Source organism: Halobacillus litoralis, from assembly GCF_020524085.2.
GTDB lineage: Bacteria > Bacillota > Bacilli > Bacillales > Halobacillaceae > Halobacillus > Halobacillus litoralis_E.
Genome location: NZ_CP129016.1, coordinates 3,543,518 through 3,599,939 on the forward strand (window position 1 = coordinate 3,543,518; position 56,422 = coordinate 3,599,939).

The 56,422-nt window shown below is 44.0% G+C and carries 66 protein-coding genes and 2 pseudogenes (1 of these 68 only partly in view); 21 read left to right on the top strand and 47 right to left on the bottom strand.

Going from position 1 to position 56,422, the window contains the following annotated elements:
* Nucleotides 1–837, top strand: a pseudogene (locus tag LC065_RS18145) (LysM peptidoglycan-binding domain-containing protein); it begins 575 nt to the left of the window's first position.
* 27 nt (nt 838–864) lie between these two features.
* Here the strand turns inward: LC065_RS18145 and LC065_RS18150 are convergent.
* The 3 genes from LC065_RS18150 to LC065_RS18160 all read right to left on the bottom strand — a co-directional run bounded on the left by LC065_RS18150 (nt 865) and on the right by LC065_RS18160 (nt 2,017).
* Nucleotides 865–1,308 (bottom strand): hypothetical protein, encoded by a 444-nt coding sequence (locus tag LC065_RS18150; protein ID WP_226588360.1) that lies wholly within the window; start codon nt 1,306–1,308, stop codon nt 865–867.
* A 70-nt stretch (nt 1,309–1,378) separates the two neighbouring features.
* Nucleotides 1,379–1,846, bottom strand: coding sequence for a hypothetical protein (locus LC065_RS18155; RefSeq protein WP_226588358.1), 468 nt, complete (start codon nt 1,844–1,846; stop codon nt 1,379–1,381).
* An 18-nt stretch (nt 1,847–1,864) separates the two neighbouring features.
* Nucleotides 1,865–2,017, bottom strand: a complete 153-nt coding sequence (locus tag LC065_RS18160) for a hypothetical protein (RefSeq protein WP_226588356.1) — start codon at nt 2,015–2,017, stop codon at nt 1,865–1,867.
* Between the two features lie 124 nt (nt 2,018–2,141).
* Here LC065_RS18160 and LC065_RS18165 point away from each other — a divergent pair, with 124 nt between their 5' ends.
* On the top strand, nt 2,142–2,273 hold the full coding sequence (locus tag LC065_RS18165; RefSeq protein WP_264187658.1) for a hypothetical protein: 132 nt from the start codon (nt 2,142–2,144) through the stop codon (nt 2,271–2,273).
* Between the two features lie 123 nt (nt 2,274–2,396).
* Nucleotides 2,397–2,537 (top strand): hypothetical protein, encoded by a 141-nt coding sequence (locus LC065_RS18170; RefSeq protein ID WP_226588354.1) that lies wholly within the window; start codon nt 2,397–2,399, stop codon nt 2,535–2,537.
* Nucleotides 2,538–2,602: 65 nt separating this feature from the next.
* Here LC065_RS18170 and LC065_RS18175 read toward each other — a convergent pair whose 3' ends face one another.
* Nucleotides 2,603–3,031, bottom strand: a complete 429-nt coding sequence (locus LC065_RS18175; RefSeq protein WP_226588352.1) for a VOC family protein — start codon at nt 3,029–3,031, stop codon at nt 2,603–2,605.
* A gap of 76 nt (nt 3,032–3,107) precedes the next feature.
* Here LC065_RS18175 and LC065_RS18180 point away from each other — a divergent pair, with 76 nt between their 5' ends.
* Nucleotides 3,108–3,740 (top strand): RNA polymerase sigma factor, encoded by a 633-nt coding sequence (locus LC065_RS18180; RefSeq protein WP_226588351.1) that lies wholly within the window; start codon nt 3,108–3,110, stop codon nt 3,738–3,740.
* Nucleotides 3,741–3,853: 113 nt separating this feature from the next.
* On the opposite strand, the gene LC065_RS18185 is transcribed toward LC065_RS18180, so the two are convergent.
* Nucleotides 3,854–4,414, bottom strand: a complete 561-nt coding sequence (locus LC065_RS18185) for a hypothetical protein (RefSeq protein ID WP_226588349.1) — start codon at nt 4,412–4,414, stop codon at nt 3,854–3,856.
* Between the two features lie 166 nt (nt 4,415–4,580).
* Here LC065_RS18185 and LC065_RS18190 point away from each other — a divergent pair, with 166 nt between their 5' ends.
* On the top strand, nt 4,581–5,948 hold the full coding sequence (locus LC065_RS18190; RefSeq protein ID WP_226588347.1) for a TrkH family potassium uptake protein: 1,368 nt from the start codon (nt 4,581–4,583) through the stop codon (nt 5,946–5,948).
* A gap of 16 nt (nt 5,949–5,964) precedes the next feature.
* Nucleotides 5,965–6,630, top strand: a complete 666-nt coding sequence (locus LC065_RS18195) for a potassium channel family protein (RefSeq protein ID WP_226588345.1) — start codon at nt 5,965–5,967, stop codon at nt 6,628–6,630.
* Nucleotides 6,631–6,667: 37 nt separating this feature from the next.
* Here LC065_RS18195 and LC065_RS18200 read toward each other — a convergent pair whose 3' ends face one another.
* The 12 genes from LC065_RS18200 to LC065_RS18255 form a co-directional block, all read right to left on the bottom strand.
* Complete coding sequence (locus LC065_RS18200; protein WP_226588343.1) at nt 6,668–6,913, bottom strand: hypothetical protein; 246 nt, start codon at nt 6,911–6,913, stop codon at nt 6,668–6,670.
* A gap of 18 nt (nt 6,914–6,931) precedes the next feature.
* Nucleotides 6,932–7,489, bottom strand: coding sequence for a DEAD/DEAH box helicase family protein (locus LC065_RS18205; RefSeq protein ID WP_226591605.1), 558 nt, complete (start codon nt 7,487–7,489; stop codon nt 6,932–6,934).
* A 58-nt stretch (nt 7,490–7,547) separates the two neighbouring features.
* Nucleotides 7,548–8,288: an ABC transporter permease gene (locus LC065_RS18210; protein ID WP_226588341.1), complete on the bottom strand. Its 741-nt coding sequence runs from the start codon at nt 8,286–8,288 to the stop codon at nt 7,548–7,550.
* Entirely contained in the window at nt 8,285–9,196 is a 912-nt protein-coding gene (locus tag LC065_RS18215; RefSeq protein ID WP_226591603.1) for an ABC transporter ATP-binding protein, read from the bottom strand. The genes LC065_RS18210 and LC065_RS18215 overlap by 4 nt, the downstream gene beginning before the upstream one ends.
* 146 nt (nt 9,197–9,342) lie before the next feature.
* Nucleotides 9,343–9,540, bottom strand: a complete 198-nt coding sequence (locus LC065_RS18220; protein WP_226588339.1) for a PspC domain-containing protein — start codon at nt 9,538–9,540, stop codon at nt 9,343–9,345.
* A 329-nt stretch (nt 9,541–9,869) separates the two neighbouring features.
* Entirely contained in the window at nt 9,870–10,118 is a 249-nt protein-coding gene (locus LC065_RS18225) for a hypothetical protein (protein WP_226588337.1), read from the bottom strand.
* Between the two features lie 163 nt (nt 10,119–10,281).
* Complete coding sequence (locus LC065_RS18230; protein ID WP_226588335.1) at nt 10,282–10,947, bottom strand: response regulator; 666 nt, start codon at nt 10,945–10,947, stop codon at nt 10,282–10,284.
* 2 nt (nt 10,948–10,949) lie between these two features.
* The gene (locus LC065_RS18235; RefSeq protein WP_306163613.1) at nt 10,950–12,458 is read right to left on the bottom strand and encodes a GAF domain-containing sensor histidine kinase; all 1,509 of its coding nucleotides are present in this window, start codon (nt 12,456–12,458) and stop codon (nt 10,950–10,952) included.
* Nucleotides 12,459–12,588: 130 nt separating this feature from the next.
* Entirely contained in the window at nt 12,589–13,107 is a 519-nt protein-coding gene (locus LC065_RS18240; protein WP_306163614.1) for an NADPH-dependent FMN reductase, read from the bottom strand.
* A 105-nt stretch (nt 13,108–13,212) separates the two neighbouring features.
* Nucleotides 13,213–13,698 carry a hypothetical protein gene (locus LC065_RS18245; protein WP_226588329.1) on the bottom strand — a complete coding sequence of 162 codons (486 nt, stop codon included), beginning with the start codon at nt 13,696–13,698 and terminating at the stop codon, nt 13,213–13,215.
* A gap of 69 nt (nt 13,699–13,767) precedes the next feature.
* The gene (locus LC065_RS18250) at nt 13,768–14,478 is read right to left on the bottom strand and encodes a helix-turn-helix transcriptional regulator (RefSeq protein ID WP_226588327.1); all 711 of its coding nucleotides are present in this window, start codon (nt 14,476–14,478) and stop codon (nt 13,768–13,770) included.
* A gap of 132 nt (nt 14,479–14,610) precedes the next feature.
* Nucleotides 14,611–15,132, bottom strand: a complete 522-nt coding sequence (locus tag LC065_RS18255; protein WP_226588325.1) for a GNAT family N-acetyltransferase — start codon at nt 15,130–15,132, stop codon at nt 14,611–14,613.
* A 196-nt stretch (nt 15,133–15,328) separates the two neighbouring features.
* Between LC065_RS18255 and LC065_RS18260 the strand changes: the two genes are divergently transcribed.
* Nucleotides 15,329–15,493: a hypothetical protein gene (locus LC065_RS18260; RefSeq protein ID WP_226588323.1), complete on the top strand. Its 165-nt coding sequence runs from the start codon at nt 15,329–15,331 to the stop codon at nt 15,491–15,493.
* A 117-nt stretch (nt 15,494–15,610) separates the two neighbouring features.
* Here the strand turns inward: LC065_RS18260 and LC065_RS18265 are convergent, their stop codons facing one another.
* From LC065_RS18265 to LC065_RS18300, 9 genes and pseudogenes are all read right to left on the bottom strand, one after another.
* Nucleotides 15,611–15,868, bottom strand: coding sequence for a hypothetical protein (locus tag LC065_RS18265; protein WP_226588321.1), 258 nt, complete (start codon nt 15,866–15,868; stop codon nt 15,611–15,613).
* A 160-nt stretch (nt 15,869–16,028) separates the two neighbouring features.
* Nucleotides 16,029–16,202, bottom strand: a complete 174-nt coding sequence (locus tag LC065_RS18270) for a PspC domain-containing protein (RefSeq protein ID WP_226588319.1) — start codon at nt 16,200–16,202, stop codon at nt 16,029–16,031.
* A gap of 65 nt (nt 16,203–16,267) precedes the next feature.
* Complete coding sequence (locus LC065_RS20615; protein ID WP_371933367.1) at nt 16,268–16,363, bottom strand: hypothetical protein; 96 nt, start codon at nt 16,361–16,363, stop codon at nt 16,268–16,270.
* 32 nt (nt 16,364–16,395) lie between these two features.
* Nucleotides 16,396–16,611, bottom strand: coding sequence for a VOC family protein (locus tag LC065_RS18275; protein ID WP_226588317.1), 216 nt, complete (start codon nt 16,609–16,611; stop codon nt 16,396–16,398).
* Nucleotides 16,608–16,832, bottom strand: a complete 225-nt coding sequence (locus LC065_RS18280; protein ID WP_226588315.1) for a hypothetical protein — start codon at nt 16,830–16,832, stop codon at nt 16,608–16,610. Before LC065_RS18280 ends, LC065_RS18275 begins: the two co-directional genes overlap by 4 nt.
* Before the next feature lie 108 nt (nt 16,833–16,940).
* Nucleotides 16,941–17,264 carry a hypothetical protein gene (locus LC065_RS18285; protein WP_306163615.1) on the bottom strand — a complete coding sequence of 108 codons (324 nt, stop codon included), beginning with the start codon at nt 17,262–17,264 and terminating at the stop codon, nt 16,941–16,943.
* Nucleotides 17,265–17,434: 170 nt separating this feature from the next.
* Complete coding sequence (locus tag LC065_RS18290; RefSeq protein WP_226588311.1) at nt 17,435–17,590, bottom strand: hypothetical protein; 156 nt, start codon at nt 17,588–17,590, stop codon at nt 17,435–17,437.
* A 15-nt stretch (nt 17,591–17,605) separates the two neighbouring features.
* Entirely contained in the window at nt 17,606–21,010 is a 3,405-nt protein-coding gene (locus tag LC065_RS18295) for a hypothetical protein (protein WP_226588309.1), read from the bottom strand.
* A gap of 336 nt (nt 21,011–21,346) precedes the next feature.
* Nucleotides 21,347–22,235: pseudogene (locus LC065_RS18300) on the bottom strand (TIGR01777 family oxidoreductase).
* 64 nt (nt 22,236–22,299) lie between these two features.
* On the opposite strand from LC065_RS18300, the gene LC065_RS18305 reads away from it, so the two are divergent.
* Nucleotides 22,300–22,674, top strand: a complete 375-nt coding sequence (locus LC065_RS18305; protein ID WP_226588305.1) for a DUF3021 domain-containing protein — start codon at nt 22,300–22,302, stop codon at nt 22,672–22,674.
* A 47-nt stretch (nt 22,675–22,721) separates the two neighbouring features.
* Here the strand turns inward: LC065_RS18305 and LC065_RS18310 are convergent, their stop codons facing one another.
* The 5 genes from LC065_RS18310 to LC065_RS18330 all read right to left on the bottom strand — a co-directional run bounded on the left by LC065_RS18310 (nt 22,722) and on the right by LC065_RS18330 (nt 28,485).
* Nucleotides 22,722–23,375 (bottom strand): lysozyme family protein, encoded by a 654-nt coding sequence (locus tag LC065_RS18310; RefSeq protein ID WP_226588303.1) that lies wholly within the window; start codon nt 23,373–23,375, stop codon nt 22,722–22,724.
* Nucleotides 23,376–23,539: 164 nt separating this feature from the next.
* Nucleotides 23,540–24,718, bottom strand: a complete 1,179-nt coding sequence (locus LC065_RS18315; RefSeq protein WP_226588301.1) for a type III PLP-dependent enzyme — start codon at nt 24,716–24,718, stop codon at nt 23,540–23,542.
* A gap of 21 nt (nt 24,719–24,739) precedes the next feature.
* Nucleotides 24,740–25,375: an IucA/IucC family C-terminal-domain containing protein gene (locus tag LC065_RS18320; protein ID WP_306163616.1), complete on the bottom strand. Its 636-nt coding sequence runs from the start codon at nt 25,373–25,375 to the stop codon at nt 24,740–24,742.
* On the bottom strand, nt 25,326–26,672 hold the full coding sequence (locus tag LC065_RS18325; RefSeq protein WP_306163617.1) for an IucA/IucC family protein: 1,347 nt from the start codon (nt 26,670–26,672) through the stop codon (nt 25,326–25,328). The genes LC065_RS18320 and LC065_RS18325 overlap by 50 nt, the downstream gene beginning before the upstream one ends.
* On the bottom strand, nt 26,653–28,485 hold the full coding sequence (locus LC065_RS18330; protein WP_226588298.1) for an IucA/IucC family protein: 1,833 nt from the start codon (nt 28,483–28,485) through the stop codon (nt 26,653–26,655). The genes LC065_RS18325 and LC065_RS18330 overlap by 20 nt, the downstream gene beginning before the upstream one ends.
* A 212-nt stretch (nt 28,486–28,697) precedes the next feature.
* Here LC065_RS18330 and LC065_RS18335 point away from each other — a divergent pair, with 212 nt between their 5' ends.
* A complete protein-coding gene (locus LC065_RS18335) occupies nt 28,698–29,441 on the top strand; it encodes an IucA/IucC family C-terminal-domain containing protein (RefSeq protein WP_226588296.1) in 744 nt (247 codons plus the stop codon).
* A gap of 206 nt (nt 29,442–29,647) precedes the next feature.
* Here LC065_RS18335 and LC065_RS18340 read toward each other — a convergent pair whose 3' ends face one another.
* From LC065_RS18340 to LC065_RS18365, 6 genes are all read right to left on the bottom strand, one after another.
* Nucleotides 29,648–30,793, bottom strand: a complete 1,146-nt coding sequence (locus LC065_RS18340; RefSeq protein ID WP_226588294.1) for a mannitol-1-phosphate 5-dehydrogenase — start codon at nt 30,791–30,793, stop codon at nt 29,648–29,650.
* 1 nt (nt 30,794) lies between these two features.
* Nucleotides 30,795–31,232, bottom strand: coding sequence for a PTS mannitol transporter subunit IIA (locus tag LC065_RS18345; protein ID WP_146813884.1), 438 nt, complete (start codon nt 31,230–31,232; stop codon nt 30,795–30,797).
* Between the two features lie 13 nt (nt 31,233–31,245).
* Nucleotides 31,246–33,339, bottom strand: coding sequence for a BglG family transcription antiterminator (locus LC065_RS18350; RefSeq protein WP_226588292.1), 2,094 nt, complete (start codon nt 33,337–33,339; stop codon nt 31,246–31,248).
* Between the two features lie 409 nt (nt 33,340–33,748).
* Nucleotides 33,749–35,224: a PTS mannitol transporter subunit IIBC gene (locus LC065_RS18355; protein WP_306163618.1), complete on the bottom strand. Its 1,476-nt coding sequence runs from the start codon at nt 35,222–35,224 to the stop codon at nt 33,749–33,751.
* 171 nt (nt 35,225–35,395) lie between these two features.
* Nucleotides 35,396–35,743, bottom strand: a complete 348-nt coding sequence (locus LC065_RS18360; protein WP_306163619.1) for a hypothetical protein — start codon at nt 35,741–35,743, stop codon at nt 35,396–35,398.
* The gene (locus LC065_RS18365; RefSeq protein ID WP_226588286.1) at nt 35,743–36,171 is read right to left on the bottom strand and encodes a hypothetical protein; all 429 of its coding nucleotides are present in this window, start codon (nt 36,169–36,171) and stop codon (nt 35,743–35,745) included. Before LC065_RS18365 ends, LC065_RS18360 begins: the two co-directional genes overlap by 1 nt.
* 138 nt (nt 36,172–36,309) lie before the next feature.
* Here LC065_RS18365 and LC065_RS18370 point away from each other — a divergent pair, with 138 nt between their 5' ends.
* Both LC065_RS18370 and LC065_RS18375 read left to right on the top strand, forming a co-directional pair.
* Nucleotides 36,310–37,944 (top strand): acetolactate synthase large subunit, encoded by a 1,635-nt coding sequence (locus tag LC065_RS18370; protein WP_226588284.1) that lies wholly within the window; start codon nt 36,310–36,312, stop codon nt 37,942–37,944.
* A 9-nt stretch (nt 37,945–37,953) separates the two neighbouring features.
* Nucleotides 37,954–39,387, top strand: a complete 1,434-nt coding sequence (locus LC065_RS18375) for an aldehyde dehydrogenase family protein (protein ID WP_226588283.1) — start codon at nt 37,954–37,956, stop codon at nt 39,385–39,387.
* 36 nt (nt 39,388–39,423) lie between these two features.
* On the opposite strand, the gene LC065_RS18380 is transcribed toward LC065_RS18375, so the two are convergent.
* The 3 genes from LC065_RS18380 to LC065_RS18390 form a co-directional block, all read right to left on the bottom strand.
* The gene (locus LC065_RS18380) at nt 39,424–40,731 is read right to left on the bottom strand and encodes a Glu/Leu/Phe/Val family dehydrogenase (protein ID WP_306163620.1); all 1,308 of its coding nucleotides are present in this window, start codon (nt 40,729–40,731) and stop codon (nt 39,424–39,426) included.
* An 84-nt stretch (nt 40,732–40,815) separates the two neighbouring features.
* Nucleotides 40,816–41,790 (bottom strand): cation diffusion facilitator family transporter, encoded by a 975-nt coding sequence (locus LC065_RS18385; RefSeq protein ID WP_226588281.1) that lies wholly within the window; start codon nt 41,788–41,790, stop codon nt 40,816–40,818.
* 186 nt (nt 41,791–41,976) lie between these two features.
* Nucleotides 41,977–42,603, bottom strand: coding sequence for an FMN-dependent NADH-azoreductase (locus LC065_RS18390; RefSeq protein WP_226588279.1), 627 nt, complete (start codon nt 42,601–42,603; stop codon nt 41,977–41,979).
* Nucleotides 42,604–42,907: 304 nt separating this feature from the next.
* On the opposite strand from LC065_RS18390, the gene LC065_RS18395 reads away from it, so the two are divergent.
* A complete protein-coding gene (locus LC065_RS18395) occupies nt 42,908–43,093 on the top strand; it encodes a YjzC family protein (protein ID WP_146813902.1) in 186 nt (61 codons plus the stop codon).
* Between the two features lie 58 nt (nt 43,094–43,151).
* Here the strand turns inward: LC065_RS18395 and LC065_RS18400 are convergent, their stop codons facing one another.
* The 3 genes from LC065_RS18400 to LC065_RS18410 form a co-directional block, all read right to left on the bottom strand.
* Complete coding sequence (locus tag LC065_RS18400) at nt 43,152–43,376, bottom strand: hypothetical protein (protein ID WP_226588277.1); 225 nt, start codon at nt 43,374–43,376, stop codon at nt 43,152–43,154.
* A gap of 97 nt (nt 43,377–43,473) precedes the next feature.
* Nucleotides 43,474–43,983 carry a phosphotransferase gene (locus LC065_RS18405; RefSeq protein WP_443135250.1) on the bottom strand — a complete coding sequence of 170 codons (510 nt, stop codon included), beginning with the start codon at nt 43,981–43,983 and terminating at the stop codon, nt 43,474–43,476.
* A 120-nt stretch (nt 43,984–44,103) separates the two neighbouring features.
* Complete coding sequence (locus LC065_RS18410; RefSeq protein WP_226588273.1) at nt 44,104–44,454, bottom strand: hypothetical protein; 351 nt, start codon at nt 44,452–44,454, stop codon at nt 44,104–44,106.
* Between the two features lie 100 nt (nt 44,455–44,554).
* Between LC065_RS18410 and LC065_RS18415 the strand changes: the two genes are divergently transcribed.
* The 7 genes from LC065_RS18415 to LC065_RS18445 all read left to right on the top strand — a co-directional run bounded on the left by LC065_RS18415 (nt 44,555) and on the right by LC065_RS18445 (nt 50,701).
* Complete coding sequence (locus LC065_RS18415) at nt 44,555–44,872, top strand: ArsR/SmtB family transcription factor (protein WP_226588271.1); 318 nt, start codon at nt 44,555–44,557, stop codon at nt 44,870–44,872.
* A 65-nt stretch (nt 44,873–44,937) separates the two neighbouring features.
* Entirely contained in the window at nt 44,938–45,369 is a 432-nt protein-coding gene (locus LC065_RS18420) for a DMT family transporter (protein ID WP_226588270.1), read from the top strand.
* A 12-nt stretch (nt 45,370–45,381) separates the two neighbouring features.
* On the top strand, nt 45,382–45,840 hold the full coding sequence (locus tag LC065_RS18425) for a DMT family transporter (RefSeq protein ID WP_226588268.1): 459 nt from the start codon (nt 45,382–45,384) through the stop codon (nt 45,838–45,840).
* Nucleotides 45,841–46,151: 311 nt separating this feature from the next.
* Nucleotides 46,152–47,387: a Zn-dependent hydrolase gene (locus LC065_RS18430; protein ID WP_226588266.1), complete on the top strand. Its 1,236-nt coding sequence runs from the start codon at nt 46,152–46,154 to the stop codon at nt 47,385–47,387.
* A 15-nt stretch (nt 47,388–47,402) separates the two neighbouring features.
* Entirely contained in the window at nt 47,403–49,013 is a 1,611-nt protein-coding gene (locus LC065_RS18435; protein ID WP_226588264.1) for an amidohydrolase, read from the top strand.
* Nucleotides 49,010–49,231: a DUF3311 domain-containing protein gene (locus LC065_RS18440; protein ID WP_226588262.1), complete on the top strand. Its 222-nt coding sequence runs from the start codon at nt 49,010–49,012 to the stop codon at nt 49,229–49,231. Before LC065_RS18435 ends, LC065_RS18440 begins: the two co-directional genes overlap by 4 nt.
* Nucleotides 49,232–49,387: 156 nt before the next feature.
* Nucleotides 49,388–50,701, top strand: a complete 1,314-nt coding sequence (locus LC065_RS18445) for a sodium:solute symporter family protein (RefSeq protein WP_371933368.1) — start codon at nt 49,388–49,390, stop codon at nt 50,699–50,701.
* A gap of 109 nt (nt 50,702–50,810) precedes the next feature.
* Here LC065_RS18445 and LC065_RS18450 read toward each other — a convergent pair whose 3' ends face one another.
* Nucleotides 50,811–51,371 (bottom strand): histidine phosphatase family protein, encoded by a 561-nt coding sequence (locus tag LC065_RS18450; protein ID WP_226588258.1) that lies wholly within the window; start codon nt 51,369–51,371, stop codon nt 50,811–50,813.
* Nucleotides 51,372–52,539: 1,168 nt separating this feature from the next.
* Between LC065_RS18450 and LC065_RS18455 the strand changes: the two genes are divergently transcribed.
* On the top strand, nt 52,540–52,800 hold the full coding sequence (locus tag LC065_RS18455) for a hypothetical protein (RefSeq protein ID WP_226588256.1): 261 nt from the start codon (nt 52,540–52,542) through the stop codon (nt 52,798–52,800).
* Nucleotides 52,801–52,961: 161 nt separating this feature from the next.
* Here LC065_RS18455 and LC065_RS20620 read toward each other — a convergent pair whose 3' ends face one another.
* The 3 genes from LC065_RS20620 to LC065_RS18465 all read right to left on the bottom strand — a co-directional run bounded on the left by LC065_RS20620 (nt 52,962) and on the right by LC065_RS18465 (nt 55,181).
* Nucleotides 52,962–53,264: a TIGR04104 family putative zinc finger protein gene (locus LC065_RS20620; RefSeq protein ID WP_226588254.1), complete on the bottom strand. Its 303-nt coding sequence runs from the start codon at nt 53,262–53,264 to the stop codon at nt 52,962–52,964.
* Between the two features lie 172 nt (nt 53,265–53,436).
* A complete protein-coding gene (panF, locus tag LC065_RS18460) occupies nt 53,437–54,903 on the bottom strand; it encodes a sodium/pantothenate symporter (protein WP_226588252.1) in 1,467 nt (488 codons plus the stop codon).
* The gene (locus LC065_RS18465) at nt 54,900–55,181 is read right to left on the bottom strand and encodes a YhdT family protein (RefSeq protein WP_226588251.1); all 282 of its coding nucleotides are present in this window, start codon (nt 55,179–55,181) and stop codon (nt 54,900–54,902) included. The genes panF and LC065_RS18465 overlap by 4 nt, the downstream gene beginning before the upstream one ends.
* Before the next feature lie 848 nt (nt 55,182–56,029).
* Here LC065_RS18465 and LC065_RS18470 point away from each other — a divergent pair.
* Nucleotides 56,030–56,323 (top strand): hypothetical protein, encoded by a 294-nt coding sequence (locus LC065_RS18470; protein WP_226588248.1) that lies wholly within the window; start codon nt 56,030–56,032, stop codon nt 56,321–56,323.
* The last annotated feature ends 99 nt before the right edge of the window (nt 56,324–56,422 follow it).

The window sequence follows — 56,422 nt, forward strand, 5'->3', positions numbered from 1 at the left end:
CTGGATGACACAGCGATTTTACAGGCGGCGGCAGCTCAAAACATTTCTCCATTGCTGGTGGTCACCAATTTCGTCGGTGGCAGCTTCGATTCGGATCTTGCGGCTACCTTTTTACGAAACCCAAGCATTCAAGATACCTTCCTTGATCATCTATTGGAGCAGATGCGTTCCAAAGGATATTCTGGGGTAAACTTCGACTTCGAATATGTGTACCCTGAAGATAAAGAAAACTACAACGCGTTTCTAAGAAAAGTCGTCAGCCGCTTGCGTCCCGAAGGTTTCAGTGTCTCCACCGCCCTTGCACCTAAAGTACGCGCAGATCAGCAAGGTCTTCTTTATGAAGCCCATGATTATGAAGCCCATGGTGAGATTGTTGATTTCATTGTGCTCATGACGTACGAATGGGGATGGTCAGGAGGAAGTCCATGGGCCATCGCACCAATTAACAAGGTACGTGAAGTGCTTGATTATGCCGTCACCGTCATCCCTCGTGACAAGATTCTGATGGGAATGCCTCTGTATGGACGGGAATGGGAAATTCCATGGGTGCAGGGCACTTATGCTCAAACGGTCAACCCTCAGGAAGCGATTCAACTCGCTGCAAGATACGGGGTTCCCATCCAATACAATGAAGAATATCAATCGCCCTTTTTCCGATATACCGATGCAAATGGTCAGCAGCATGAAGTTTGGTTCGAAGACGCAAGAAGTGTGCAGGCAAAGTATGATACGGTTGAAGAGTACGGCCTAAGAGGCGCGAGCTATTGGGTTCTAGGGAGCCCTTTTCCACAAAACTGGCCGATCCTTCAGCGCCATTTCAAAGTGAAAAAAATGTGAGGCCTCCGCTCCTTGGGAGGCTTTCTTTTATTCTAATATTTTTAATTCGAATCCACCCGCTTCGACTTTTCTCTTTCTTCCCTCTACTTCTACAATATAGATGAACGGCACATCCGTGGGATGGATCTCTCCCACTTTTTGATTTCTTTCTTTGAAAAAGGAGCGGATTTCCCGTTCATCCTCCGGGTCTATTGTTGAGTCTTTTCTAACTTCCTTTTCATATGTAATGTCTTTCTCTAAATCTTCATGCTTCGTGTTGTGGTCATAAATTCCCTGCAGTAAATGGATGACTTCTGCAAAACCTAAGAACAGCACCCCGGTAATGAGGCTGCTGATCAAAACAGTCATCCCATGGACTCCTGCCCCGAACCTTTGGTTGAGAATAATAGCAAAGAATAAAATCACACCCAGGCCCATGATTCCAAACGCACAATAAGTCAAAAGCTTGGCGATACTATTGGATCTCTTCAATGGTCTTTCCCTCCTTTGCCCTTTCATCTACTCCGCCCACTATTTCCTTCCCTGTTCCTCGACTATGGTTTTATAGCTTATGTATGAGTCTTTCACACTCATGGACTAATTCAATATATTGAGTACCTATCCGGAACGCTGCAAAAGCATACAAAGATATGATGACACCAATCATCACCGCTTTCCATTTTTCAGGTATTTTTGTCACACCTTCCAAGGACACCTTCCATAACCTAGATAAGTACTCCAACACGACCGAGTACACGAGCACTAAAAAAAGCAGAACAACTGCAGCAAACGTCTGCTTAAATTTACTTTCTAAAATAAAAAGATCCACCTCTTCTTTTGTAGTGAGACCGTGTTTGGGAAACTCAGCGACGATATTCCCTTTCCAATTGTACCTCTCTACGATGTGCTCATTCTCACTAAGTGCAACCCCAAGAGGGACCGCATAATCTTCAATTGAAAGGAACATATGGAGCCCTAAGATCACAGGCATCACAAAAAAAGGAGAGAATCGTAACCAGTGTTTTTTCACACGGACACCCCTTTCCCCTTACTCTTTCTTCTCTAAAAGCAGTTTTTTGATCTCTTGTAAATGTTCGATTTCTTCGTCTTGTCTACCTGTAATACGCTTCGTCATTTTTTCCAATGTCTTCGTAATCGACCATAAGGAAAGAATGATGATGATACTTATGAAAACAGCCACTTGTTCACCCTCCTTTTCACTTTTTATATGGTCCGGGATTTTATAGGTTTCATAGAAAAGGAAACCATTTTCCTTTCTAGCGATTATAGAAAAATGTTAGCCCTATTAAAATCAGGAGGATCTCATGAATAAAAAAGAAGTAATCTTCTCATCCTTGATTCTACTGACCTGTGCCTGCTTATTCCTATGGTACAGCTCAGGAGCGAAATCACTGACAGGAGAGTCCAAAAGTTGGTCAGGGCAATATGTTGGTTAGAAAAAGAACGAAACCATGATCTGAGAACTTTTCCTTACATACGAAGGAGATTTGGATCATGACAAACTCCTAGTTACCTACTCAGTAAACACAGCATCCACTTGGAATGGGAAAGGAGGTGCTTTGAGTGGTACGAAGCAGCTCTCTGGCAGACAATTATATCTGGAACCGAAATGTAGTGACTGGCGCTTCGCACTCCATAGTGAAATGATCGTTACCCTGAATTGGGAAGGTGAACAGGAAAAACGACTGTTCACCAAATAAAACGTCTAGAGTCTATTCCCTAGACGTTTCTTAGGTTTCTACAAATTGAGAACCTCAACATCCCTTTATTGCCTGGTCCTTATCTTTTCCTGCTGTTTCCTAACATTCTCTTTATGATAAGGGGAGTTCAAATCCTCATCTACCACACTGAACGCATTTTGATCCGGGTCAAAGAAATCAAAATACTGCATACCACCGAACTTGTGAATTTCCGTGGTCTCGACACCAGAGTCATTCAATTTTTTGTGGGCGGCATCTATATCGGCTACGACAAAATTGAAATAGACATTCTTTTGGTTCTTTTCTATAATGAATTCCGTAGGCTGTGGATTAGAGACTTCAATGAGCCCAAGCTGAGCGGAACCATGCGGAAAGAAAAAACCAGCGCCTCCTTCCCAACCATCGATTTGCTGCACATCCAGGTGTTCTTCATACCATTTTTTCGATTTCTCAAGATTCGTCACAGGGACGAATACACTTCCAACTTGAAACATCCAAACCCCTCCTATTTTTCATTCAACCCTGTAACGTTTTTGAAAGACAAAAAGTTACAAAAGGGAGAAACTTTTTATGAAGATACATAAAGATCTAGTTACCAAGTTATATCGATATTGCCTTACGCTTACAAGTGACCCTCATCAGGCGGAAGACCTCGTTCAAGAAACCATTTTAAGACTCTATCAAAAACAAAAGGACGACGATTGTGCGGATCATTCTTTTTCTTATGTAAAAACAACCGCCAAGCATTTATGGATCGATGAGAAAAGAAAGGAAAAGCCCTCCTTCCCTTTTGATGAACTTATTCACCATCCACAGGAGGATTTTATGGAGTATGACAGCCTTATCGAACTCCTAGTAGCGGTTTTACCTCTCAAACAAGCCATGCTTTTAACTTTAAAAGATGTCTTCCACTATTCATCAAAAGAAATCTCCACCATGCTCCGAATGAGTGATGCTGCAGTGAAGACAACCCTCCACCGTACAAGGAAACAATTGACTATTATAGATCCATTAAAAACCGAAACCCATGCGACTGGGTCAGCAGTCCAAAAGTTCGCAAATGCATTGAAGAAACAGCACCCCGAGAAAATTTTTTATTACTACCGTTTATTGGAGTCAGCCAATTATCAGATGAAGAGCGATCAAAAAAACTTTTATGTAGTAGATCCATCGGGAAACCTTTTAGAGATTACCAGATCCTGAATTCCGCTGACAGAAACAGGTGGGAATCAATTTTCTCTTTCTACGTGTTCTTTAGATGCTACCCCATATATATATATAGTAAATGAACCATCTTATCTTTCTTTAGGGAGAACCTAGCGGCGTGTCAGGACTAAAAAGACAAGCAGGGAAATCACCAATCCGCTCATGACCAACACCCCTATGTTTTCATTGAACGTCTCTTTGACTTTATGCGCCTTAGGTTCTGGGATGTGCTCTTTTCGACCTTCTACATAACTCAAGTGCTCGACCGTATTTCCTCCTGCTGCAGACTCCCATCCGTATTCCCCTTTTCGCAACCAAATTTCAATTTGGTCTCCCTCATAAATATCCATTTTACTTCCACCTGCCATAGCCACCCATGAGGGAACGTAAGTGTAATAAATTTCTAGAGTATGCTCCTGATTTTGAGAATCAGGTGTCTTCCTATACTCTTGAACACTCAGCTGCATTTTTCTTAACTGCTTGGGGTAGTCCTCTGTAGATAAGTCTTTTACAAGTACATCGCTTTCTACATTTCCGATAACATGTATAGGCGCATTCCTCTTTATCTCTTCGACTTCTTCGGGATCCATAGCACCATAAGCTGTACCAGGCAAAACTAAAAGAATCATGATGCAAAGGAATAGGAGGGAATAAAAGGACCGGATTTTCAAAAGTCTCTCCCCCCTCCCATCAAAGATTTCTGAATCCATTATCCCATTTTCTTTATTTTATGTAAATTTAACCCACACCCTTTGATGATGAGGGGAGTTGTAAAAATAATAGAGAACATATAAAATCCATATATAACTTGATATCCTCACCTGAAGGAGCATCTTTATGTTCAATAACCTAAAAACCAAATTCAACAAATACTTTGACCGTTTAACTCCTTTTCAGGTGATTGTATTGTTCTACGCTACGGCAGTCATCGTTTCAACCATTCTCGTAAGTCTGCCATTTCTACATAAGGAGGGCGTCGGTTTAAGCTTTATTGACGCTCTCTTTACTGCCGTAAGCGCCGTGAGTGTAACCGGGTTGACTGTCGTATCGACACTGGATACGTTTAATACCGCCGGATATTTTGTTCTCATGTTTATCCTCCAATTCGGCGGGATCGGCGTCATGACGCTGGGAACGTTCATCTGGCTGATGCTCGGAAAAAAGATCGGCTTGAAAAGGAGACAACTCATTAAAACCGACCAAAACCGCTCTACGTTTGCGGGAATGGTCAATCTGATCAAGCAGATCCTATTGATTATTCTTTTGATCGAACTGGTTGGTGCCATCATTTTAAGTGTCTACTTTACTCAATACTTCCCGACAGTAGGGGAAGCCATTGTCCAAGGGATGTTTGCATCCGTCAGTGCCACGACCAATGCAGGGTTTGATATTACCGGCGCATCCCTCGTCCTATTCGAAAATGATTATTTTGTGCAGTTTATCAACATGCTCTTATTAACACTCGGAGCCATCGGCTTTCCGGTGCTCATTGAGATCAAAGATTATCTGACACATAAACAAAAGAATGTCATCCACTTTTCCCTTTTTGCAAAATTGACGTCTGTTACGTTCGGAGTCCTCGTGGTCGTTGGGACAGTGCTGATCTATCTTTTGGACAGAAACCACTTTTTCGCAGATAAGTCCTGGCACGAAGCTTTCTTTTTCTCCCTCTTCCAATCCGTCACCACACGGAATGGAGGGCTTGCGACCATGGATGTAGCTGAATTCAGTGTACCGACCTTACTCGTGATCTGCATTCTCATGTTCATCGGTGCGTCACCGAGTAGTGTCGGAGGAGGAATTCGCACAACGACTTTCGCAATCAGTGTGTTAACCGTGATCGCCTATGCCCGGGGGAAAAGTCATGTGCGTGTATTTAGGCGTGAAATCGATCCGGATGACATCTTCCGTTCGTTCATCGTCATCAATACAGCCATTGCGATTACAGGCATAGCGGTTATTTTATTGAACTATTTCGAGCCGCAGTTTTCTTTGATGCAGATCTTATTTGAAGCATGTTCCGCATTTGGTACAACCGGACTGTCGATGGGAATCACGCCTGATTTGCATACAGCTGGGAAAATCATCATCATCACTCTCATGTTCATCGGAAGGATCGGCATTTTCTCCTTCTTGTTCATCATTCGAGGGAATGGCATCAAAGACAAATACCATTATCCGAAAGAACCGATGATTATCGGCTAATAGGAGGAAATCACCCATGAAGAAAACATTTGCTGTTGTAGGACTCGGCCGTTTCGGCGGGAGCATATGCAGGGAACTGAGCCGGGAAGGCATGGAAGTCCTTGCTCTGGACCTTGATGAAAACAAAGTCAATGAATATCGAGAGATCGTTTCTCATGCCGTCATGGCGGATTCCACCGATGAACTCGTTCTCAAAGAGTTGGGGTTCAGGAATATCGATCACGTTATCGTAGCGATCGGAGATAACATCCAGGCAAGCATGCTGACGACGTTAATTTTAAAAGAGATGGGCATACGGATGATCACCGTCAAAGCCCAGAACGATTATCACGAGAAAATACTGAACAAAATCGGGGCCGACCAAGTCGTCCACCCGGAAAGAGATATGGGAAAACGTATCGCTCACCACATCATCTCAGATAATATCCTCGATTATATCGAACTATCCGATGACCACAGCGTTGTCGAGGTGAAAGCAGGAAGGAAGATGAGCGGCAAGAACTTGATCGATTTAGATATCCGTGCTCAGTACGGGTGTAACATCGTAGCGATCAAACGTGGAAAAGATGTCATCGTCTCCCCGATGGCCACCGAGCAAGTGAATGCCAGCGACATTCTCATTGTTATTGGAGCGGATAAGGACGTCAATCGCTTCGAAAAAAACCTTGTCGTTGAGGATTAAATAAAAGCAGCAGCTGTCAGACAGCTGCTGCTTTTTTTCAGGATTTGAATATCGCTTGATTGACACGTGTGACCATTCCGTAAACCAACCGGAACACCAACGGAAACATAACGAAACCCATGATGGAACTGAACCAAAATTCTCCGTCACCGGTTAGTATGGCAGCAGTGAACAAAAAGATTGAAGCAATTATGTACAGACTAACGGCTATCCAATAGTACACAGTCATAACCTTTGATTCCTTGTAAGGGGTGCCAAACAAAAACTGGACGATGCTTTTCATTAAACATTACCTCCGTGATTACAAACCAAGCGTTTCTCGAATCCTTTCTGCAACAACATAAGGTTCAAGTTCTGAATTATTGATCTTGATGTAGTTCTTCTCTTTAATCTCACCATCTTTTGTATTCATCCGCAAATGGTCCATGGAAGCAATCATCCTCTCTTCCGATGCTTCCACATCTCTTTTGGAAGGTTTATGCTCGAGTCTGTTCGGCGTACGGTTTCTCTTGACCCGTTCTTCCATATCCGCCTGCAGTTCCACGAAATATACGACTCCTCCGTCACCTTCGAAGATATCGATGATCGTTTCAACAAAATCCCAATCTTCCTGCTTATTGAACGCCCAGATGAATGTAAATATCATGCCGTACTGATCACTTTTCGCATAAGTACGGAACATTTCCTCCCTGAATAATTGAGACAACCGCCACATATCTTCACCGAAACCAAAAAACGGCTGCAGCAGTTCAATGGTCATGTGATTGTGAAAGAGTTTGAGCCCCGTTAATTTCTCTAACTCCTGCCCAACTGTCATTTTTCCGACAGCTTGAGGTCCAAATAATAAAACAAGTTTAATTGCGCTCACCTCTTTTCTTTTAAACCGTCACCATTAATGTCCTTCTTTCGTTAGACCGCTATTTATCACTCCACTTGAAATAACGGGAAGCTAGCACAATGGATATGACCGCAATTCCTAGTAATATCCCGACTTCGAGACCGAATTCAGAGATTGGAGCCTCATTCCAAGTTCCACGCAGCAATTGAATGACATAATACAACGGCAAAACCTTCGCTACATATTGAAGAATGGTTGGCATCATCTCCAGCGGAAACGTAGCTCCAGAGAGAAAAAGCATCAGGTTTAGAAAAAGCGAACTGATGGCCGCTGCCGACTGAGTGTTTTTAGCCAAAGATGTAACGAAAAGCGCAAACGGGAAAAAGGCGAGAATGCTGATGAATAGAGCCAAAAGCGTACTTCCTATATACACAGGAGGCTGAAGGTCGTACATAACCATCCCGAAAATCATAAGCAATAGGGCAGAAATGATGAAAATCACTGTTCCCTGGATCGTATGGGCGGCGAGAATCTTCCACGGTTGAAGCGGGGTTGATTGATACCTGCGGAGAACCCCTGTTTCTCTATAGCCGGCAAGTACGGTACCTAAAGTAAAGAACGAAGTGGTCACAATATTGACACCGATCCACGACGGGATGAAGACTTCAGCAAAGGTAAAAGGACCAGCCATATCGCCACTGAACATCGAGCCGAACAACCAGATCATCACAACAGGAAAAAGAAACGTCCAAAAAACACTGAGACGATCGCGGAAGAACATTTTCGTTTCCAAGTTTGCGAGCTTTACTACAGTATTCATCCTATTTTCTCCTTTTCTAAATATTGAACGAACAAGTCATCAAGGGAACCTCGGTCAAATTTAAAGTTCTTCAGTTTGATATTTTCGTCATGGCAGTAGGAGAAAATTTGATAGGAGGTATGTTGGAGATCTTCACTGAACACTTTAAAGTTCCCCTCTTCTTTTTCTACACGCACCACATCACCTAGCGTCAACAGGTACTCATAAGACATCTGTTCACTTTCAAAAGCAAGGTAATGGGTCGCGACGTCATCCAGAAGAGCATCAGGGTTATTCAATGCTTTTAGCTCCCCGCTATAGATCATCGCGACACGATCACAAAGCTTTTCCGCTTCCTCCATATAATGCGTGGTCACAACAATTGTGCTTCCATTCTCCCTTAAGGTGCGAATCATCCCCCACATTTCACGCCGTGCATGAGGATCAAGGCCCATGCTCGGTTCATCCAAAAACAACAGTTCAGGCTGGTGCAACGTCGCAAGAGCAAGGGTGACCCGCTGTTTCCAACCACCAGAAAGGTCTTCAAAGTGGACGTTGAGTTTCTCACCGAGGCCGAGCATATCAATCAGGTGATCCTTTTGGGTATTCCCTTTGTAAAAGCTTGAGAACAAATCCAGCGCTTCTTTCACCTTCATCTTCTTCTGGATGGAGGTCGCCTGGAACTGCACACCAATCCTGCGATTCAGTTCACGCAGCTGTTTCTCAGGATTCAGCCCGAGCACCTCCACTTCTCCTGATGTTGGTTTCTGAATCCCTTCCAATATCTCAAGTGTCGTCGTCTTACCAGCTCCATTAGGCCCGATGATCCCGAAGATTTCCCCTTTACTTACCGTAAACGAAAGGTTTTTAACCGCTTCTGTTGCTCCAAACGACTTGGACAAGTTTTCGACCTGGATGACGTGTTCGATAATGACCGCTCCCATCTATTAAGTTTATATATGTATCTACGCGGCGATGGCACTAAAGTTTCACAAAAAATCCCTCGAACAGCATAGATGTATGCAAGGATGATGCCCGCATATAGGAAACATTCCATCATCACTGCCCTCTCCTTTTACTTCCTTACCTGTCGATCCGTCGGCATAACTATTGCAGCTACCAAATAAATGAGCCAAGTTAATCCTCCTGTAAAAAATCCAGATACGACCACGATGATCCTCAGGATACTCACATCCATGTTATACGTTTCACTGAGACCGCCGAGAACCCCTGACAGCTGACTTTCATTCGTGGAGCGATATAATTTCTTCATAACTTTCCTCTCCTTCATCATTTATTCGAACAACCACTCAAAGAATTCCATAACATAATTGAGGCTGTAAAAAAGCAACACTTGCATCCCTCAAGATATAAGCAATACAGCCACCGCACGCTTTATCGTAGGCTGTTTCAATTGAAGAAGGTAGCCGATCCCCCAGATTACATAGACCAGTAGAATACTAAGGGTTTCACCTATATAGGGATCTTCCTGTTCTACGAAGGGAGTAACGAAATAAAGAAAAAACCCCCACCCTAATAAAAGTACGAATAAAATCAGATTAGTCATATGAATCTTTGGACGAATGGTCACCTCTCCTTTCTTTAAGGTTCGCTTATTCCCATTGCAAGAAGAAGAAAGAACATAACAACGAGCACGCCCCCGTTCAATACGAACCCTGCGGTCCCGGCGATGATTTTCTTAGATAACACCGCACAGACGATACCTATGATGGAAAGGGAACTTTCAATGGTCACCACCAAAGGCAGATGGACGTTCGGTCCACGAAACATAAAAAATAAAAAGACATTCATAAGTACCATCCCCAATGAAATCCAAGCCCATTTGTTCATCCATCGTCTCTCCTTTACAAATTGTTATTACTTGAACCTTAAGAAAATAATCAAGACACACAATGTAAGAAAAATACATTTCCATTTTCATACGGTTCATCCTGCACATAGGTTTCATCATTCATCTATAAAAAAAGCACCTCCCGCAAATCGGGAGATACTTTTAACCTTCAACATCAGAACGGTCGGCAAAGAGATCCTCTTTCATCGCATAAATCGCCGCCTGAGTACGATCATGGACCTGCAGTTTGCTTAATAGATTACTCACATGCGTCTTAACCGTTTTTTCTGTTATGTACAAGTCGCTGGCAATTTCCTTGTTGCTTTTCCCCAGGGTGATTTGATACAGCACATCTTTCTCCCTGTTCGTCAGCTTGAAATGGACGCCAGGTTCTTTCTTTTCCGCTCCACTGCTCATTTGCTCCAAAAGTAGATTCGTCGCTTTTGGGTGGAGCAGTTTCTCGCCTTTGGACGCGGCTACAATTGTTTTTACAAGTTCATCGGGGTCGACATCTTTCAACTGGTAGCCCACAGCTCCGGCTTGTAAGGCAGGAATAACATGATCTTGATCAGAGTAACTTGTCAGGACGACCACCTTTGCTTCCGGATGGGCTTGGCGTAATTTTTTCGTCGCTTCTACTCCATCCATGACCGGCATCATCAAGTCCATCAGCACAACATCCGGCTTCCATTCTTCATATGCCCTTAGCGCCTTCTCCCCATTCTCTACTTCACCGATGACCTCTATATCTTCTTGCGTATTCAGAAAAAATTTCAACCCTCTTAACACCACAAGATGATCATCTACGAGCATCACTCTAATTTTCATACTCACTCCCCCCTCTCCTTTCGATGAGGTAAAAAGACCTCAATGGTTGTTCCTGCTCCCGGTTCGCTTCTCACAAAAAGTTTCCCACCTAACAGTTCTGCCCGTTCCTTCATGCTGATCAGTCCAAGTGTCCGCCGATCGTCATCCGCTTCTACCTGAAATCCACTCCCATGATCCGTCACAGTCATCCCCGCTCCTTCTTCTGTATCAAAAAGGCGGACTGTAACCTCATTCACATTCGCGTGTTTCGCGACATTGTTCATCGCTTCCTGACTGATCCGCCAGAGCGTTTCCTCTGCCTGTCGCGACCAGTCAGGGAGACGCTCCATATCAAACTGAATACAGATTCCAAGATGCTCGCCATATTTCTTCATTGCAGAAATCAATCCTTCTTCGAGTCCAACGGGACGCAGCTGCCAAATCAATGAACGCATCTCTCTCAAAGACTGCTGGGACATGGACAGCATGTCATCCATCAATTCTCCAAGCGATGAGTCATACTTGGACACGATCTCCTTCGCTCCCTTAGCCGTCAACGATAAGGAAAATAGCTTCTGATTCACAGAATCATGCAAGTCGCGGGCCAGGCGTTTCCTTTCCTCATGTAGGAGCAATTCCTGCCTTTTTTCTTTTAGCGCGATGCTTTCATAAACCAGTGACAAATGTCGCCCCAGTGCATGGAGGAATTCCCGGTCCCCAGGCTGAAACGAGGTGCCTTCTTGTGATTCAATCCATATGTATCCCAATACATCCTTTTGTCTCATCAAGGGTAGCACAGCAAGGGATTCTTCCACCTTGACTTCATCTGTCAACATATGAAAAGGCTTTTTGCCCTCTTCATTTTTTATATAACACCCAGTGGATGACCACCCGAAAATCTGGCAGCCTTCTTTTTCCAAAATCTCTTGTAACTCATAAAAGTCATCCGCAGACCATAAAAACCCGGCGAGCTGGTTCAATTTCTCAAAGCTTTCCGCACGCCTCCGCTCATCTTGATACAAACGTGTTCGGCGGATGGCTGTCCCGATTTGGAAGCCGAGTGATTGAAGCAACGTCAATTCTTCCTGTGAAAATTTTTCTTTCCCAGGAGAAGCGACGTTCAACAAACCGAAAGATTCTTCTCCGTCCCCAAGCGGAATGGTGGCATGGTGGGTAATCCCATTCGTCTCCCCCCAGGCGTGCTGAACCGCTTCATTCAGCCGTTTACATTCTATGATGTTCACCGGCTGGTTCAGCTTCCCATTGCGATAACGGCTCAAGCAGTGACAATCCCCACTGCACATCGGCATGTATTCCCCCCACGATAAAGCTGGTGGAAGTCCATGATGAGCAGCAAGCACATAATTTTCTGGAGTGTCGATGAGAAAAACCCATCCCGCATCAAGCTTAGTCAGCTCCAGCAATTTTTCCAACACCGTCTGAAGCATCGTGGTCATATCATTACACCGGTTAAGCGTTTCAGCAATCACTTTCATAATGTTCAATTCTTCCACCCGTTCATATCCACTCATTTTGCCCCCCCTTTTTGGTTTTGTCGAATTCTCAAGTGAGTTTGTCGAATCCCTAATTATCCCATCTGGATTCTTAAATAACGATGTCGGATACTTAAATAACTTTGTCGAATTCTCAAATAACTCCCATTCAACTGCTCTTCATGTCCACGAAACGATCCGCCATGGATTCCGCCAACAACAGATCAAGCTTCTCTTCCATTTCCGGTCTCAAACGATCCCCTTCAAAGTGTTCCGGATCAAAAACCAGCTGACTAGGAGCCACCGCTGCGTAGAGTCCACGTCCCACTGTGCGCATTTGATTCAGCGCATTGATTCCGCCTTTCCCACCTCCGGCAACAGCAAGGAGCAAGGTCGGTTTCCCTTTAAAATGGAATCCACTTAAAAATTCGAGCGCATTTTTCAACGCGCCACTCATACCATTATGGTATTCCGGCGACACCCAAATAAAACCGTCCGCTTCGGCAACTACCCTCTGCAGCCACTGGACAGAAGGATGATTCCTCTGCGACTCTTCTCCATTGAATAATGGAAGATCCAGTTTGCTCAAGTCGACCAACGTGCCATTCAATTTATGTTGTAATGTCTGAGCGACAATCTTTGTCCGTCCATTCGTTCTCGGTGTTCCACTAAAAATCACGATACTCATTGTTCATAACCTCCTTACTCCTTAGGTTATGGGAAAAGTCATCGACTTGAATCCGAGAATGGAAGGAATATCATCTACACCATTGGTCTGAAAACATACGTTCGTTTATAAAGGAAGAAGATCATCTGGTTGAACGTCTCGCCCCGGCGGAAGCGGTTGGGCATCCCCGTTTGCTCCTGGAGGAAGTTGACGGCTGTGGATGGAAGGATAAAAAAGTTCGAAGAAAGCTGTTCTGGACATGGACCAGGTTTCTTCATCTGCCTGCACGTAGACGGTTTTCCGCTCCATCCCATAATAGATGTGGTACAGTTCTTCATCTCCAAAGTCCAGGGTTCCAAGTTTCTCCCCTTTCGTCCATAAACCGTCTACACGGGCCGCACCATATATACCCTCAGTAATCGTCATAATCTCCGTAATGGATCCGACCTCTACCTTTCTTTTCATCTCAGAATCATGAAGAATGATGATTGATGGAAGTTGGGCGAATTCTACGTCCCTCGACCGCTCTACAACTTCCTCTTTAAGGACATAAGCATCTACAGGCATGGCACCAAGCAGTACAAGCATAAAGACAAAGGTCAAACGCTTCATCCACTCACCCTCCCTGTAATTTTATACAAAAAACACTTGAACCTTCATGGATTCAAGCGTCTCTCGCTGCTATTTTTTGAATAAGGACATGATTTTACCGAGCGTTCCGCGGGAATGTTTGACCGAATGTTCCAACCGTTCATTGAACTCGCTCTGAGAGCGCCACTCTTTCTTCTGTTCCTCGCGCATCTCCCGAATTTCTTTTTGGAGATACTCCGACTTTTCCTGCTCTTCACGAAGCAGCTCTTCATACTGCTCTTTCTGCTGCTGCATCATCTTATCCATTTTCGTATGCGTCTTTTGTGAAAAATTCCCGACTCCGGAGCTGATCACATGGTGATCCTGTTTTAAACGGGAGACGGTCGTTTTCAGTTCAGCCATATCATTTTTCAACTGAACGTTCATTTCTCTTGAGGCCGCAAGCTCACTGGCAAGGAAACGGAACATCTCTTTCATCTGATCGGAATCCTGCATCTCCGTTCCGTCATATGTATCTGAAAGAGCGAGTTCCCTTGATTCATAGCCTGCGAGAAGCTCCTTCTGCTCTTCTACGATTTCTTTTATTTTATCTTCTTTCGGCATTTCCGAATCACGGATCTTAATGAGAGCCTCGACATCTGACCTCACAAAAATCCGCCGGTCGCCGTCTTTGAAAAACTCATACCCGTTCTGTTCCAAAAGCTGCCCATACCGTCTGACCGTCGTTGTGGCGATCCCGACTTCTTCTGCTACTTCCTTCGTAGAGAAAGCGCGTTCGTTCGGTTGTATATCGTGTCGCATATCGGGCCTCCTTTTCTATCTATTGAATAGTTAACAAACTTCACTACTCCTATTATAAGAGTTTTTGGACTTTCTGCCCATCCACATTCCGTTTTATTTTTTCCCAATTTAAATTCCGTGTTTCCATCTCATTCACAAAAATTTCTCCATACGGATATCCGCCCACTTGCTACCGTTCCAATACGTGAAATCAGGGATTCTAGCAATTTCTTTATACCCAAGCTTCCGGTAAAGTTTCTGTGCCTTTGTATTAAATTCAAACACTCCAAGCTCCACCCGGTCTAATCCTTTCTCTTTGATTCGATCCTCCAGGTACCTCATGGCTTCAAATCCAATTCCTTTCCCTCGACCAGCTTCCTCACCAATGGTAATCCCAATCCACGCTGTATCCTGTTCTTTTTTATGTAGATGACCAGGGTTGATCATGTAATTCATCTCTCCAACGAGTTCATCATCCATATAAATCAGGAAAATCTCATGATTCTTCAACCGCTGTTCCAAATTTTCTGTTGTCACTTCATACATTTTCTCCAATGCTTCTTGATCCGGATTCGGTCGAACCATCGGAATGAGTGATGTATCATTTTCCCATCGATCGTATGCTGATGCGATTTGTGCCGTTGGCTCCGTCAGCTTTTCAAATGTAACTCCCATGACTGCTTCCCCTTTCACTACAAAAGCTTAATGATTATATCCGCCAAATTTCCCATACTATAGTTTTCGGAATGTTTTCTCTATATATGGGAGTCTCTATCTAATCATTGTTCTTCTATTAAAACATACCCTAACCCTTTCAAGCATAGATTCATGGGATTACAATGAGATGAGCTTGAACATCAGGAGGTCGAATGTGAGGAAAACAACACTCATAATCCTAATGATTCTCACCGATCTCACCGGTTGCATGCATGAATCAAAGGATAAGAATGCTCAGAAAAAAAAAGAAAGAAGAAACAATCAGGGATCTTTAAAGGAGGAGACTTATAGGGGAATAGAGAAAGGACTGATTATTTAATCAATGGGGGCAAACAATTCTGGATCCCCTTGACAAAAAAACATTCATTTCACTTTAATCATCGGCCACTGCCGGTCAGGATACATGACTTGACTATAACCCTCTCCAGCATCCTTTTTATGGGAGGGGGACAGGGACGAACTCAAACAAATAAGCAAAAAACAATAAAAACGCAACCAAGGAAACGACCAGCTTACGTTTTCTGAATTCAATCATGGCAAAAGCTGCAATACCTGTCATGGTCAAACCATAGAAAACAAAATCGAACCATCGCTCCTCTATATAGAAAATTTTCACTGTATATAAAAGCCAGTATATAACCACTGCATAAAGGTACCACTTTGTATGTTCCGACTCTCTTTTCTCATCTGTCATTGATACTCACCCCACAAAGGAAAATCAAAGGTTTCGTTTTTTCGTCCTCAATTAGATTGAATCACGATTCTTCTGTGTACTTGCGAAAACGCGGCTTGCTGAAATAAGTACAAGTAAGCATATTCAAGATTCAAATAATCTAATATTCTATGTAAAAAAACTAAATGGAAGGACGATCACCATCCATCGTGTTGGCAAGAAGGATGTAAAGGAAGAATGAGACCGGGAATGTAACAATAAACAATAGACGAATGGCCATAGGATAAAGGCCAACATGATGCGCAATTCCTGCACAAACCCCATGCAAGGATTGGTTCGCCGCGGACCTTTTCACTTTTCATTCCCCCTTCATAGTTTATAAACTCTTCATTCTTAAAAAGGAAACAAACTCTTACCGCTTCAATAATAACAACAAACTTGAAGACGATTACCATCTAAATCGTAAAAATCAAAGTAATAGTTTTCCGTGTCTCTGTGCTTATCCCCGACGTTCACCTTTTTCTCTTTCAATTCTTCATAGGTTTCATCTAAATCCTTCGTGAAAAAGATCGGATAGTTCCGACTCGATGACCCACGGTCTCATTCTCTTCAATGGTCAAGGGGACCGGATGATCGCCGATGGACAGCACCCGGTACCCTTCCCCTTTAAAAGAAACGGTAAATCCAAGCTTTTCCTCATACCATGTACCTGCTTTTTCTACGTCCTTCACTACGAGACACATAGTATCGATCCTTTCAATCATACTGAACCTTCCCCTTGCTGATATATTTTCCTCGCATCCGCCTTTTTCTGCGCCTGCCACGTCCGAATCATATTGGGAACCCCGACACTTAAACTGACCAATAAACTCCACATCACGTAACGCCACTCTCCTGAAATTGAAGCGACAACAATAAAAAAGGCGAGCTGTCCAACAAGGGCAAACCATGAAGCAATCCAGGCAAACGTCAGGTTTTCTTTCATCCCATCCCCACTCTCTTATGGTAAATGATTCCTTTTACTCATCGTATCATAAAAATAGTCAGACAGAACAAAAAAGCCACTGAATCTTTTCAGTGACTTTTGCGGTGTTTACCACCAATAGGAATATGGATAATAATACGGCCACCATCTGCGGATTCCCCAAAAAGGGAAGCCGAACAGCCCAAACGGTCCAAAGAATGGGAAAAACAGTCGACTGTCTTCATGGTCAACACTCCTATTCTGGCCCTGCTGGCTGGTGGGCATGATCAAATTCATTTGATTTTGATCATAGCTGTGCAATAATCCGGTATGTTTCTGCCCATCAGCCATTTCAATCTGTACCATTTGAAAAAGGTTATGTCGGCAGAAATCATGGATATTTTGAGGCTGGCTTCCACTCCCCTGCGTTTGTGGATTCCCTGTATTGTTCACCCCATCACCCTCCTTTGACTCCTCACATTTTATGCAAAGCGCCCAGGAAGGTGATTAAAAAACATGTACTTGTAACCTTGAATGTCTGGAGGACGATGATCATTTCCTGCAGGGCCACACGAGGTCAACAGAATAAGTAGTAGCAGCATCCGTTAACCGCATAGCTTTCCCTACAGAAAGAGATTTCTCAAGTACAACACCCCATAGATGACTCCGCCAAGAAGCCCAATAAATAATCCGACCATGATAAATCCATAAGCGAACCCTTTGATCATGGAGATGAAATCAAGGGTCATGTTTTTTAATGTGTGCAAAATAAAACTCATGTGACGCCTCCCTCTCTACTGCCATTTCTTAAATGCTTTCCAAAGCTTCATCCACTTCTGTTCAACAGGTTTCTCTGATTCCGAGCGTTGTTTCTGCCATTCGTTATAACTCGCAATTCCGATCAGAACGAGCCCGGCAATCAACAGGTAGACCCACCATGGAACATTGCCCCAGTAAGGGCGTGTCTGGTAGATGATGTTGAAAATGAGGACGCCCATCCCGACAAGGAAGTACGATTTGATTCGGAGCTGCATGCCGGCAATCAATGAAACGAGTGATAAGCCTCCGATGATCCAGGCATCCCAAATGGTGTGGCTCTGGATCGCATCAAGGACAAGATAGGCTGAAATCAAAAGCAAGACAGCGAACTGAACGTAGGACATCACATCAACAGAAGCCGACCATATGTTTTTCCTTACAAATGCAAGGACAAGTAAAACCGGCAGGGTCTGAATCTCTGCCATGATTAAATCAGGGATGAATGCACTATAGGCGGCAGCGATCATCAAGTAAGCCCCATAGATACTGAGTGTCGCACCTGTACAAAAGACGTTCTGAAGGAATTTTTCGGTACATTTCTTTCCGCCAAGATAAAACCACAAGCTGATAAGTACAACAGGGAGAATGCGTATCCAGACACTTTCATCCCACAAGGTGTACAAGTTCAAATAACCGATATACAAAAGCGCGGTCCACGTATAAGCATCAGCACGGAATCCGGGACCGAGCAGTCTTTTTTGCAAGATCTTTCCTGCTCCAAGAAGAGCGAGGATCCCTAAAACAAGGACAAGGATCATATCCATATCGGTCCAGAACACACGCAGCTTTTCCCATAACCCGAAGGTCAAGATCAATGGAAGAAAGCGGACAAGCGGCCATGACCTCTTATGCAGGAAGAAAAGGTTGAGAACGGTGTAGGCAATGACCAGCAGCCATTCTCTCTCCGCCTCAAAACGAACGTCACTTATGATGACGAATAGACCTAAAATGGAGAATGGAATGATGTACCACTCTATCCGCTTTTTCCACTGTGAGGTGACGAAGAACCATAGAACCGCATAGAAAAAACTGCTGGCCAAAAAGGCGTATTCATAAGGAAACTTATCCCAACCAAGTTCTTTCGGAAGCGTGACAATGAGAAGATACCCAGTCGTCAGGGAAGCATATAACATCGTTTTAATTCCAGATTCTCTTCCTGCTTTCAAAGCACTGAAGACGTACACCGCTACTGGAATCATCAACAGAACAGGGTGAACATTTTCCGTCCCCAACTGATCCAGAAGGATGAGAAGGACTACGAACGGCTGAACGATATGTCCCAGCATATAAAAATGCGGGCGCATTCCTCTTTTCGCCCCCCACTCTCCGATAGCAATCAAGATCACAGGAGCGAAGATCATATACATCAGTACGTTAGAAAATGAATCGATACGCAAGGGCTCGATCAATGATGTATAAAAAGCGAGTGACGTGACTGATACAAAACTCCAGTAGTACGTCTTTTTTGAATAGCGGACAAGCAGGTACATCATTCCGATGCCGGCAAGTAACAAGAGCGGCCGGACAACCACAGGGTCCACACCGTCATCTACGAGCAGAAGAAGCATGGCAGCCACGTAGGTGCCCTGAGCGATATAAAAAGTCGATGTCTCAAAGTCGCCTTCTCCAGCCTTTTTCCATAGAAAGTGGAGACCAAGGAGAAGTACAGCTGTAAAAGCCAAATGAAATGAAATCGAATACCCTTCACTGTAAGCAGGCACCCATTCGAGAAACTTTTGATAAAAGATAGCAGAAGCAGCCACTAAAGCTGATGGAAGCATCCAGACTGCCGTACGGTTCATATCGGCTTGTGCAGCACTCTTTTTCACAAAATAAGAAAGCAGGCTGACGATAAGCAGCATGACTGTACTATACCCATATTGCATGTCGTAAAGGGCGAAGTATAAACACCCCGTCAATACAAATAAAGACGTGTAAAGGCTGCTATCCTTCACTACCTGAAGCCACTTGATTTTCGTCCATAGGCCTCCATATAAAAACAGGAGCGCAGCGGTTACAAATAGGAAGAGGGACCAAGGACCCGTCTGGATCAAGTCCCACAACTGGGCCGCTGAAACAAAAAAGAACACAGGAGCTAAATACGTAAATATCAAATGGTTCGTGACATTTGATAAGACGAGATAATTGATCATGATAACAACATAGGCGAGAAGCAGAAGCCATGAGCTGGTTTGCTCCGTGATCAAGATGCTTTCATAAGTAATATAGATGAAAGCCAAAAACGAGACGACGCCACTCGTATAACGGAATACCTTTTCAATGAAGGTGTGGTTTCTAAACGCGTAAGCAAACCCAATATAAAGCAGGCCGACAAGCGCATATACAAGGGAATCGACAGCATACAACGGCGTATTCTCAACGAGTTGGTAAACGGCATACACGAGCATCACTGAAAAGACAAACTGATATTCTTTCGTTTTATAAACAAAAACCATCGCCATATAGACACTGGCTGTCAGGAGCAGGTTAAAACTGTAAAACACTTCGTTTTCAAAGAAAAACAGCATCAATAAAGTAGAAATGACTAGATTCAACTGGGCGAACAAAGGCACCTCATTCATGAATAACTGGAACTGATCTCTGTTCTTCAAACGGATATAACCGGCAAGCAATCCAGCATTGTACAACATCAATCCCAGGTAGAAAGCATCAAGAGATAACGGAAGTGCGCCAAGAAAGAACCCTACGGAAAGCGATAGAAACAAGAGTGCAATCCATACATATAGCCGGGAGCGATGGACGAAGGCATGCCTCACATATAAAGGAAGCGGAACCGCCGTCCCCATCAAACCGAGCAAGTGCCTCCCCTCACCTTTCAGAGATAGGTAAGGGCCAAACAGCTCAAAGTAACCAATCGCGACAAGCACAATGGGAATAAGTAAGCTTCCGAGTGTCAAGAAGGCGAAAGCTGTCTGTTTGATTTTCAAGAATCTGCCGGTGCCATAGCTCAAAGCGAAGAAAAACAGCGAAACAAATGAAATCGAAACGACTTTCGTGCCCGCTCCCATCTGATCCCACTGACTCGTCGCAACGATCAAGCCTGTGATCAACAGGATGGAAACACCTAAAATCAGCGTCCATGTGATGTTACGTTCGCGGATTTGCTCTGGTGTGCGTTCTTTTTTCTTTTTCACAGGTTTAGGAGTCGGTGCTGGTGTCGGCTTCTGAGGAGGTTCTGGCTGTGCTTCTTGCTGATAGACTTCATGTTTTCTATCTATAGATTCATAGTCTGCCATATACGCCCCTTGCGCCTGTAACAGCCTTTTGTACTCATGATTGGTTATGTATCCATTTTCCTTCAAGTGATTCAATTGTTCCCGGAATACCCTCTGTTTCTCTTCCTTTGATAAGGCGGACATATCTTTCCCTCCCCCGATTGTATTTACAGTGTAGTTTTACACCTCAACTTATGTATTTTCAACATTTTTCCATAAGTTCCCTAACCTTCCTCCTACAAAGCTTATCAAAAAAGAAGGTTGCTCACTTCAGGAGCAACCACTACCGTATTTCAACCAAATACTTAGGAGTCCATTTCCCATCTAAAACCATGGCTACTTAGTTTGCAGCTTCAGGGACTTCATACGTCGATGCTGAAATGCCGCAATCTCCACTTTTTCTACTTCCCCATTGACCCCTACTTACATTTTTTGTAATTACATAGTAACACATTTGAAATATTATCCTAGTCTTCCAGTCTATTTGCTTATGATTTTTTCCAAGGTTCGATCAAGATCCGGATATTGAAAAGTGAATCCCTCTTCCTCTAATCTTTGCGGGATCACCCACCTGCTCTTCAATACAAGCTCGGTTTCCGTTCGAATGAGGGCCGAACCAATTTCAAGCATCCACTTCGGTGCAGGCAGTCCGAAAGACCGGTCTGACTTTTCCCGGAGAAGGCGCATCAGTTCTTCATTGGTGACAGGGTTCGGCGCTGAGCAGTTGAAAACTCCTTCGAGCTCTTGATTCTCTTTCAAAAACAGGCAGATCCTGAACAGGTCTTCCACATGGATCCAGCTGAACATCTGCTTTCCAGAACCTTGAGGACCACCGAGCCCAAATCTCACCAAGTTTTTATAGGGGGTCATCACACCGCCTTCTTCGCCTAAAACGATGGCTGTCCGGAGAGCGGCTTTTCGCGTATCAGGTGTGCGGAAAGCGAAGAAGTTTTTTTCCCAATTCGTAGCCACATCCACGGAAAAACCCATCCCGGTTTCACCTTGTTCTTCTGTCATCGGGCGATCTTCCGCGTGACGATAGATGGTGGCCGTACTGGAGTTCAGCCAAACTTCCGGTGGATGATCGCATTTCTGAACCGCTTCTCCAAGGATATTCGTAGTTACGACTCTTGATATCATGATCTCATTCTTGTTCTTAGCGTTATAACGGCAGTTGACAGATTTTCCTGCAAGATTGATAAGGATGTCCGCTCCATCCATCGCCTCTATGATAAGCTTTTGATCCTCCCAATGAATGTACCCTTCCCTTCTGGAGATGACTTTCACCTCATACCCCAGGTCCTTGAATCTTTTTTTGAAAATACTCTCCTATAAAGCCGGTTCCTCCAGCCAGGACAACTTTTTTCATAACGAAAGACTCCCTTCTTAACGTATATTTCCTCTTCTATCCATTCTAAGGAGTCCCTGGATATTTGTACAATTTTCCAATGCAAGTGATGACGTTCGCCGTTATTTGGTTCGGTGATGCGCAAACACTCTCAGGTGATGCCCTTATCCGAAATCCGATTGGCAGCATGTTCTGTGGCTGGTTCTTCTCTGTAACGCCACTATATTTTGAAATCACCACACTCAAACTCTGGCAGCAAACCCTCTTACATTTCCTCACGGTCTCGCTGCTCTATTTCATCATCAGCTTCGGCATTGGATGGATTCCTTTTCAACTAACATCTGCTCTCTTATCCATCCTTTCATTCTTGCTCATTTATTTGATCATATGGATCGGTTTCTACCTCTATTTCAGGTCCGAATCTAAGAAATTGAATGAGGAATTGAATCATATCCAATAAAAAAAGTCGACAACCTTTAATAGGTTGTCGACTTTTTTTATCCTCCATTAGGAAGAAGTCGCGAGTAGGTCCCCATCTTCTTCATAGTGGTCAAGAACCTCATCTACATAATAAATGTCTCCATAACAGGCATCATACTGTTCAGCTTCTTCACGGATACAGCTGTATTTCCCTGTATGTTTTAATTCTTCATATTTCTTGGAGGAAAATTCAATGGCTAATTCCTGCGTATATTCTCCCCCATGGTCCATGACAAAATCAATGAACCCTGCACCAAAATTGTACGATTGAAGCGCTAGTTTCACATCCCCATCAGAACGTTCCAATGTCTTTGCGAAATAAGCAACCCCTTGCTCGATGGACTTTTCAGGTTTGTCAATACAGCCAACTTCCCCGCAATGAGATTCTGACGCCTGCATCGGATCGTCCCCACGTCCACCTGACTCCTGCATCATCAAAGCGAGCAATATATCCTTGTATTCACTAATCCCTTCCTGCTCCGCGTGAGTTGCAATTTCATCTTCATACTGCAGCACCTGCTGAGGGAGATCCGGTTCTTTTTCTTCAACAGGTGACCAGCTGCTCATAATTCCATCCCCAAGCTGACTTTTCATGGTTAAGAAAACGAGTCCGAGTAGAAAGACGGGGAGAAGGAAGGCTCTCCATGACCGGCCTCTATTTCTACTATTCTTTTTATTCACCCTTCTCCCCCTCTCTTCGACGCTATTCTATTTCTATCTTACCATTTCCCGTATGAAATCACTGTAAATAAGCATCCAATAGAGCCGATTAACAACATCGCCTTTTTCCTCATACCAAGTCTTTCTTTTTGGAGCAATAAAAAAACCGCCACAAAAGGTGACGGCTATTTCTTTTCTTCCAAATAGATGAATTCCGGCTTGGGATGGCTTAAAAATTCATGATGTGAAATCGTCCACGCATAGGCACCAGCATAATCAAAAATCACAACATCTCCCGCTCTCAATTCTTCTACATATCCACTTTTCACAAGAACATCATTCGGTGTACATAACTCTCCGGCAATGGTCACTTCCGCATCCTTCATTCCCGGCCTTTCATAGGGAGCGTCCCAGTCCTCGATGGGATAAACACGGAAAGGGTGACTCATTTTCCAAGCAGCGGGGAGCCGGAGGTGATGGGAGCCTCCCCGGATGAGGGCGAAATGATGATCATGGTTGGCTTTTACATCGATGACCTCAGCCACATACGATCCGGCAGCCGCCGTCATGTACCTTCCAAGTTCAAGAACTAAAGTCAGCCCGTCCATTTGTGATTCTAATTTTTCAAGACCTGAAGTGAATAAGTCCCAATCGAACGCCTCTTCCGGATTCCAATAATTGATGCCGATGCCTCCTCCGACATCGACCGTGTGGATGTCCAATTCAAAGCGGTTCCGCCAACTTTTCGCTTTTTCCAAACACATGGATACAAATTGCACATGAGCTTCAGCATTCAGGTTATTGGACATGGCGTGAAAGTGAAAACCTTCTACACTTACATGATCCATCTGTAGCGCCTTTTGGATAATCTGCGGCACTTCCCGTTCATCAACACCGAATTGAGTCGGGACGCCGGACATCATATGATGACTTTCCGGGACATCACGACTCAAATTGACGCGGATCAGGATGGGAGTGACCGTTTCTCTTCTGTTGGATAACCATTCGATACGGTTTAGATCATGGAAGCTCTCAACGTTAATGGCTTCTACTCCTGCCTCAATCGCTTCCTCTATTTCCGCCTGTTTTTTGGCGGGCGCACCAAAAAGCACTGGTTTCTCATGAGGCACTTTATACAGCTCCCCGGCCGACGCGACTTCAAATCCATCCACTATTGAGGCGAGAGTTCCTAGAATACGTGGATCAGGATTCGCTTTCACCGCATAAAAAAGCCGGCAAAAAGCCGGGAGACCGCTTTTTAACGTGTCCACTTGCTTTCGTAACCGACCTAAATCATAAACATAGGCACAAATGGGACCACCATGTACTCGTTTTTTATTTTCGATATACTGATCAATTCTCATAACTACATCCTCACACTTTCTTCAAGCTAAAGGGTTCGGCACTTCGGTGTACGCATCCCCTTTACTATTGCTCAGCCTCATTTGAGTCAATGACTTATGCATGACCGTCGGCTGGAATAAGAACGTTCGATCTTCCGCCACTTGTACCGCCAAATCATCCACCAGTGACAAACGATCCAGTTCTTCCTTTACCACTGTTTTTACTTCCATCCAAAATGTCTCTTCCGGTAATCCGGAATAACGCACCAGCTGACGGATGATTTCTCCCAAATGATTTTGAAAAACGGTGTAATACAGCTTGTTATGCATCGAAGAACGATCATTCGTCACACTGACCGAATCAGCAGCAAACTTTGGAGAGATTCCCTGTTTGCGAAGGCGTTCCGGATAAACCCTTGCTCCGCCCCAGTCCCGGAAAAAGAAGCGGGTTAAACGGCCATTTTTAAATACAGGAACACTGTTCTGCAGATGTCCTTCCAACGCCACTCCATACTTGACCATCATCGTCATATATCCTGGAAGCACTTTTTGTACGTAATAACAGAAAAACTCTTTGGCCGCCTGGTTCCGATTAAGGTGATGTTTCGTCTGAAATTCCTGGACAAGCTCATATAAGATTGTCAAACCACTGATCGGGGACAGGGCGTATAAGCTCATTCCAGCAACCGCCACTTCCCCTTCTTCCAGGAGGGGGTTGGAGAGATTCGCGAATCAACATCGTCAAATTACGACTCTTCAACCGCTCCTCAGATCGGAAAGCAGCCCCGCCCCATTCATTTAAAGGGACAAAGGAATGTAACTGTGGCTCTTTCTCTTTGATTTCCTGTATCATTTTTGAAAAAACGGTAGCATTCATCGCTGTTTGAGTAGAAATCGAACGGACGGTCGACGTCATCTGGCTGTTTACAGCAAGCTTTAACACAGGTGCGTCTTTCCTCTTAGGAGCCACCGTCCGGAACGAAGAAGTCGCCTCTACATTCATAGGTCGTGAAGATAAAAGAATCACTTCTTCATCTTCGATTTCCTTTTGATAAATCTCCGGTATCGCATGGTCATACTGCCAAGGGTGGACAGGCAAAATCGTGTACAGACTCTTCTCGTATCCCATGTCCTTTAATTCCTTATGCCCAGCCTCAACGCTTTCCGGAAAACTGGATTCAAATGTTGCTCCTGTACTCAATATCAATGACTTCTTCACGGCCGCCATACGGATCGGAAATGTCTGATGAAATTCCGGGGAGTATCGGAACGTGTCTTCATAGGTTAGTCCGATTTTCGTCTTGGCACCAGGATGAAGATGGTGACCGTCAACGACCAGTTGTTCGAAAAATAAATGGGTGTCCTCCCCTTGTTTCAACACATAATCGATGGATGTTTTCGCATCAAGGTTCGCAGCTTCTGTAAGCACCCTTTGCTTCCATTCCTCATGAAAAGTTAGAGCGAGCGCAAGGTTTGCCGTTCCATTATTCAACTCCTGGACAAAGGAGTCACGATTTGGATAGTCTTCTTTTTTAAACAAAAGAAACACGAGCTCTGAAGCGGAAGATACTGGACGAACTTGCTGCCCATCAATCAGCACAGGCACATCCACCTCGACAAAACGGAAAGCCGATGTATTTAAAATCGGAAATAATATTTTGTTCCTCTGTGTTTGGACCAGTAAATACGTCCGTTCTTCCTCTAATGATACGTATCCACTTTCACTCATCATTCTACGAAAATAAGAAGATGTACCATCCATTATGGTCGAACCGGAATAAACATCATCAATGTTCTCCCGAATAATAGAATTCGCAAGCTTCAATAAGATCCCTTTTCTTGCTTCAGCCCGGCATTTCCAAAAACGGGCGGCATTAGCAGGATGAGCGTTTTTTAAGAATTGAAATACCTTGTCTTCTTCTCTACGCAAGCCTGGATTCCGCGAATCTATACGCTCAGTTAAGGGCAGGATCATTTCGTTCCACCTCTTTTCTTTTGGCAAAAGGATGAGGAATTTCCACATAAAGATTGTCGGTATATTGATCAGACAAACGCATTTTTACGAGAGCCTTCATCTTCGTCGGCTTTGTAAGAATTTCCTCTTTATCGAGCAAGGCTTCAGTGGGGATTTGTTTATCTTCTTTCATTTGTTCATACGTTTCGTGGATCACCAGCTCGACTTTACTCCACATGTTTTCTTCCTCTACAGATGTTATTCGAGCGAGTGCCACAATGATTTCCCCTAAATGATTATGGAAGAGCGCATGGGAGAACACATCCAACAACTCAGACCGATCTTTAGTAAGTAGATTTGTGCTTGGATCAATTGGCTGCTCAACAAAATGTTGTTCTAAGCGTTCATTCATAATCCGAATGCCGCCATAATCCCGGAGTACCGCCTTTTTTGGCCTTCCTTTTTCAAAAATGACGACACAGTTCTGAAGATGTGCTTCCATGCTGATGCCATATTTCGTGATCAAAGTAAGCACACCAGGCAGGACCGTTTTCGCATAGTCATAGATGAATCCCTCAGGCGAAGGATAGAATTCCGCCAATTCTTCTACGATCAACTTTCCTGAAAACGGAGAAGGCGCGAGCAAAGAAGCCGCCGGAATTGCAACTTCGCCTATCTCCAAATCACGTTCTGGATTTTCACGTAAAATCGCCGCTGCGTTTTTTTGCAGGAAATTCTCATTTTCTTTTTGTGCGGGCTTATAATGAATACCAACTTCCTCACCCATGACGGTTAATGACCGGGAGAGGGCCTCGTCGCGACTAAAGACCGTTTGTAAGAGTCGCGATAAAGTAGGACCATTTTTTGTCGATGCCGCTGAAACGGTCCTGACCGCGCTTGTCATCTGTACATTGACAGCGGTTTTGATGTGATGCTTGAACCGGTCGTCTAGAGGTGCAAGCGACCGGAAAGAAATCAGTGCGGAAGTCGGGATGGTAAATTCATTGACCGGAAGTAGTAATTTTTCTTTCAAGTCATCCTTATAATATTTTGTGATGGTATGTTCCCATTGCCATGGATGAATCGGAATAATTTCATAGTCCTCCGCATCTAAGTCATGATTTTCACAGACGTGTTGAACTCCTTTATTTAACTCCGGGTATTCTTCCAAAAGGATGGACTTCGTGCTCTTCCCGTTTTTGGAAGTCATATGATATCGGTCTTTATGAACGAGCAATGGCAGTACATCCGGATTCCCTTCCCATTCCGGTGCATACCGGGCGACATCTTCAGGCGCAACGCCCATTCTCGTTCGGCTGCAAGGGTGGATGGTATGTCCTTGGATCACCCACTGCTCGAAAAAATCAAGCGGGCTCTTTAGAGTAACTGCATAAGAAAACGCATCTTCTGCCAGGGTTTCGATTTGTCTTCTTCTATGCTCCGCTACTGTTAGTGCCAGGGCCAGGTTCGTCACACTGTTGAGAACTTCTTTATAAAAATCAGATCGATTATTTCCCGGGAAAAGCAGTTTTAAGCAAGTTTCGGAATTATCCACCAAAGCTTGATTATCATCACGATCCAGAAAGCGGATGTCCCCATCAATATCGATGTGGTGAAATATGTAGAGATTGGACACAGGTACGTGAAGTTCTCCATCGTTTAATAAGAGGATCAATGTGTTTCCAGAGTCCCTCCATTCATAAGGAACGATATGCTCGCGAAAAATCGCTTGTATCAATTGATGCAAAGTGAGGAGATCCGCTTTTTTCATATGTTCTAAAAATGTGGATTCATAACCCGGTAACTTCTTTTGTATTACATTCATGGCTTCCATTATGTTCACCTCCGTGGAGGAATGATGTAGTATTGTAAATCTGCCTATTCCCTAAATCAATGAATAGTAATCAACCCATCTTATGCCCATGACCTTAGCTTACTCCCAAGTCCATGTCCATTATGCTTCTTAAGTTGTTGTATGGATGGTTTTATTTTATAATTGAAAACAGTTATCAGCAAAAATAAAGCTTACAAACGGGAGACATCGATATGAAACGAGTATTTGAACAAATTCAGAACGATCATCGCATCTTTGTTGGTTCTGAGTACAAGGACCGTTCTCATTACAAAGTCGATGATCTCATACAAGATAAAAAAGCGATGAAAGCATTACTGGAGATACAAAAAGATCAATTGGATGCCCCGAACATGGCCATTACCGGTTTGTTGTTCGGAAAAATGTATTCTGTGCTCACGATGGGATTGTTCGAGACGATGATCAAGCACGGTGTCATCATTGATGCAAGCCCCGAAAACATCAGCATTGAACTGAAAGAAAAGAATGCGATGAATTACATGGTTGACGATTCAGCTGTTTACAAAATTGCGGACTTGCCGGAAGACAAAGTGAAAGAATGCGTACACACTTTCATAACCCAACACTTGCAGCCATTGTTCCAAACCGTCGCACACGTTTCCAAATGCAAGACGACACATATGCGTTCCATCGTCTCTCACAACCTTCACCAACGAAAATATGCGCTTGTGAAAGATCAGGCAGATGAATGGACAGAGACCGTTTTCCGCTGGTTCACCACTCATGAACTTTTCAAGGAAAGCCGCAGGAACCCTCTCCATTTCAAATTCCGCTTTTACCAGGCGGACAACGGAAAAGAAACCTATGTCAGACGTCACTGTTGCATGAAATATATGCTGCACGATGCTGACAAATCCAAATGCTGTCCCACCTGTCCCCTTATCCCAGATGAAGAACGCGACGACCGCATCAAATAAAGCCCGAGCTTACAAAAAAGCTCAGGGCTTATTTTTATGGAAATAAATGTATGACCTGGTACACCAAAATATGTAAGACCTGGTCACTGGATAATTTGCACCACCTAGTACACTCACATTTCCCACAATCCTGTGTCCTATACTCGTTTTTCATGTAGTAAGAAAAAAGCTCCCCACAAAAAATTATTGTGGGGAGCTTTCATTAGTTAGTTCATCTCTTTATACATTTTTTCTACCAATTGGACTAATCGATGATCATTACTTAATTCGGAGATCTCCTGAAAAGCAGCTGTAGGTCCTTGATCCAAAACTTTATCCTGCAGCTCTTTTGCTTCAGGGTCTGATTCATTTTTGTAGATCAGTGCAGCTGCAATGACTTTCACTAAATATTGCGGATCCTCTTTCACCCGTTCTAAATATTCTACGGCCGGCCTTACAAGACGGTCTTTCGGCCCAAGTTTCCGAATAGGAGCACGCCCGACACGGGTAACCTCATCTGACAAGTCCGGGTTTAGGAAACGGTTGATGATCTGGTCTATATAAGCCTCATGTTGGTCCTTGCCGAATCCATACTTCTCAATCAGTACAGCTCCCGTTTCACTTAGTGCGCCTTCAACCTTTTCCTTGACTCTATGATCGTCCATCGCGTCTTTGATCGTTGAATGTCCATAATAGCTTCCGAGATAGGCCGTCGCTGCGTGACCTGTATTGACCGTAAACAGCTTACGTTCAATATAAGGTGTCAGGTCCTCCACATAGGTGATCCCTTCGACATCCGGCTGAACCCCTTTGATAGCTGGTGTTTCCACTACCCATTCATAATAAGGTTCAACCTTGACCGTCAACGGATCTTCATTGTGTTGATCCGGCACAATTCTGTCTACGGCTGCATTCGGGAATCCGATCGAATCTTCCAATTGATCCTGCAACGTTTCATCCATGTTTTCAAACACATGTTGTTTCAATGCTTCAGATCCACCAATCATGTTTTCACAAGCAATGACATTCAATGGTCCTGCTTGATCTGTCATGCGTTTTTCTACTCCTTCTGCCAGAAGTTTTGCGATGACAGGAAGAATGTTAGGTCCAACAGCGGTCGTGACAAGGTCTGCATAAGCGATCGCTTCCACAACGTCTTGGGGCTGTTTGATACTGTTCAATCCGCTGACATTTTTAACCTCGATGGAAGAATCGTCCCCAGCCAACTCCACTAGGTACTGATTGCGTTCATTCAATAGATCGATCAACGTCTCATTCACATCGACAAAAACAGTCTCGTAACCAGACTGATCAAGAAGCGCGCCGATGAAACCTCGTCCTATATTCCCTGCTCCGAAATGAACAGCTTTCATCTTACTCCACCTCGCTGAACGTCTGGAGAACTTCTTCCTTCGTTTCTGCAGCAATTAATTTTTCAACATTCTCTTCTTCTGAACAAACAATAGCAATCTGAGAAAGGATTTCTAAATGCTCGTTGCCTTTTCCAGCAATCCCGATAAGGAGCTTAACGATATTTCCGTCCCCGAAATCAACACCTTCTGGTACTGTAACTACAGAAATACCTGTTTCATTGACGGCTTTCTTCGCATCCTCTGTACCATGCGGAATGGCTACGAAATTCCCCATGAAAGTGGATGTGATTTCCTCACGCTTCAGCATTTCTTCGATGTAAGCTTCGTCTACATAGCCTTGTTCATTGAGAATGCCTCCAACATAGCGGATGGCTTCTTCTTTCGTTGCTAAGCTCTTGTTCAATTCAATGTTTTCTTTTTTCAAAATGTTTGTAGACATTATAAAAACTCCCTTATCCTTTTGATTTTAAAAATGTATAAAGTTGGTTTGCTAAATAATGAAGGATTTTCTCCTCATGTTCTGACTCTAAAATTGACGTACACTCTTCATCTTCTATAATAAGAGAACTAATAAAACTCAACGTCTCTAACCCTTCTTGACTCGGTGATTCAGGTGCGAGCATAAGCAACATCGTTTTGATAGGCATCTCTTCTCCGTCCATCCCCTGGACCTTCAAAGGTTCAGTCAAGATATGAATAGAGAAGGAAGGTTGTTCAATTGAAGAACTACGCGCATGGTAGAGCGCAAGTTTTGTCTCAGGGATGCCGAGACCTCCGACTTTTTCCCGTTCCAACAAATGATCTACAATGGGTTTCCCTTCTGTAACAGCTCCATTTTCTTTTAAATGATGAACCGCCTGTTCCAAAGCCCCTTCCACATGAGTAGCTTCTATTCTCGTCACAAGCAGGTGCTGAAGAACCTTTCCAATGTTACGGGCATAGCGTTCAGAAGCTCCGATTTTCTCTTGAATGGCCACGAAAGACTTTTCATCTCCGCCCCTCTGTTCCAAAACCGGCTGTTTCAATTGTTTCGTCACACGTACCCTTCTGATCCCATGCTCGATTTTGTGAATATCCTTCTTAGGTAAAACAGGACTCACCTGAACGTAGGCCTCTACATCGATAAGAGGAATGGTTGAAACGATCAAGTCATATTGAGAAATATCCATTCCCTTAAGGTCAAACAGAGAATGATGTTCAATTTGTTCAATTTCGTTGAATTTCTTTTGTAGTTTGGCCGCCAGTATTTTGGCTGTACCGATCCCGCTTGAACAAACGACGAGCACGTTGATCCCTGCCACACCTTCCATATTCAGAAGTGCAGATGCAAAATGCATGACGATAAAAGCGGCTTCTTCCCGTGGAAAATGCAGTCCAGGGAAGACCTCCTGAAGCGAATGTTCCACTTCTTCGAACAAAACAGGATAATCTTCCTCCATTTGATCGGTAAATGAGTTTTCGATATCCATGTTATGCTGTAAACGGTACACACTAGGTTTCAAATGGACGACAAGATCATTCAGTAAACGATCATACTCGTTGAAATCCATCCCTACACGCCGAGATACTTTAGCGATCAGCTGCTTCGCTTTAAAAGCAATGCTCATACTTGATTCTTCAAGCAAAGACTCTCGATTGTACCTCGCTTTCGCTCCCATCAAATGCATCGTAATATGGCCAGTTTCCGCTTCTGGTATAGAGATTTGGAACGCGCCGGCTAATTGATCGATTAAACCTTCTGCAAAAGAATACTCTTTCGTAGAACGGAGCTTTTCCAACTGTACTTCATCGATATGAATCTTTTCCCCTTGCTGCATGCGTTCAATCGCCAAAGCAAGGTGAACAACCAACGCAATGTAGGCACTATCCGCGAGAGGATACGATAATTCTTTCCGCAACTCATCAAGGTGAAGTTCGATAAGCGCAAGCGTTTCTTTATTTACGATGTCCAGCAGCTGCCCGGATAAAGAATCTTCTACCGACTGATTCCCCTCCTGGATGTTTTGTCTCACCATGGAGAAAAAATCAAGCTCGTTCATATGGGTCATAATTAATTGACTAATAGCTTCTCGTATACCTGATTCTTCTCCGACGACTTCGACGCCATAGCCTCTTTTTCTAACAAGCTTCAACCGAAAGTCCTTGAGGTGCTCTTCAATCTTATCGAGGTCATGACTGATCGTTGCTACCGTGACACCGAGATCATTCGCAATTGCCACCAGCTTGACGGGTTCCCGAGTTTCTAAAAGCTTAGACAGAATCAACACATGCCTCTCTTCCAGCGTATAATCCACCGAAGCTTGCTGCCTTAACTCCATTTTCAGCGTTTTCTTCTGATCCACAGGCCCTTTCACCAAAAGGACGCCCCCGGATTCTTTCTCGAGAGACAACTCCCTTTCGGCTAGGAGATCGTCCATCCCTTTCAAATCCCGATGCACCGTTCTTGTGCTGATATCGAGTTCTTCGGCCAATTGTTTAACCGTCACTTGATCTTCCTGACCAAGCAGGCGATCTAAGATCTTCCTTTCACGACCTGTCACATACATCCCCGATCCACCTCCTTCAAGGACAAGATTTAATAACTATCGTTTCTATACTTCCATGATATGTTGTACCGTAAGGGTTTTCAATGATTAGAAAAGTCATCTTCGTCAAACCATCGGTGACAAAATTTAATAACCACTGCATTTTTTAAAAATGGAATGAGCATATAGTTAAGCACCGCCAGTGCCATGTATCCATAAGTTTTGAACATTTATCGGTGGGTTTGCCGTTTTTATCAGTGGCTTTTGGTCATTTATCGGTGACTTTCATACGTTTATCAGCAGGTTATAGTCCTTTTTCGGTGACTACGACATCTGATCAGACCCCTTGAACTTTTATTAGCCGTTTTAGAAGTTCGACTCTCGAAACGGAATACAAAGGCCTGATCACAGGATCAGGCCTTTGTAGTTGTTATTCAGATTTAAGTTCATTTACGAGTTCATCATACTTCGGACTATTTAAGAAGTTATCAACAGAGATATGGTGAGCATTTGGTACTCTTTGTACCGCACGTTCCGTCAAGTCTTTGTGAGTGATGACGATATCTACGTCACTTGGCAGATCGTTGATCGCCATGTTCGTCACATCGATTTGGATACCGGCTTTCTTGAACTTGTTCTTCAAGAGAGACGCTCCCATCGCACTGGATCCCATTCCCGCATCACAAGCGAAGATGATTTTATCGACATTGCTGCGGTCTACGGAAGGAACGACATCTGTATTTCTATCTGAAACCTCTTCGTTCGCCTCTTCTTTTTGATCTTGCTCTTGAGAATTTAACTGTCCAGAAACAGAGCTCTTCTTCCCTTTCATTTCTTCCATTTTAGCTGTAGCTTCGTTCAAATCTTCTTCCTCATCGTTTTTGCTGAATTTTAGAATCAAGGAAGCGACAATGAATGATGCGAGTGTCGCAAGAAGAACACCTGCAATGACACCGAGGTGATCACCTCTGGCTGTCAATGGCATAAGCGCGACAATACTTCCTGGAGAAGGAGTCGCCGTTAAGCCGACACCGAAAGCGACGAACGTTGTTGTCCCGGTTACACCACCGGCGATGGCTGCTAAAATCAAAGCCGGCTTGGACAAGATGTACGGGAAGTAAATTTCGTGAATACCACCAAAGAAGTGAATGATGGCAGCCCCTGGTGCGGTTTGGCGGGAAATTCCTTTTCCAAATATGCTGAATGCCAAAAGAATTCCTAAGCTAGGACCCGGGTTTGTTTCAAGTAAGAATAGAATCGATTTTCCAATTTCCTGTGTCTGATCCACAGCGATTGGACTTAAAATTCCGTGGTTGATGGCATTGTTCAAGAATAAGATTTTTGCCGGTTCTATGAAGATGTTCACAAGCGGCAATAATCCCGCGTTGACTAACGCTTCAACGGCAGAACCTAGAATATTTGTTAGCCCTGACATAATTGGACCGATAATGTAATAACCGATGATGGCAAGAACCGCTCCAACAATACCGGCCGAGAAGTTATTGACAAGCATTTCGAAGCCGGACTTGACCTTGCCTTCAAAAAGTTTATCCACCCATTTGATGGCTAAACCACCTAGTGGACCAATGAGCATGGCACCAAGGAACATCGGGATGTCCGCTCCGACAATGACTCCCATCGTAGCTGTCGCACCAACGACACCTCCGCGAAGTCCATGGACTAATCGTCCACCTGTAAAACCGATCAGTAATGGCAGTAAGTAAGTGATCATCGGACCGACCATTTCTGCTAAATCTTCATTAGGAAAGTATCCATCAGGAATAAATAAAGCCGTTATAATACCCCATGCAATAAATGCGCCAATGTTCGGCATGATCATTCCGCTTAAAAAGCTTCCGAACCGCTGAACACGAGCTCTTGCACCTGTTTGTTTTTTCTCACTCATGAGAGTTCCTCCTCGTCTCGTTTGTTCTTTTTTCTGTACTTTCATAATAAAGCGGTTACACCCATGTGCTCAAGACAATCTAAATGCAGCTTTGTCATACATAACGTGACAAATCTAAAAAAGGCTGAAAAACGGAAGAAACGCCGATCACTTAAATGACCGACGTCCTTTTCACTCTCTTCTTTTTTTCAAACCTCCATTTATTCCTTTTGCTAACCAATGGTGAACGAAAAGAACCGCACCGATTCGAAGATAGCTTCCGAATTCATCCAGAAAAAGAGACATGAGCGATTCATAAACTCCCCATGTCATTAGAACGGTCAATGTAGAGGACATGAAACCGAGCACGATGGCTTCATGAGAAAAGTATTCTAAGTAAGTGATCGTGGTAAAACCAGTGAACAAAGAAACATTTCCGATCCACTGATCGCCTCCAGATAGATGATTGATTAAAGCGAAAATAATCAGGATAAACGCACAACTAAGTAAAATGGCTCGTTGAAATGGGCATGTTTTCATCAAGACCGGGATTCCTTCTTTTTTTCCTTGTTCACAAGATATTCAATGTAAGGTTCAAAGCCTGCCCATTTGCTGATCAATTTTAGCATCAACAAAAAGAAGACGCTTTCGAAGGTCACCCCTTTGACCGTATCTGCAGACAGCCACTGGTCATAAATATTGATTGGAATCATGGCGACCAATTCAGAGAAAATAAAGGTTATTCCAAAGGCAAAAACCAGCAGGCCGAAACCCTTCCATATAGGATCCACCCCTATAAACCAGAGCAAGTAGACCATTATGGCAATGGAACTGATCAGGACGATCCTGCCAAACGAGAGGGAAGTCCCTGTCAAAATGCCACCAATAATCACCATGGCGATAGAGAAAAATACTGCTATAAGTAAATGCTTTTCGTTCTTTCTTAAATGGTGGATAAACTTCTTCATACATTGCCTCCCCATAAAAAATACCGACTTCCATTTTATCGTTGTACCGATTGTGAGAACAATGGAATCTTTCTCCATCCTTTTGCTCATAACTTCTCCTGAGATAACGCAAAATAAGACAGACAAGGAGGAAAAAAAATGAACGTTGCACAACTATTGATCAAATGCTTAGAAAACGAAGGTGTCGAATATATTTTCGGTGTCCCGGGAGAAGAGAATATCGATGTCATGGATGCCATTTTGGACTCCCGGATTGAATTCATTACGACACGTCATGAGACGAGTGCCGCCTTTATGGCGGGAACTTACGGAAGGCTGACCGGTAAACCAGGGGTGTGTTTGGCCACGCTTGGACCGGGCGCGACCAATCTTTTGACTGGTGTGGCCAATGCGAACATGGACCATTGTCCTCTCATCGCCATTACAGGGCAGGCCGGACTGAACCGCCAACATAAAATTTCACACCAGTATTACGATCTTGTGGACATTTACGCACCTGTAACCAAATGGAATGCGCAAATCAAAACAGGGGAAATCGTACCAGAAGTCGTAAGAAAAGCGTATCAGTTAGCCATGCAGGAAAAACCAGGAGCGACGCATATCGATCTGCCTGAAGATGTAGCAAGCATGGAAGTGTCGGCAGAACCCCTTCCGATTACCGGTCATTCTCTTCCACAAGCCGACGAAAAAGTCATCAAGGAAGCGGCGGACCTTCTTTCCAAGGCAGAAAAACCTCTGATTTTAGCAGGAAACGGAATTACTCGGGAACAAGCAGCGAATGAGCTTCAATCATTAGCAGAAAAAGCGAACATCCCTGTCGTCCACTCTTTCATGGGAAAAGGAGCCCTTTCATGGAAACACGAACTTAGTCTTCTCACGGCAGGACTGAGTGGGAAAGATCACATCACCTGTGGTTTTCAAAAAGCCGACCTGATCATCCCAATCGGTTTTGATATGGCCGAAACGCCGCCACAAAACTGGAACCCGACCGGGGAAACCCCGATATTGCACATCGATACAGAGGAAGCAGAAATTGACGCGTACTATCCTGTCGCCTTGAACGTAGTCGGGAATATTAAAGAGAACTTAAAACAGTTGACAGAAGCCGTGTCTTCAAAAGAAAGAAACCTTGACTGGGCCACTTCCATCCGTGAAAATGTGCTGAATGATTTTGAAGAATATCAACAGGATGAGGCCTTCCCTCTTAAACCGCAAAAGATCATTGCAGACTTGAGACACGCTATGGGAGATGAAGACATCGTGATCTCTGATGTCGGCGCACACAAAATGTGGATGGCCCGCATGTATCATACATCCAAGCCAAACACCTGCCTAATATCGAATGGACTTGCCTCCATGGGGGTTGCCGTTCCAGGTGCGATTGCAGCTAAAATGGCCGCTCCGGATCGTAACGTTGTTGCTGTTTGCGGAGATGGGTCTTTTCTGATGACAGGAGCAGAGCTTGAAACGGCAGTAAGGTTGAAATTACCCATCATCATTCTCCTATGGAGAGACAATGGATACGGACTAATCGAATGGCACCAGATGAAAAAATTCGACCGTCCATCCCATATTGAATTCGGAAATCCGGACTTTATCAAACTCGCGCAATCTTTTGGAATGGAAGCTTTACGTGTCGACCAAGCCCAAGATTTGCAGAAAGCGCTGGACCAAGCGATTTCCATGAATCAACCTGTCTTGATTGACTGCCCTGTCGACTATAGCGAAAACATGAAACTGACGGAAAAACTAAAAAATATCACATGCGAATGAGGTGAAATCATGAAAATGGGATCGATTATCAACGGTGAAGAAATTCGCGACGATGACCGCGAGACAATGACGGTCAAAAATCCGTACAATGCGGAGGTTGTTGCAAATCTGGCTCTAGCTAAAGAAGAAGACTTGAACAAGGCAATCGACATCAGCTACGATACGTTTCATCAGACGATGAAGAAAATGCCCGCTCATGACCGGGCGGATATTCTTTTGAAAGCATCCCAACTTTTGGAGGAGCGCCAGGAGGAATTTGCTGAAGCAATTACTAAAGAAGCCGGGAAACCTTTACAGTTCAGTCAAGGTGAAGTGCAGCGTTCGATTCAAGTCCTCCGCTTTGCGGCAGAAGAAGCGAAGCATATCGAAGGAAAAGTCATTCCGATGGATGCAGCGATTGGTGGAGAAAACCGGATCGGTTTCACGAAGCGGGTGCCACTCGGAGTCGTCGCGGCAATCACACCCTTTAATTTTCCGTTGAACTTAACATTGCATAAAGTCGCTCCAGCTATAGCAGCCGGTAACACGATCGTATTGAAGCCAGCGGAGAAAACGCCGGTATCCGCCTACAAACTCGTGAAGCTTCTCCATGAGGCGGGACTACCAAAAGGGGCGATTCACTTACTGCTTGGAACAGGAAAAGAAATCGGAGACCCCCTTGTGAAGCATGATAAAATTCACAAGGTCACGTTTACGGGAAGCCTGCCCGTAGGACGCACGATCCGCGAAAATGCAGGGTTTAAGAAAGTGACGCTTGAGCTCGGTTCCAACAGTCCTAATATTCTATTTGAAGATGCAGACCTCGATTATGCCGTTTCAAGTTTAGTTAAAGGCGCATTTGCTTTTTCAGGACAAGTGTGTATCTCCGCCCAACGAATTTATGTGCACCAGAATATTTATGACCGATTCTTAAAGACGTTCATTCAAAAGACTGAAGACCTGAAGATTGGTGATCCGATGAGCGAGGACACGGATTTTGGTCCGATGATCAATGAGGATGAAGCGAAACGCGCCAAGATGTGGATTGATGACGCCGTGGAAAATGGAGCAAAAATTGAAACGGGGGGCAAGCGTGAGGGCTCTTTATTGACCCCCACAATTTTGACTGATGTGAAAAGCGATATGAAAATCATCGCTGAAGAAGTATTCGCTCCGATCGTATCAGTCATTCCATTTTCATCTGAAAACCAAGTAGTTAGTCAATCGAACGACTCAATCTATGGTCTCCAAGCAGGAATTTTCACAAGAGACATTGACAGAGCCTTTCGTGTAGCCGATCAGCTGGAAATGGGCGGTGTCTGGATCAATGAAATGTCCACTTACCGACAGGACAATCACCCTTATGGTGGCGTAAAGCAAAGCGGCATTGGACGAGAAGGTGTCCAATATGCGGTGGAAGACATGACAGAATTGAAGTTTTACGGCATTCGACTCAATGGATAAACGAAGAACAGTCGCCCTATTAGGACGACTGTTTTTTTAATGGTTTTCTTTTTCTCCAATCCAACCACGGGCATCCATCGCTTTAACCAAATGCTTGATGCCTACCATATAGGCTGCATCCCGCATCCGACACCCTTTTTCTTCTTTCATCTCGATCACTTTTTCAAACCCTGAGAGCATCTTTTCTTCCAGCTGCTTGTTCACTTCGTCCACTTTCCAATAATAATTCATGTTGTTCTGCACCCATTCAAAATACGAGACTGTTACTCCACCGGCATTACAGAGGATATCAGGGATGACGAATATCCCTTTTTCTTCAAGAATTTGATCACCAGCTGGGGTTGTTGGACCGTTAGCAGCCTCGGCCAGGATTTTTGCTTGAATCGTCGGAGCCGTCTCTTCCGTGACCTGATTTTCAACCGCAGCGGGAATGAGAATATCTACGGGGAGGCTGAACATTTTCTCGTTTGAGATCGGCTCTGCTTTTTCATAAGAAGAAGCATACTGATCCCCACCGTTCGTGTATGCTAACAAATCAGGGATATCCAACCCACCTTCTTTGTAAATTCCGCCTTTTGCATCCGTCACAGCTACAATTTTCACACCTAATTCATGCAAGAACTTGGCCGTCATACTTCCTACATTACCAAACCCTTGAATGGCTGCAGTCGCTTCTCCCATTTCAATTCCGAGGACTTTACACGCTTCACGAATGGTGAAAACTACCCCTCGTCCCGTGGCTTGAAGACGACCGAGAGATCCTCCGAGAACCACTGGTTTTCCTGTCAGCATGCCAGGAATGTTATATCCCCGGAGCTGATCGAATTCGTCGATCATCCATCCCATGACTTTTGGACTTGTATTGACGTCAGGTGCAGGGATATCCTTCTGAGGACCAATGATCGGGGTGATTTTTTTAATGTAATTGCGACTTAACTGTTCCAACTCACGTTCGGACAGTTGCTCAGGGTCCACAATGATGCCACCCTTACCACCACCAAATGGTAGATCAATGATAGCGGCCTTCAAGGACATCCAAATAGAGAGCGCCTTCACTTCATCCAGGTTGACATCCGGATGAAAGCGTATTCCTCCCTTCGTAGGTCCAAGGATATCCATGTGCTGAGACCGATATCCCGTGTAATTCTCAATTCGTCCATCATCCATTCTTACAGGAATCGAGACTTCAAAGACGCGCATCGGCTTCTTCAACAAATGGTAAATGTTCTCATGAAGACCGAGCGTCTCCACCGATTCCTTCAGTAACCCCTTAACAATTTCATAAGGATTATGTCCATGCGTCATAATATCCGATTCCACTTTATCGTACTTTTCCTTACCCATACTCCCACCTCATCTATTCCATATTTTTCTAGACTAGGTCATACATTTTTTGTATGACCAGGTCATACAATTATTCCCAATTCATTACACTTGATTATTATCTGGATCCCATGACAACTGATCATCATCTTTATCTGATTCAATGATCACTTCTGTTACCCCACGCTGAGTCAGGATTTTCTTCTCAATGCCATCGAGGACGCGATCCACTTGTTCTATAGACATGTCCGGATCGAACTCCAGCTTCAGTTCCACATGCAGCTCTTCTCCCTCTTTCATGACCATAAGCTTTTGTATGTCCTGTACTTCAGGATGTTCAAAAACGAATTCACCGATTTTCTTTTCCATTTCTTCATCCGCTACCCCTAATACACCAGCTGCATTGTCTAAGAAGATTCGACCGACCACATAAAACAGCATCAATCCGATGATGACAGAAGCATAGCCTTCAGCTGTATGAAAAGGGGTATAAGTTGCGATTAATATCGAGATCATTGCAATCAAAGCACCTGATGTAGCAACCATATCCTCCAGGAAAACCAACTTCGTAGCAGGTTTTGCTTCTCCGATGTTTGCAAAACTTACCTTTACAACTTCCATGCCTTTGACATTCTCCTGTCCGATATCTTTGACCACTTCTTTCATCGCTTTGTACAACACAAAAGACTCAAGAATTGCTGCAATACCAAGTACAGTTAAGTTCAGCCAAAGCCAGGAACCTGCTTCTGGAGGGTGGAGGATATGATGTATTCCTTCTTTGATCGTTTCGTATGCCAATATACCGACGATAATGACAGCACCAAGCAATACAAGGTTTACAAGCCGGGCAAACCCATTCGGAAATTTATCAGTCGGTGCTTTTTTACTGAGGGCTGAACCGATAAATACAAAAATTTGGTTGGACATGTCACCAATGCTGTGCATCATCTCCGCAAACATCGCCACATTTCCAGTAATGAAATAGGCAATGCCTTTGATCAACGCAATTGTGGCGTTAATGATGCTCGCCCATAAAGCCGGCTTATTGCCTTTTTTCAACAAGACGAATAACTCTTTCATCCCTTACCCCTTTCCATCCCCAGCTTCTCTCCATAGTTTCTCAAGATCGAGCGGAAATCATTCCATAAAATGTCTGATCAGGTCTTACATATTTTTCCGTACCAGGTCATACATTTTCTTCCAATAAAAAACCACACAAAAAAAGCACCCCTTCTTGGGATGCTTTTTTTTGTGTGGTTTTTTGGTTCAGAATGAAGCAGCGGTTGATGCAGCTTCTTCTAAGCCATCTTCAATAATTTTTGCTGCTCGATCAGGGAATTGGTTATGACCCTCGACCACGAGTGTGGTGATATCTTCAATTCCCCAGAAGTGTAGGATGTTTTCAACATAATTCACTGCCATCTCTGCAGACTTCGCCGGACCTTCAGAGTAAACCCCACCACGGGCATTCAAGATGGCTACCTTCTTATCCGGAAGCAATCCTACAGGCCCTTCCTCTGTATAGCGGAACGTCTGTCCAGCCTGAGCCAGATAGTCGAAATACGTATGAAGAACAGCTGGAATGGTGAAATTCCATAGCGGGAAGGCAAATACGACTTTATCTGCTGCGAGGAACTGATCCAAGTAGGCGGTTACCGTATTCGTCGCTTCGATTTCAGATGGAGTAAGTTCCATGCCTTTGGAAAGTTTGAACATTCCATTAATTTTGTCATTGTCATAGTAATCCAGGTTTTCCTCAAACAAGTCGAGCTCTTCTATTTCGTGATCCGGGTGAACCTTTTTATAGTTATCCAAAAATGTGTGGTAAAGTTTGACGCTCACAGACTGCTCCATCGGTCTGGAATTTGCTTTTACGAAAAGTACTTTTGTCATCGTGTGAACCTCCATATATATAATTAGTTGTTGTAGCAACCACAGGTTATAAAAATAAGACTAATGATAGCCCTTCGGACATGAGAATGATTTTATGTCCGTAATTCAAGATGTTGCTACACAAACTATTCGACGTGTTATATGTTATTAACTTATCGTCTACTTGTCAAACCACGAGGCTCGGAAAATGGAAACTCCTCCAAATGTAACATTTTTACAAAAAGGGGTTTTCACTCTGAGATATCCGGTTATATAGCTTATGTGCGCACAACTAAAAACCAATTTCGAAAGGATGTATTTCTAAATGGCTGATCGTTACAAAACAGGTGAACAAGCCCCAGAAGCAGGTACTTACGAATTTGATGGTTTAGTGGATGGTCGTAAAAACAATGATGTAACAGAGGATGAGAAACATATCGAGTTGAGCAATGGTGATACGTTCCCACCTCTTCGCTCCAGTAAAGAAGCAGCTTACTGGAAGAAAGCCTAAATTATACGCACACAACACATAGAAAAGTCCTGGACATCCCCCTGCCCAGGACTTTTCGTCATTTTTTCTTACCATTAATCACCTTTAATGTCGGCGCTTGTTTTTCATCTGGCTGATGTTCAAAGGACGTAATCGTCGCCCCGATTCCAATTGTGAGTGAACCATCTGACTCCACACGGAACAACGTACCGGGCTCTTTAACGCGGACAGATTGGACATTGTGTCTGGCAAACACCTGCTGCAAGTCACCAATCAATTCATCTTTTCCATATGTGAAACCCATTTTGTCACTCCCTAAATGATCCTCTATTACTAGTAGGATATGTAAAAAGAGAGACAAACATGCCCAAGAATTCTGAGAGCATTCTAAAGCTGATGCATCAATCATAGAGAGACGTTTCATAATGCGCCATATATAACTCAAGCGCTCTTAGATGAGTGGCTTTCGCTCTCTGCTGCGTTCGCTCTTTCACTTCAGGAAACTTTTCGGCTTCTATATAATCTGCAAGAACATCGATGACATCATCTAATAACTTCGCCTTAAAATAAAGTTTCATGCGATCAACCACCTCTATTCCTGCAAGGTCTCTCACTTTTCCCTCCCAAATCGGCCACTCTTCCCTATAGAACCAAGGCCAGAGTAAGGCAGCATAATCCGCCGCTGCATCTCCGATGGTTAGATCGTCCCAATCAATCATGCAGAACTTTTCCTCATTCACTAAAATATTTTGCTGACTCAGATCATTATGAACGACATCATCCGCTGGGCGTTGAAAGTGATTCGCTTGTTGTACTTCTTTTTCCAACTGATCCGTCATTTTGTGAAACATCTCAAAAGTCTCCTCTTCTACAAAAGGAAGACTCTCTCTATCGGCATCTATAATTTTCATGTCTTCGATGAACCGATGAATATATGTATGAATCAATGCTTCTGCACAAGTCTTTTCTCCTCCCCCTAGCACACGTTTAAGATTTGGATCCCCATGGAGCTTACTTATTTTTGATAAGATTTAATCCTGCCAAGCTTGCCCCTTCCATGTGTCTCCTTCAAAAAACTCAAACACAAGACCATAGGGGTGACCAGGGATGACGTCTTCATGGACTTCCATGAACAGCTTCGGAGCATGATAATTTTCTGTCAAATACTCGTGAATATGTGCCCACTGCTTCAGCCTTGCTCTATGATCCTTTTTAACAAACTTCACATGCAAGCACTTCTTCCCATCCGAAATTTGATAGGACTGATTGACAAAACCCCCAGGATTCCATATGAACTGAATCGTGATGTTTTCTGAATCCAATCCAAGTCCTGCTTTTAGTGCCCATTCTTCCAAAGATCTCTCTAGTCTCTGATCAGTCACAGTAATTCCCCCTTTCTCTTTAGATTCTCTTCTCCACTTAAAACTTCCTTGCCGAAATCAATGGATTGACATATCGAAAATCATCGATTAGTATGGGCCTATGAAAAACTACGTAGACATTTTCAAAGTATTGGCCAACGAAAAAAGATTGGATATGCTTCAGTGGTTAAAAGAACCAAAAGCCCATTTCGACAAGCCGACGGCTCATTTATCCAAAAACATCAATGAAAAAGGAGGCGTGTGTGTCGGAGATATACAGGAAAAAGCCGACATGTCACAATCAACGGTCTCCCACTATCTTTCCATGATGCAAAATGCCGGACTTCTAGAATCCGAGCGCCACGGAAAATGGACGTACTACCGTCGGAATGAAGCTGTCATTCAAGAAGTAGCTGAATTTCTAAAGAAGGAGCTGTAAGGCTCTTTTTTTAGCGTCAACATATCGATAATTAGAGATATGTAGATATAAAAGGGGTTGTGTATATGAAAGCATGGATTTATCTTATCGCACTATTTGCAGGAGTTTCTTTAAGCATTGAAGGAGCCATTTATGGAGAGCTTGGAGAAACCGTAGGAAAATTAGAGAGCAGTTTTTATAATTTTTTCGTCGGTTCCATTATTTTAGGAATTGTTCTTCTTTTCTTAGGTCAAGGGTCTTTGAGCCACACATTCAAAGCTCCAAAATGGCAGTTAAGCGGCGGTTTTCTGGGCGTGATCTATCTGACGATTCTAATTTTCGCCATTCCATTGGTCGGAGTCGGAGCTGCAATGATTAGCGTGATCGTCGGTCAGTTAGCGATGAGCATGGTAATCGAACATAAAGGATGGTTGGGCAGCAAGGCGAACAAAGTAAAAAAAGAAAAAGTGATGGCCGTCCTGCTTATGACCATTTCTTTGTTTTTAATCTTTTCGTAGGAGGTATTTGAAATGGCTATTCTATTGTTATTGACCGCAGTACTTGGAGGCACGATGCTAAGTGCACAATCTTCGATCAATGGTTCCCTTAGTACAAAAGCAGGCACTTATGAAACCACTTTTCTTACATTCATTACCGGAGCCTTGATCTTATTCCTTCTCGTCTTGTTTTTTGGTGATGGTGAGATCGGTTTAATATTAGAAGCTCCAAAATGGCAGCTGAGTGCTGTATGGTTTGGCGTGGGCTATTTATTTCTTACCGTACTTGCTGTGCCCCAAATCGGTGTAATCGCCACAAACATCTCAACGATCATCGGGCAATTAGGGGCTGGCATTATGATCGACCATTACGGATGGTTTGGAGGAAATCAAATCCTCTTTGATTGGAAAAGGGGGCTGGCATTTCTTCTCATGCTCATCGCCCTCCGCTTCATTTATATCGCAGACAAAAAACAAGCAAAGGGTGGCTGATTGTACCACCCTTTCTCTCATCAATGAACCATCCCTTTCTTCTGATATTCTTGACACTTTATCAATTGGATACTTTGTCCATGATCAGACTATTCACATATACCCAAGACCTGAGCATGAAAAGTAAGCCGTCGCTTCTTTTTCCTTACTAAATCCTTTAGAAAAGGACTAAATGAGCACCCTACAGGTCGACAACTCAATCAAAAGTCTCCCCTCTCTCCCCCACCTTCTAATGAATCATTTAACATTATGTCAATTGTCAGACAATTATGAACTTGATATAGTTAGTTCAAACAAGGAGGAGATCCAACTTGAAGATCAATCAAAAAAGATTTCAGGAACACATCGAAACCCTAGCCAAAATCGGAAAGATTGGAGAAACCGGCGTGTGTCGTCTCGCACACTCAAAAGAAGACCGAGAAGCTGTCGATGTTGTCCGTCTTTGGATGGAAGAAGCCGGACTAGATGCACATATCGATGGATTTGGAAACTTAGTTGGTCGTATCGAAGGAAAAGAAAAAGACAAACCGATCCTCATGTTAGGTTCCCACATTGACTCCCAACCTTATGGCGGGCGCTTTGACGGAACGTTAGGTGCTTTAGGCGCCATTGAAGTTGTACATACGATGAAAGAAGAAGGCATCACCCCCAACCGTTCCATTGAGGTCATCTGTTTTGCTGACGAAGAAGGGTCAAGGTTCAATAAAGGCGTTTTCGGCGTCCGGGGGATTATCGGCCAGCTCGAAGAAGGCGAACTCGAACGAAAAGATAAAAATGGGGTGACCCGCTTAGAGGCTCTCAGAGAATTCGGAGTGGAACCGGATTTGAGTCAAAGTCCTGTTTACAAACCTGGAGATATTGAAGCTTTCCTTGAACTTCATATTGAACAGGGACCTGTCCTCGAATCACAGGACAAACCCGTTGGAATCGTATCGGCCATCTCCGGTCCGATCTGGCTGACGGTGACTCTTGAAGGTTTTGCTGGTCACGCAGGATCCGTGCCAATGAATTTGAGACAGGATGCGTTTCTTGGCGCCTCCATCATTACAAAAGAGTTTAATGAACTTGTCCGAAATGAAGGCACGCCGAATACAGTCGGTACCGTCGGCAGTGTCCAGACTTTCCCGAACTCCCGCAACATCATCCCTGAAAAAGTCGAGTTCACGATTGACCTCCGCGATATTGACTTGGATGCCCGCACAAAACTCGAAAAGAAATTGTATGAAATCATCGAACGTACGAGCAAAGAACTTAACCTCGAGTACTCCATCAGTGAAGACACACGCAGTGATCCACGCTATTGCGCAGACTGGATCAAAGACATCATGAAAACAGAAGACGAACAACTCGGTTACGATTCACCAACCTTGATGAGCGGACCTTTTCACGATGCCTTATTCATGTCCTACATCAGTGATTACGGTATGATTTTTGTCCGTTGTGAAAAAGGAATCAGCCACAATCCGTTGGAGTATGCCGAAATGGAGGACATGCAAAAGGGCGTGGAACTTCTTTATCATACAGCGTTGAAGATCGCTCAGTCCTAAATGGAGGGAGAAGAAATGAAAGCAACCAAAGTATTCACCAACGGAGAAGTCATCACCGCCGATCAATCAGGGACCGTTCATGAAGCACTCGCTGTCAAAGGAGAGCGCATCCTCCAAGTTGGAAAGACCACCGATATCATGGAACGGTGCGACGCTCATACAGAGATCATTGACTTAAACGGGAAAAGTCTGCTTCCGGGATTCAACGATGCCCATGCCCACCTCGAGTTGTACGGCACCAACCAGATCGGCGTCAACCTTAAGCAGGAGAATTCCATAGAATCTATCATTGAAAAACTTCAAATGCGGGCTGAGGAAACACCCTCTGGAGAATGGGTCCGCGGCTGGGGTTACAACCAGAACACACTGCTCGAGGAACGCCATCTGACCAAATGGGATTTGGACAAAGTGTCCACGTCCCATCCCATCATTGTCGTACGAACTTGTGGTCATATTTCATGTGTGAACAGCAAAGCACTGGAAATGGCAGGTCTCACATCACAAACACCAGACCCACCCGGTGGGACCTATCACAGAGACAGTGGCGAGCTTACCGGTCTATTGCTGGAAGCCGCCCATATGGAGATGTTCCAGCTTGCCGATTATTCAGAAGCAGAGGTGATGATCGGACTGCGAATCGCCTCGGATCACTTTTTACAAAACGGGATAACGAGTGTCCATGATGCAGGTGGATACGGCACCAAACACGTCCGTTATTTACAAAAGGCCGCTCAAGAAGGAAAGATCAGACAACGGCTTTATGTCATGTATGGTTCCCTCTACGATTCTCCGTCCGTTGTCAAAGCAGGTGTGGAGAGCGGGATCATGACAGGACTCGGAGACGATATATTTAAAATCGGCCCTGCAAAAGTTTTCATTGATGGAAGCAGCAGCGGCCCGACATGTAAAACACGTGATCCATACACAAGTAATCCAAATGATTCAGGGATTCTATATATGGACCAAAATGAATTGGACCGATATCTTCTACCAGCGCATAAACAAGGGTGGCAGATCACCGCTCACGCCATGGGGGATGAAGCCGTACATATGTTGCTGACCACAATTGAGCGAGCGCTCAATCATGGAGGGAATTTCACCGATCGGCACAGACTTGAGCATGCAGGAATCACTCCCCCTGACCTTGTAGAAAGGATAAAAGCCACCCGTGCTGTCCCCATTCCGAATCCTGCTTTTCTTTACGAATTCGGGGACGGATATATCAACGATTACGGTGAGAGAGTCCACCACTTTTTCCCGTTAAAAAGTTACGTGGAGCAGAACATTCCGTTTGCTATCGGTTCTGATAGCCCCATTACAACGGTGAATCCACTGATCGGCATCCATGCAGCCGTCAATCGGACAAGTAAACAAGGCCATCCTGTGGGTCAAGGTCAATCCATCACGGTCGAAGAAGCGATCCGGGCTTATACATGGGCAGGCGCTTATGCCAGTGGTGAGGAAGATTTGAAAGGAACCTTAGAACCAGACAAGTACGCTGATCTTGTCATTCTCAATCAATCCATTTTGCGGTGTCCTTCCCGGAAACTAAAGGACATCCAAGTAGAAATGACAATTCTAAACGGAGATATCGTGTATGAAAAACAAAAGGAGGATGCCCATTGACCAAGCAAAAGTTCGTTAAAATTTACTGTCTTTCTTTAACCATCCCATTTTTACTTCTCGTCTTCCCATTGTTCTCCATCGCCAATAGGGAAACGCCGTTCATTATCGGTTTACCATTTTCGGTATTCTGGGTCATTTTTTGGATCGTTGTTACATTCATCATTGTTTTATTCCTTTACAGAATCGACCCTGACAAAGACGAAAAGGAGGTCCATTAAATGGCACAATGGCAAATTGCAATGATCATGATGATCGGTTATCTCGTCGTCGCTTTATTCATAGGAGTTTTAGCTGGCCGTAACTAGGACAAAAGTTCACTAGAAGAGTTCACCACAGCGAAAGGGAATCTCGGTCTGTTCGTTATGTGGTTCCTCATGGGTGGAGCGGTCTTCAGTGCCTTCTCGTTCCTTGGCGCACCCGGATGGGCCTTTTCCCGCGGGGCACCAGCTTTGTACATCATCACCTATACCGCCTTTGCTATCTTACCTTGGTATATCATTGGTCCGAAAATCGGTGCCATCGGCCGCAAGCACAATATCTATACGGTCGCTGGATTTTTACAATTGCGCTACTCCAGCCGTGTAATCGCCATGATTATCGGAATCGTTGCTTTACTAGCCTCTATCCAGTACTTGGCCACACAAATGAAAGGGATGGCCTATATTTTCAACATCATGACAGAAGGACGGATTCCTTTTTGGCTTGGTGCGCTGCTTTCTTACGGAATAGTCGTCGTTTATGTAGCCACAGGAGGACTACGTGCGGCTGCATGGTCTGATGTGTTTCAAGGGATTCTCATGATCGTCATTTCATGGACCGTCGGGCTCACGATCGTCAATCAGCTTCACGACAGTGTACCCAACATGTTCCGTAATCTGACGCAGGACAACCCAGGTTTTCTGCAAATCGGTGCCGAAGGTTCAACAATGTCCACAATGGCCTACACCACAACTATACTGGTATCAACCATCGGGTTTCTCATGTGGCCACACTTGTTTTCAAAATCCTATGCCACAAAAGCACGCACCATCAAGAAGACCGTGCTCGTCTATCCTATGTTTGCCTTGTTCCTAATCCCGCTACTGTTTGTCGGGTTCTCTGCTGTTAACGTCATCCAGTCCAACCAAATCGGTTCACCGGATGAAATTCTGCCCTACTTGATTACAACGGTTCTCACATTGCCGGGCTGGGTGTATGGCCTTGTCGGTGCTGGTGCGCTCGCTGCAGCCATGAGTACCGCGGATGCCATCACACACAGTGCTTCCCTTGAGTTTACAGATGGCTTGATCCGCAACGTGAAAAGGGACCTTTCGTCGAAAACTACGCTCTTAATCATGAGAATCGGCGTCTTCGTCATTGGTGGACTCGCATATTTCATTACCGTCTTTGGTGGACAGGGATTGATTGCCCTCCTCCTCGGAGCCTACGGGTCAATCGTCCAATTCGCCCCAGGGGTATACGGTGCTTTATATTCGAAAAAAATCACCGCTCCCGCTGTCATTACAGGGTTAATCTCGGGTACCGTCGTCAACTACTACTTCCAGCTTGTCGCAGACGCTCCACCATTGGATATTAATCCTGGTATTCTCGGCTTAATCGTTAACGTTGGACTCGTCATCCTGATCAGTGCATTTTCTCAAGGAAAAGAGATGCCCATGGCAGAGGAATATAGAAAAATAGGTTCATAATAAAAAGGACGCTGAGTATATACAGCGTCCTTTTTAATGATTAATCAAGCGTCCACTCTATGAACAGATAAAAGAGAGGGATCCGAAAAGAATAGGAAAGGGTACTTCCTTATATAAACACCCTTATCCAGCCCGTCTCTTTCGGAAAGTCTTCACGAGTCAGTGTTTTCCCTTCAATCCATTGCCTATAGGCTGTCATAGTCCCATCATGCGTAACAACAAAAACACGGTCTTTCCCTTGTTGTTTACACCAGTGAATCAGTGCAGAAGCCACATCCCCAAAATCCTCTTCAGGGATTTCGTTAATCCCCTCTCCCCAACGTCTATCAATCAAGTGAAAGTCCGGAAATTCAGCAGACACCTGATTTTCACCTAATGTCTGATCGCAAGGTAGAGTTCTCCATTCCTTCTTCTGGGGAAACATCCGAGGACCAACGGCAATAGACACAACTCTCCTGCATGGAATACCTTCACTCCAGCGCTCAGCCGTTTGTAAAGTTCTTACCGTCGGGCTGGCGATAAGTAGATCATCAGAGGACAATGGCCATGTTTGTTGTAATTCCCTTGCTTGGCTTTCTCCGTGTATGGTTAATGCCGGGTGGAGGATATGTAATCCATCTGGCTTTTTTGTATGTACCCCTTCCCCATGACGCACAAATATAAGCTCCATGATTACCCTCCTTTTAGAATACTTTCAATTCAAGTTTTCTTACATAGCTAAGGATTGTATATACAAAAAAAGTACATCCAAGCACCCCCGATGATAAAAGCGGTAACCAAAAGCTCCTCTCCCCTTTCTAATGAGGAAGTAACCAGGACCAAACCACTTAACCTTAGACCTATGAGCGTATAATAGGAAAAGCTTTGCCACCATTTCCGCCTATGCCGCGCCCGGTCGCTGAAAATAGATAAGGGGATTCCTAAGCAGAGATAAACAGGGAACGTAAACAAAAAGATAGGAGCTGAAACATCCCCTTCACCCGTCGAAAATATGTTTACCATGATTGATAGAATGATGGATGAAAAGAAAGCGGCTAGAATCCCCCAATAAAATTTCATGAAACATCCCCCATCCTGACCTTTTGAACCTAAAGTTATTTCCCGAGCAATATTTATCCATACTGTAACACAGCCTATGATTTGTTTTCTAACAAAAAAAGGATGGAGCATCCTCCACCCTCTTTTATATTTGGCTCTGTTAAAGTTTAATGTTGATATTTATATAAAACAGGACTTCCATAAAACTGGAAGTCCTGATTGGATTATTGTCTTATTTCACTAACGCACCCGATAGCTTAAAAATTTCAAGTTTACGTATTTATAAAAGTAAGAATAGCTAAAACAATCATACCTATTCCTAATACAGAAAAAAGAACTCTAAAAATCCAATAAGGTAATTTACATAATATATGACGGGTGAATATTCCAGCCCAAACTTGATTTTTCCAATCCTGCTTTCCATGATATTCTTTCGTATATCCTTTTGCTGCATAAAATAGAAATAAGCCAACGAGTATGAAAAATATGGGACCGAACCAATGCCACATCTGTAAATATCACCATCCTTGAATGTAATAACGCCGTATTTCTTATGACACTATTCTGCTCCGTTAGTTGTATAAAGAGATACCTTTATACAGTAAACTTAGATAATCTAAATGTATCATAGGTTTCCATACTATTTGATGGCTCCATTATAGAACGTTCGTTTGAACCAATCAAATATCAACAACGAACTTTAACAGAGACTTTGTGATAAGAAAAAGTGGAAAATTTCTACCAAATGCTCCGATATCAAGTATGATGGGGACATCCAGAACCAGAAAGGAAGATTCTTAATGGCACACACAATTTACGACCCTTATGTCACGGAATTCCCTTGGTATGAAAAGGTCAGCGCCCGATTCTTTGATGAGAGAGCAATTCAAAAAATCAAAGAGCACCACCAATGTTCGGAACAGGAAGCAAACAGCCTCTATGCAGCCATGCATGAGGATTCTGAACATTCGCCGGACGCTCGTCCGAATGAACATACCTATTCTTTTCGGTACTACGTGGTGACAACATTGAAAAAACAGGGCATCGACTTCCACGTTTAAGGAACAGAACGTGCAAGGGACACGCAGACAAGAACGCTATGGTATGGATGATAAATGACTCTAGACAACGGGTATCCCGTTGTTTTTTTTATAAAAAGGCTCTGTTAAAGTCTGGTGTTGATATTGATAGAAATAGTAGTACCTCCAATTAGATGGAAGTCCTACATTGAATTGTTATCTTCTTTGATTTTATAATTAGCTACATAAGGAAAGAAAGAAATTGCTATTATAAATATTGAAAATAACAAGATTACAGGTATCACTAAAGTGTTACTTACAGCAACAACAACAACTCCCCCTAGTATTGGTAGCGGGATGTCAAAGAAGTACCTAGTTTTTTTCGTAACAACATGCTTGGTTCCGCACTTGTTACAGACAAGAGGTTTATAAGTCCAACGGATAGCCTTTTGCACTTCTTTCCATGTAAATTGATATCGACAAGACTTACACTTTTGTATCCCCAAAAAAACATCCTTTCTTGGGTCAACGTTAACATAGATAATTCATATGTTTTTAGTTGAAAAATGTACCAAACCTTACTAAAGTACCCTACCCTTTACTTGAAGACTCAGTTTCGAGATTGATATCCCCATAGGGGCGCGAATATCAACAACCAACTTTAACAGAGCCTTATATTTAAGCACTCCACAGTTTTTGGAACACATGTTTCTGAATATCCGAATGCCGTTTCACCGTCAATAAGCTAAACAGAATGTACGCAAGCAGACTCAAAAGTACGGGCAGGACCACTGTGTGCATCCCGAACGCCTGTGGCATAAAGCTATGGAATAAGATATAGCTTCCTACCCCTGTCAAGATAGAAGCAATGGCTCCACTGGCATTGCCTTTTTTCCAGTACAGCCCCATGATGACAGGCCAAATGAAGGCTGCTTCCAGTCCGCCGAAAGCGAATAAATTCAACCAAATCAGTAAATCCGGCGGCTGAACCGCCATAGCAAATACGAGAATTCCAATAACAGCGGTGACGGAAATACTTAGTCTCTTTACCTTCTTCGCACTTGCCTCGGGATTTATATAGTTCAAATATACATCTTTCACAACCGCTGAACTGACAAGCAAGAGGAGAGAATCGACGGTCGACATGATTGCAGCCATCGGGGCAGCAAGCACAATTCCTGCCAGCCAGGCGGGCAGCACCTCCATTGCAATTCGCGGCATGACCGTATCTCCGACTTCAATTCCGGGAAGGACAGGTCTTGCAAAAACACCTGTCAAGTGCATGCCGAGCATGATGACACCGACCACAACAGTTCCAATAATCAAAGCCCTGTGCATCCCGCGAGAGCTTTTATAACTCATGGCGCGGACAGCAACTTGGGGCAGGCCGACGACACCCACACCTACAAGAATCCAGAAGGACGATACATACACCGGCGTAAGAGAACGATCCGCTCCGTATGGTGAAATTAAATCGGGGTTCTCTGCAGCAAGGTCGGAGATAATGCTCTCAATCCCGCCCCCTGCGATAATCGTACCGACCAAGATGATCATCGTTCCAAAAAACATGATAATCCCCTGCACAGTATCCGTAATCGCGACAGCACGAAACCCACCGATAATTACGTACACAAGGACGGAAACAGCAAAAATGAACAAGGCTGCCGTGTAGGAAAGACCTGTAAATGATTCAATCAGACGTGCTCCTCCGACCCACTGGGCCGCCATCGCCGAAAACAAGAAAATGATAATACTTGCAGCAGATAAGATGACCACCCATTTACTTTGATAGCGTTCCTTCAAGAAATCAACCAGAGTGACCGCCCGGATTTTTCTTGCCATAATGGCAAACTTCTTTCCAAGTACCGACAGTACAAAATAACCCGTCGCAAGCTGGGTCATGGAAAGCAAAACCCAGCCAAGTCCGACTGTGTATGCAACTCCAGGTCCGCCTACAAAGCTGCTTGCACTACCGTAAGTAGCGACCATCGTCATCGCTAAAATGAATCCACCAAGCTGACGGCTTCCTAAAAAATATTCCTGCAGAAAATCCGCACTAGACTTTAAGTATTTCGAAGCATAAAAGCCTATAAAAAATATAATGACTAAAAATAGTAACAGTGGTATAACAACGCCCCAATTCATTTCTCATCCTCCTCATCCAGCGGTACTTCTTTAAACAAGAATTTGACTGCAAGAATCACGAGAAGAAAGATCAGGACTGTAACGGCGATACAACTATAAAAAAACCACGCGGGAAAGCCAAAAATGTAGTCATACTCCTCCACAGGCCCGGATCCGAGACCATAGGCGAACCCATACCAAAGAATGAAGTTTACAATAACAAGCGCGGTTCCGATCAACGCCTCTTTGTTCGCAATTTTATATCGCGGATCTTCCATCCGCTTATCGTGATGATTCATAGAATATTCCCCCTTGCTTAACCGAACGTTTTCTTTATCCCTGTATTTGTTCTGTGCTTCATTCCTTTTTTCTTCTTTTCCAAGCTTACCGAAAAATCATTCGTCTGTCTGCACCCTTTTTCACAAAAAAGTGCTACTCCATCCTTTTCATACATAAAGTATGAATGTTCCTTTTTAAAATATAAGTTCCCGATTGTGGAAGACTCCGTTTCGAGACTTTTGTTGAGTGGATGGGGGCTGCGGGGAATAGCTCGCTTTCCGCGGGAGCGCGGTGAGCCTCCTCGGACTTCGTCCTGTGGGGTCTCACCCTGCACTTTTTTCCCGCAGGAGTCTCGCCATTCCCCTCCGCCCTTTGCCATAGAAGTATCTCGAAACCGCTTCTAGAATAAGAGGCTTTCAAGCTTGATGGAAGTGTAGGGGTTAAACTTCTCCCCCTATGTGTATCTGGATTCTGAAAGCTTGTTAGAGAAGGCTTATGCTTATAAAAAGCGGAAGAGTGGAAGACAGTCTCTTTGAGCAAAGGGGTTCGTTTTACTCGTAAATCGCATGGGGTGGTTGGGAAGCTGCGAGACTCCCGTGGGAGAAGGAGATAGGCGAGATCCCGCAGGACGTAGTCCGAGGAAGCTCGGCGCTCCCCCCACAGGAAAGCGAGTGGCTTCCCAACCACCCCTGACGCTCAACTGAGTAACGAACCCCGAAACCTCTTGAATTCGAGCATTACAGAATCCTGTCATATACTTTAATAATTAATAAACATGTCAATCTTTTAATCAGGAAAACTTTTGCTTGCTTTACGGTCAGCATCATGTAAAATGGATATATTCATAGATACAAAGGGAGTGCGTGGAATGAAGAGACACTCAGCCTTGATCATAGTCATCCTGCTTCTTAGTTTCTCTTTGCCGTTCACGTACGGCGAGCACCACAGCGGCTATTTCAAAGGCGACGTCCAGGAAAGCACTCTGCTTGAAACCGCACCCTCAAACGATGTCCAAACAGACAAAGCATTTGTCATTCCGGCTTTTTTCGTTTACTTGTTGATCGTACATTTATGTACAAAAGTAACATCAACATCCAGGAGGGCCTTTCGCAAGTTTCTGTTTCTGAACCCTGTGTTCTATCAATCCAATTATGTGATCTAATACCTTTGATGTTGCTCCAAACAGACAACAATCAAAGGAGGTTTCACCTATGTTATGGTTTAGAATGATTATGATTGGTATGTTCTCGTTGACAGCATT

Bases quoted from the DNA above. Each gene is read 5' to 3' on its own strand.
- LC065_RS18165 (WP_264187658.1), top strand. From the start codon at position 2,142: ATGAATAAAAAAGAAGTAATCTTCTCATCCTTGATTCTACTGACCTGT.
- LC065_RS18175 (WP_226588352.1), bottom strand. From the start codon at position 3,031: ATGTTTCAAGTTGGAAGTGTATTCGTCCCTGTGACGAATCTTGAGAAA.
- LC065_RS18180 (WP_226588351.1), top strand. From the start codon at position 3,108: ATGAAGATACATAAAGATCTAGTTACCAAGTTATATCGATATTGCCTT.
- LC065_RS18190 (WP_226588347.1), top strand. From the start codon at position 4,581: ATGTTCAATAACCTAAAAACCAAATTCAACAAATACTTTGACCGTTTA.
- LC065_RS18195 (WP_226588345.1), top strand. From the start codon at position 5,965: ATGAAGAAAACATTTGCTGTTGTAGGACTCGGCCGTTTCGGCGGGAGC.
- LC065_RS18200 (WP_226588343.1), bottom strand. From the start codon at position 6,913: ATGAAAAGCATCGTCCAGTTTTTGTTTGGCACCCCTTACAAGGAATCA.
- LC065_RS18210 (WP_226588341.1), bottom strand. From the start codon at position 8,288: ATGAATACTGTAGTAAAGCTCGCAAACTTGGAAACGAAAATGTTCTTC.
- LC065_RS18220 (WP_226588339.1), bottom strand. From the start codon at position 9,540: ATGAAGAAATTATATCGCTCCACGAATGAAAGTCAGCTGTCAGGGGTT.
- LC065_RS18225 (WP_226588337.1), bottom strand. From the start codon at position 10,118: ATGAACAAATGGGCTTGGATTTCATTGGGGATGGTACTTATGAATGTC.
- LC065_RS18230 (WP_226588335.1), bottom strand. From the start codon at position 10,947: ATGAAAATTAGAGTGATGCTCGTAGATGATCATCTTGTGGTGTTAAGA.
- LC065_RS18235 (WP_306163613.1), bottom strand. From the start codon at position 12,458: ATGAGTGGATATGAACGGGTGGAAGAATTGAACATTATGAAAGTGATT.
- LC065_RS18240 (WP_306163614.1), bottom strand. From the start codon at position 13,107: ATGAGTATCGTGATTTTTAGTGGAACACCGAGAACGAATGGACGGACA.
- LC065_RS18245 (WP_226588329.1), bottom strand. From the start codon at position 13,698: ATGAAGCGTTTGACCTTTGTCTTTATGCTTGTACTGCTTGGTGCCATG.
- LC065_RS18250 (WP_226588327.1), bottom strand. From the start codon at position 14,478: ATGCGACACGATATACAACCGAACGAACGCGCTTTCTCTACGAAGGAA.
- LC065_RS18255 (WP_226588325.1), bottom strand. From the start codon at position 15,132: ATGGGAGTTACATTTGAAAAGCTGACGGAGCCAACGGCACAAATCGCA.
- LC065_RS18265 (WP_226588321.1), bottom strand. From the start codon at position 15,868: ATGACAGATGAGAAAAGAGAGTCGGAACATACAAAGTGGTACCTTTAT.
- LC065_RS18275 (WP_226588317.1), bottom strand. From the start codon at position 16,611: ATGATTGAAAGGATCGATACTATGTGTCTCGTAGTGAAGGACGTAGAA.
- LC065_RS18280 (WP_226588315.1), bottom strand. From the start codon at position 16,832: ATGAAAGAAAACCTGACGTTTGCCTGGATTGCTTCATGGTTTGCCCTT.
- LC065_RS18290 (WP_226588311.1), bottom strand. From the start codon at position 17,590: ATGAGTTTTATTTTGCACACATTAAAAAACATGACCCTTGATTTCATC.
- LC065_RS18295 (WP_226588309.1), bottom strand. From the start codon at position 21,010: ATGTCCGCCTTATCAAAGGAAGAGAAACAGAGGGTATTCCGGGAACAA.
- LC065_RS18315 (WP_226588301.1), bottom strand. From the start codon at position 24,718: ATGAGAATTGATCAGTATATCGAAAATAAAAAACGAGTACATGGTGGT.
- LC065_RS18320 (WP_306163616.1), bottom strand. From the start codon at position 25,375: ATGAGCTTATACGCCCTGTCCCCGATCAGTGGTTTGACAATCTTATAT.
- LC065_RS18325 (WP_306163617.1), bottom strand. From the start codon at position 26,672: ATGATCCTGCCCTTAACTGAGCGTATAGATTCGCGGAATCCAGGCTTG.
- LC065_RS18330 (WP_226588298.1), bottom strand. From the start codon at position 28,485: ATGGAAGCCATGAATGTAATACAAAAGAAGTTACCGGGTTATGAATCC.
- LC065_RS18335 (WP_226588296.1), top strand. From the start codon at position 28,698: ATGAAACGAGTATTTGAACAAATTCAGAACGATCATCGCATCTTTGTT.
- LC065_RS18340 (WP_226588294.1), bottom strand. From the start codon at position 30,793: ATGAAAGCTGTTCATTTCGGAGCAGGGAATATAGGACGAGGTTTCATC.
- LC065_RS18345 (WP_146813884.1), bottom strand. From the start codon at position 31,232: ATGTCTACAAACATTTTGAAAAAAGAAAACATTGAATTGAACAAGAGC.
- LC065_RS18350 (WP_226588292.1), bottom strand. From the start codon at position 33,339: ATGTATGTGACAGGTCGTGAAAGGAAGATCTTAGATCGCCTGCTTGGT.
- LC065_RS18355 (WP_306163618.1), bottom strand. From the start codon at position 35,224: ATGAGTGAGAAAAAACAAACAGGTGCAAGAGCTCGTGTTCAGCGGTTC.
- LC065_RS18360 (WP_306163619.1), bottom strand. From the start codon at position 35,743: ATGAAAACATGCCCATTTCAACGAGCCATTTTACTTAGTTGTGCGTTT.
- LC065_RS18365 (WP_226588286.1), bottom strand. From the start codon at position 36,171: ATGAAGAAGTTTATCCACCATTTAAGAAAGAACGAAAAGCATTTACTT.
- LC065_RS18370 (WP_226588284.1), top strand. From the start codon at position 36,310: ATGAACGTTGCACAACTATTGATCAAATGCTTAGAAAACGAAGGTGTC.
- LC065_RS18375 (WP_226588283.1), top strand. From the start codon at position 37,954: ATGAAAATGGGATCGATTATCAACGGTGAAGAAATTCGCGACGATGAC.
- LC065_RS18380 (WP_306163620.1), bottom strand. From the start codon at position 40,731: ATGGGTAAGGAAAAGTACGATAAAGTGGAATCGGATATTATGACGCAT.
- LC065_RS18385 (WP_226588281.1), bottom strand. From the start codon at position 41,790: ATGAAAGAGTTATTCGTCTTGTTGAAAAAAGGCAATAAGCCGGCTTTA.
- LC065_RS18390 (WP_226588279.1), bottom strand. From the start codon at position 42,603: ATGACAAAAGTACTTTTCGTAAAAGCAAATTCCAGACCGATGGAGCAG.
- LC065_RS18395 (WP_146813902.1), top strand. From the start codon at position 42,908: ATGGCTGATCGTTACAAAACAGGTGAACAAGCCCCAGAAGCAGGTACT.
- LC065_RS18400 (WP_226588277.1), bottom strand. From the start codon at position 43,376: ATGGGTTTCACATATGGAAAAGATGAATTGATTGGTGACTTGCAGCAG.
- LC065_RS18405 (WP_443135250.1), bottom strand. From the start codon at position 43,983: ATGAAAATTATAGATGCCGATAGAGAGAGTCTTCCTTTTGTAGAAGAG.
- LC065_RS18415 (WP_226588271.1), top strand. From the start codon at position 44,555: ATGAAAAACTACGTAGACATTTTCAAAGTATTGGCCAACGAAAAAAGA.
- LC065_RS18420 (WP_226588270.1), top strand. From the start codon at position 44,938: ATGAAAGCATGGATTTATCTTATCGCACTATTTGCAGGAGTTTCTTTA.
- LC065_RS18425 (WP_226588268.1), top strand. From the start codon at position 45,382: ATGGCTATTCTATTGTTATTGACCGCAGTACTTGGAGGCACGATGCTA.
- LC065_RS18435 (WP_226588264.1), top strand. From the start codon at position 47,403: ATGAAAGCAACCAAAGTATTCACCAACGGAGAAGTCATCACCGCCGAT.
- LC065_RS18445 (WP_371933368.1), top strand. From the start codon at position 49,388: ATGGGTGGAGCGGTCTTCAGTGCCTTCTCGTTCCTTGGCGCACCCGGA.
- LC065_RS18450 (WP_226588258.1), bottom strand. From the start codon at position 51,371: ATGGAGCTTATATTTGTGCGTCATGGGGAAGGGGTACATACAAAAAAG.
- LC065_RS18455 (WP_226588256.1), top strand. From the start codon at position 52,540: ATGGCACACACAATTTACGACCCTTATGTCACGGAATTCCCTTGGTAT.
- panF (WP_226588252.1), bottom strand. From the start codon at position 54,903: ATGAATTGGGGCGTTGTTATACCACTGTTACTATTTTTAGTCATTATA.
- LC065_RS18465 (WP_226588251.1), bottom strand. From the start codon at position 55,181: ATGAATCATCACGATAAGCGGATGGAAGATCCGCGATATAAAATTGCG.
- LC065_RS18470 (WP_226588248.1), top strand. From the start codon at position 56,030: ATGAAGAGACACTCAGCCTTGATCATAGTCATCCTGCTTCTTAGTTTC.